The sequence below is a fragment of the Ensifer sp. ENS06 genome, assembly GCF_014852205.1.
Lineage (GTDB): Bacteria > Pseudomonadota > Alphaproteobacteria > Rhizobiales > Rhizobiaceae > Ensifer > Ensifer adhaerens.
The window spans coordinates 728,736-786,406 of record NZ_JACVBC010000002.1; the positions used below are offsets into that span (position 1 = coordinate 728,736).

At 63.5% G+C, this 57,671-nt stretch carries 49 protein-coding genes and 1 other RNA gene (2 of these 50 cut by a window edge); 15 read left to right on the forward strand and 35 right to left on the reverse strand.

Annotated features, from left to right (window positions below; genetic code table 11):
- From IB279_RS12765 to IB279_RS12850, 18 genes are all read right to left on the reverse strand, one after another.
- Positions 1-386, reverse strand: partial view of a hypothetical protein gene (locus IB279_RS12765; RefSeq protein WP_146749520.1) — the 5' portion only. It extends 172 nt beyond the left edge of the window; only the first 386 of its 558 coding nucleotides appear in the window; the start codon lies at positions 384-386; its stop codon lies beyond the left edge, outside the window.
- A gap of 150 nt (positions 387-536) precedes the next feature.
- Positions 537-1,511, reverse strand: coding sequence for a UDP-N-acetylmuramate dehydrogenase (gene murB / locus IB279_RS12770; protein WP_034792458.1), 975 nt, complete (start codon positions 1,509-1,511; stop codon positions 537-539).
- A gap of 2 nt (positions 1,512-1,513) precedes the next feature.
- Positions 1,514-2,923, reverse strand: coding sequence for a UDP-N-acetylmuramate--L-alanine ligase (gene murC, locus IB279_RS12775; RefSeq protein WP_060515929.1), 1,410 nt, complete (start codon positions 2,921-2,923; stop codon positions 1,514-1,516).
- Complete coding sequence (gene murG, locus IB279_RS12780) at positions 2,920-4,044, reverse strand: undecaprenyldiphospho-muramoylpentapeptide beta-N-acetylglucosaminyltransferase (RefSeq protein ID WP_060515928.1); 1,125 nt, start codon at positions 4,042-4,044, stop codon at positions 2,920-2,922. The genes murC and murG overlap by 4 nt, the downstream gene beginning before the upstream one ends.
- A 3-nt stretch (positions 4,045-4,047) precedes the next feature.
- A complete protein-coding gene (ftsW, locus tag IB279_RS12785) occupies positions 4,048-5,202 on the reverse strand; it encodes a putative lipid II flippase FtsW (protein WP_034792447.1) in 1,155 nt (384 codons plus the stop codon).
- A 96-nt stretch (positions 5,203-5,298) separates the two neighbouring features.
- Complete coding sequence (gene murD / locus IB279_RS12790; protein ID WP_192339233.1) at positions 5,299-6,690, reverse strand: UDP-N-acetylmuramoyl-L-alanine--D-glutamate ligase; 1,392 nt, start codon at positions 6,688-6,690, stop codon at positions 5,299-5,301.
- A gap of 7 nt (positions 6,691-6,697) precedes the next feature.
- A complete protein-coding gene (gene mraY, locus IB279_RS12795; RefSeq protein WP_034792441.1) occupies positions 6,698-7,798 on the reverse strand; it encodes a phospho-N-acetylmuramoyl-pentapeptide-transferase in 1,101 nt (366 codons plus the stop codon).
- A gap of 231 nt (positions 7,799-8,029) precedes the next feature.
- Positions 8,030-9,484 (reverse strand): UDP-N-acetylmuramoylalanyl-D-glutamyl-2,6-diaminopimelate--D-alanyl-D-alanine ligase, encoded by a 1,455-nt coding sequence (locus tag IB279_RS12800; RefSeq protein ID WP_112771107.1) that lies wholly within the window; start codon positions 9,482-9,484, stop codon positions 8,030-8,032.
- A gap of 1 nt (position 9,485) precedes the next feature.
- The gene (locus IB279_RS12805; RefSeq protein ID WP_060528867.1) at positions 9,486-10,949 is read right to left on the reverse strand and encodes a UDP-N-acetylmuramoyl-L-alanyl-D-glutamate--2,6-diaminopimelate ligase; all 1,464 of its coding nucleotides are present in this window, start codon (positions 10,947-10,949) and stop codon (positions 9,486-9,488) included.
- A 66-nt stretch (positions 10,950-11,015) separates the two neighbouring features.
- Positions 11,016-12,764 carry a penicillin-binding protein 2 gene (locus IB279_RS12810; RefSeq protein ID WP_060582686.1) on the reverse strand — a complete coding sequence of 583 codons (1,749 nt, stop codon included), beginning with the start codon at positions 12,762-12,764 and terminating at the stop codon, positions 11,016-11,018.
- On the reverse strand, positions 12,764-13,147 hold the full coding sequence (locus tag IB279_RS12815) for a hypothetical protein (RefSeq protein WP_034792423.1): 384 nt from the start codon (positions 13,145-13,147) through the stop codon (positions 12,764-12,766). The genes IB279_RS12810 and IB279_RS12815 overlap by 1 nt, the downstream gene beginning before the upstream one ends.
- Positions 13,148-13,153: 6 nt before the next feature.
- Complete coding sequence (gene rsmH / locus IB279_RS12820) at positions 13,154-14,179, reverse strand: 16S rRNA (cytosine(1402)-N(4))-methyltransferase RsmH (protein ID WP_060515925.1); 1,026 nt, start codon at positions 14,177-14,179, stop codon at positions 13,154-13,156.
- A gap of 14 nt (positions 14,180-14,193) precedes the next feature.
- On the reverse strand, positions 14,194-14,634 hold the full coding sequence (gene mraZ, locus IB279_RS12825) for a division/cell wall cluster transcriptional repressor MraZ (RefSeq protein WP_060515924.1): 441 nt from the start codon (positions 14,632-14,634) through the stop codon (positions 14,194-14,196).
- Positions 14,635-15,212: 578 nt separating this feature from the next.
- Positions 15,213-15,612: RNase P RNA component class A (gene rnpB / locus IB279_RS12830), an RNA gene on the reverse strand.
- Positions 15,613-15,718: 106 nt separating this feature from the next.
- Positions 15,719-16,909, reverse strand: coding sequence for an FAD-binding oxidoreductase (locus IB279_RS12835; protein ID WP_112771108.1), 1,191 nt, complete (start codon positions 16,907-16,909; stop codon positions 15,719-15,721).
- A gap of 290 nt (positions 16,910-17,199) precedes the next feature.
- Complete coding sequence (locus IB279_RS12840) at positions 17,200-17,727, reverse strand: lytic transglycosylase domain-containing protein (protein ID WP_034792405.1); 528 nt, start codon at positions 17,725-17,727, stop codon at positions 17,200-17,202.
- Between the two features lie 223 nt (positions 17,728-17,950).
- Entirely contained in the window at positions 17,951-18,715 is a 765-nt protein-coding gene (locus tag IB279_RS12845) for an N-acetylmuramoyl-L-alanine amidase (RefSeq protein WP_112771109.1), read from the reverse strand.
- Entirely contained in the window at positions 18,712-19,419 is a 708-nt protein-coding gene (locus IB279_RS12850; protein WP_034792391.1) for a DnaJ family molecular chaperone, read from the reverse strand. Before IB279_RS12850 ends, IB279_RS12845 begins: the two co-directional genes overlap by 4 nt.
- 430 nt (positions 19,420-19,849) lie before the next feature.
- Between IB279_RS12850 and IB279_RS12855 the strand changes: the two genes are divergently transcribed.
- The 3 genes from IB279_RS12855 to IB279_RS12865 all read left to right on the forward strand — a co-directional run bounded on the left by IB279_RS12855 (position 19,850) and on the right by IB279_RS12865 (position 22,982).
- On the forward strand, positions 19,850-21,067 hold the full coding sequence (locus IB279_RS12855) for a pyrophosphate--fructose-6-phosphate 1-phosphotransferase (protein ID WP_192339234.1): 1,218 nt from the start codon (positions 19,850-19,852) through the stop codon (positions 21,065-21,067).
- Between the two features lie 128 nt (positions 21,068-21,195).
- Entirely contained in the window at positions 21,196-21,831 is a 636-nt protein-coding gene (locus IB279_RS12860; protein ID WP_034792388.1) for a LysE family translocator, read from the forward strand.
- Between the two features lie 116 nt (positions 21,832-21,947).
- Positions 21,948-22,982 carry a lytic transglycosylase domain-containing protein gene (locus tag IB279_RS12865; protein ID WP_034792386.1) on the forward strand — a complete coding sequence of 345 codons (1,035 nt, stop codon included), beginning with the start codon at positions 21,948-21,950 and terminating at the stop codon, positions 22,980-22,982.
- Positions 22,983-23,050: 68 nt separating this feature from the next.
- On the opposite strand, the gene IB279_RS12870 is transcribed toward IB279_RS12865, so the two are convergent.
- Positions 23,051-24,403, reverse strand: a complete 1,353-nt coding sequence (locus tag IB279_RS12870; RefSeq protein ID WP_112771111.1) for a serine hydrolase — start codon at positions 24,401-24,403, stop codon at positions 23,051-23,053.
- 129 nt (positions 24,404-24,532) lie between these two features.
- Positions 24,533-26,092: an EAL domain-containing protein gene (locus IB279_RS12875; RefSeq protein ID WP_112771112.1), complete on the reverse strand. Its 1,560-nt coding sequence runs from the start codon at positions 26,090-26,092 to the stop codon at positions 24,533-24,535.
- Between the two features lie 177 nt (positions 26,093-26,269).
- On the opposite strand from IB279_RS12875, the gene IB279_RS12880 reads away from it, so the two are divergent.
- The 5 genes from IB279_RS12880 to IB279_RS12900 all read left to right on the forward strand — a co-directional run bounded on the left by IB279_RS12880 (position 26,270) and on the right by IB279_RS12900 (position 31,828).
- Positions 26,270-27,520, forward strand: a complete 1,251-nt coding sequence (locus IB279_RS12880) for a DUF3419 family protein (protein WP_112771113.1) — start codon at positions 26,270-26,272, stop codon at positions 27,518-27,520.
- Positions 27,521-27,556: 36 nt separating this feature from the next.
- On the forward strand, positions 27,557-28,192 hold the full coding sequence (locus tag IB279_RS12885) for a class I SAM-dependent methyltransferase (RefSeq protein WP_112771114.1): 636 nt from the start codon (positions 27,557-27,559) through the stop codon (positions 28,190-28,192).
- A 239-nt stretch (positions 28,193-28,431) separates the two neighbouring features.
- Complete coding sequence (locus IB279_RS12890) at positions 28,432-29,223, forward strand: GH25 family lysozyme (protein ID WP_034792376.1); 792 nt, start codon at positions 28,432-28,434, stop codon at positions 29,221-29,223.
- A gap of 141 nt (positions 29,224-29,364) precedes the next feature.
- Positions 29,365-30,594 carry a lytic murein transglycosylase gene (locus IB279_RS12895; RefSeq protein ID WP_112771203.1) on the forward strand — a complete coding sequence of 410 codons (1,230 nt, stop codon included), beginning with the start codon at positions 29,365-29,367 and terminating at the stop codon, positions 30,592-30,594.
- Positions 30,595-30,889: 295 nt separating this feature from the next.
- Positions 30,890-31,828, forward strand: a complete 939-nt coding sequence (locus IB279_RS12900) for a DMT family transporter (RefSeq protein ID WP_113080888.1) — start codon at positions 30,890-30,892, stop codon at positions 31,826-31,828.
- Between the two features lie 743 nt (positions 31,829-32,571).
- Here IB279_RS12900 and metF read toward each other — a convergent pair.
- The 4 genes from metF to IB279_RS12920 form a co-directional block, all read right to left on the reverse strand.
- Positions 32,572-33,519, reverse strand: coding sequence for a methylenetetrahydrofolate reductase [NAD(P)H] (gene metF / locus IB279_RS12905; protein WP_060605539.1), 948 nt, complete (start codon positions 33,517-33,519; stop codon positions 32,572-32,574).
- 2 nt (positions 33,520-33,521) lie between these two features.
- Positions 33,522-34,541, reverse strand: coding sequence for a metalloregulator ArsR/SmtB family transcription factor (locus tag IB279_RS12910; protein ID WP_112771116.1), 1,020 nt, complete (start codon positions 34,539-34,541; stop codon positions 33,522-33,524).
- 599 nt (positions 34,542-35,140) lie between these two features.
- Positions 35,141-36,790, reverse strand: a complete 1,650-nt coding sequence (ettA, locus tag IB279_RS12915) for an energy-dependent translational throttle protein EttA (protein ID WP_034792366.1) — start codon at positions 36,788-36,790, stop codon at positions 35,141-35,143.
- Positions 36,791-36,999: 209 nt separating this feature from the next.
- A complete protein-coding gene (locus tag IB279_RS12920; RefSeq protein ID WP_112771117.1) occupies positions 37,000-37,782 on the reverse strand; it encodes a ribonuclease in 783 nt (260 codons plus the stop codon).
- A gap of 186 nt (positions 37,783-37,968) precedes the next feature.
- Between IB279_RS12920 and IB279_RS12925 the strand changes: the two genes are divergently transcribed.
- The 3 genes from IB279_RS12925 to IB279_RS12935 are packed head-to-tail and all read left to right on the forward strand — an operon-like array spanning position 37,969 to position 41,563.
- Positions 37,969-38,904, forward strand: a complete 936-nt coding sequence (locus tag IB279_RS12925) for an alpha/beta fold hydrolase (RefSeq protein WP_192339235.1) — start codon at positions 37,969-37,971, stop codon at positions 38,902-38,904.
- A gap of 11 nt (positions 38,905-38,915) precedes the next feature.
- A complete protein-coding gene (locus IB279_RS12930; protein ID WP_034792361.1) occupies positions 38,916-39,869 on the forward strand; it encodes a DMT family transporter in 954 nt (317 codons plus the stop codon).
- Between the two features lie 47 nt (positions 39,870-39,916).
- Positions 39,917-41,563 (forward strand): thiamine pyrophosphate-binding protein, encoded by a 1,647-nt coding sequence (locus IB279_RS12935; protein ID WP_112771119.1) that lies wholly within the window; start codon positions 39,917-39,919, stop codon positions 41,561-41,563.
- Between the two features lie 277 nt (positions 41,564-41,840).
- On the opposite strand, the gene IB279_RS12940 is transcribed toward IB279_RS12935, so the two are convergent.
- The 3 genes from IB279_RS12940 to IB279_RS12950 form a co-directional block, all read right to left on the reverse strand.
- Positions 41,841-42,191, reverse strand: coding sequence for a cupin domain-containing protein (locus tag IB279_RS12940; RefSeq protein WP_060515907.1), 351 nt, complete (start codon positions 42,189-42,191; stop codon positions 41,841-41,843).
- 63 nt (positions 42,192-42,254) lie between these two features.
- The gene (locus IB279_RS12945; RefSeq protein ID WP_034792356.1) at positions 42,255-42,593 is read right to left on the reverse strand and encodes a TIGR01244 family sulfur transferase; all 339 of its coding nucleotides are present in this window, start codon (positions 42,591-42,593) and stop codon (positions 42,255-42,257) included.
- Positions 42,594-42,685: 92 nt separating this feature from the next.
- Positions 42,686-43,531 (reverse strand): DUF4432 family protein, encoded by an 846-nt coding sequence (locus tag IB279_RS12950; RefSeq protein WP_192339236.1) that lies wholly within the window; start codon positions 43,529-43,531, stop codon positions 42,686-42,688.
- A gap of 164 nt (positions 43,532-43,695) precedes the next feature.
- Here IB279_RS12950 and IB279_RS12955 point away from each other — a divergent pair, with 164 nt between their 5' ends.
- The 4 genes from IB279_RS12955 (at position 43,696) to IB279_RS12970 (ending at position 48,141) form a co-directional block, all read left to right on the forward strand.
- Positions 43,696-45,150 (forward strand): L,D-transpeptidase, encoded by a 1,455-nt coding sequence (locus IB279_RS12955; RefSeq protein ID WP_192339237.1) that lies wholly within the window; start codon positions 43,696-43,698, stop codon positions 45,148-45,150.
- A gap of 386 nt (positions 45,151-45,536) precedes the next feature.
- Complete coding sequence (locus tag IB279_RS12960; RefSeq protein ID WP_060605553.1) at positions 45,537-46,826, forward strand: FAD-binding oxidoreductase; 1,290 nt, start codon at positions 45,537-45,539, stop codon at positions 46,824-46,826.
- 262 nt (positions 46,827-47,088) lie between these two features.
- Positions 47,089-47,454, forward strand: coding sequence for a hypothetical protein (locus IB279_RS12965; protein WP_060515904.1), 366 nt, complete (start codon positions 47,089-47,091; stop codon positions 47,452-47,454).
- A gap of 156 nt (positions 47,455-47,610) precedes the next feature.
- Positions 47,611-48,141: a dihydrofolate reductase family protein gene (locus IB279_RS12970; RefSeq protein WP_112771122.1), complete on the forward strand. Its 531-nt coding sequence runs from the start codon at positions 47,611-47,613 to the stop codon at positions 48,139-48,141.
- 199 nt (positions 48,142-48,340) lie between these two features.
- Here the strand turns inward: IB279_RS12970 and IB279_RS12975 are convergent, their stop codons facing one another.
- The 8 genes from IB279_RS12975 to IB279_RS13010 all read right to left on the reverse strand — a co-directional run.
- Positions 48,341-48,955: a GNAT family N-acetyltransferase gene (locus IB279_RS12975; protein ID WP_246801901.1), complete on the reverse strand. Its 615-nt coding sequence runs from the start codon at positions 48,953-48,955 to the stop codon at positions 48,341-48,343.
- 133 nt (positions 48,956-49,088) lie between these two features.
- Positions 49,089-50,609, reverse strand: a complete 1,521-nt coding sequence (locus tag IB279_RS12980; protein ID WP_060582660.1) for a globin-coupled sensor protein — start codon at positions 50,607-50,609, stop codon at positions 49,089-49,091.
- Between the two features lie 269 nt (positions 50,610-50,878).
- A complete protein-coding gene (locus tag IB279_RS12985; protein ID WP_112771123.1) occupies positions 50,879-51,598 on the reverse strand; it encodes a ParA family protein in 720 nt (239 codons plus the stop codon).
- Between the two features lie 187 nt (positions 51,599-51,785).
- The gene (locus IB279_RS12990; protein ID WP_063891130.1) at positions 51,786-52,532 is read right to left on the reverse strand and encodes a ParA family protein; all 747 of its coding nucleotides are present in this window, start codon (positions 52,530-52,532) and stop codon (positions 51,786-51,788) included.
- 238 nt (positions 52,533-52,770) lie between these two features.
- Complete coding sequence (locus IB279_RS12995; RefSeq protein ID WP_060515901.1) at positions 52,771-53,916, reverse strand: iron-containing alcohol dehydrogenase; 1,146 nt, start codon at positions 53,914-53,916, stop codon at positions 52,771-52,773.
- Positions 53,913-55,298: an aldehyde dehydrogenase family protein gene (locus IB279_RS13000; protein ID WP_112974989.1), complete on the reverse strand. Its 1,386-nt coding sequence runs from the start codon at positions 55,296-55,298 to the stop codon at positions 53,913-53,915. The genes IB279_RS12995 and IB279_RS13000 overlap by 4 nt, the downstream gene beginning before the upstream one ends.
- A gap of 84 nt (positions 55,299-55,382) precedes the next feature.
- On the reverse strand, positions 55,383-56,747 hold the full coding sequence (locus tag IB279_RS13005) for a glutamine synthetase family protein (protein ID WP_034792288.1): 1,365 nt from the start codon (positions 56,745-56,747) through the stop codon (positions 55,383-55,385).
- Positions 56,748-56,939: 192 nt separating this feature from the next.
- On the reverse strand, positions 56,940-57,671 hold the end of the coding sequence (locus IB279_RS13010) for an amino acid permease (protein WP_034792285.1). It continues 816 nt past the right edge of the window; only the last 732 of its 1,548 coding nucleotides appear in the window; its start codon lies beyond the right edge, outside the window; the stop codon is at positions 56,940-56,942.

A 57,671-nucleotide genomic window follows, 5' to 3' on the forward strand; every position in this document is an offset into this window, starting at 1 on the left:
GGGTGAGTGCCGTTCGCGATCGTCATCGCGACGATGCGGATGGCAGCGTTGGCGTAGTGGCACGGCCCCATTGAGAGTACGATCTGCTGCCAACCGGGCGTCGCGTTCGCTTGCTCCGGCTGCTCATAGAACTTTGCCAGGATGTCGAGGAAATCGCCGTCTTTCATCCGGATCTGTTCGGCCAGCTTCGCAAGCTCGATCTGGTCGCCTGATTTTACGAGATCGGCAACCCTGGCTTCGAGACGCTGGGCGTCAGCACCGTCACCGAGCGAAGCGACGGCAGCTTGCAGACGCACCTCATCCATAGCCTTGACGGGCGCAAAGAACGCAAGATTGGCCAATAGGGCTGAAACGGCGAGCAACCTCGCATACGACAGTCTTTGCAAGCAACGCACTCGAGCTTTCTCCTCGACCGTGATTGAGTAGGCGACCCGGCACTCTGCAAAGGCGCTGGCAGCCGCTTGCCGCCCGCCGGAAAAACAAGAGGCCGCAGCGCTTCCGCCACGGCCTTTCAGATTACGTCTCGCAACCGAGCCTTACGCGATGCCGCGGCCGAGGAACTCCTTGATCTCGTAGCCCGGCATGAAGTTGCCGATGCGCTTGATCTCCCATTCGAGCCGGACGCCGGAATGTTCGAGCACGCGCTGGCGCACGGTTTCGCCGAGATATTCGAGCTCGTAGCCGGTCGCCTGGCCGGTGTTGATCATGAAGTTGCAGTGCAGCGGCGACATCTGCGCGCTACCGATCATCATGCCGCGGCAGCCAGCCTCGTCGATCAGCTTCCAGGCCGAGTGGCCCTCCGGGTTCTTGAAGGTCGAGCCACCGGTCTTTTCGCGGATCGGCTGCACCGTTTCGCGATGCTGGCGCACGGCATCCATGTCGGTGCGGATCTTGTTCTTGTCCTCGGCGTAGCCTTCGAACACCGCGTGGGTGAAGATGAGGTCCTTCGCCGCCGCCGAATGGCGGTAGGCATAGCCCATGTCGGCATTCGACAGCACATGCTGGTTGCCCTGACGGTCGACCGCGTGCACCTCGACGACCCGCTCGCGGGTCTCGGCACCATTGGCGCCGGCGTTCATGCGCAGCGCGCCGCCGAGCGAGCCGGGAATGCCGTAGTAGAAGTAGAAGCCGCCAATGCCGTGATCGAGCGCCATGGCGGCGATGTTCTTGTCCGGGCAGATCGCGCCGGCCTTGATGCGGTTTTCGCCGACCAGTTCCAGATCGCCAAAACCCTTGGCCGACAGCCGGATGACGACGCCGGGAATGCCGCCGTCGCGCACCAGCAGGTTCGAGCCGACGCCGACAACCATGACCGGCACTTCAGCCGGGACCAGCTTCAGGAAGGTGATGAGATCGTCGGTGTCGTGCGGCTGGAACATCAGCTCGGCAAGACCGCCGGCGCGGAACCAGGTGACACGATCCATCGGCGCATCCGGCGTGATACGGCCGCGCACAGCGCTGACGCCACTTCCGAGCGATTCCAGTAGTTTCTGACCGTTGACCTGTTTCATGCTCAATTTCCTGAAATATCCGCGAGTTCCTTAGGCAGGGCAGCCGCCCAGTAGGTGATGCTGCCAGCCCCCAAGAGAACCACAAAATCGCCGGGCTGTGCAATCTTGCTGACAACCGGCGCGATTGCCTCCGGACCGGAGACGTAACGGGCGTCGCGATGGCCACCCGCCTTGATGCGATCGACCAGTTCCTCGGCCGTTGCGCCCGGAATGAGGTCTTCGCCGGCCGCATAGACAGGCGCGATCAGGATCGTGTCGGCATCGTTGAAGCAGGCCGAAAAATCTTCAAACAGGCTCGAAAGGCGCGAGTAGCGGTGCGGCTGGTGCACGGCGATGATTCGGCCCTGGCAGGCCTCGCGCGCGGCGCGCAGCACCGCCTTGATCTCGACCGGATGGTGGCCGTAGTCGTCATAGACGCGCACGCCGTTCGTCTCGCCGGTCAGCGTGAAGCGGCGCTTGACGCCGCTGAAGGAGGCAAGCCCCTTGGCGATCGCTTCCGGGCTGACGCCGAGGCGCTGCGCAACGGCGATCGCCGCGGTCGCATTGGACACGTTGTGGCGGCCGGGCATCGGCAGGCGCAGGTCCTTCATCGGGATCACCTGGCCGGTGCGTCGGCGGCGGATCTCGATGTCGAAGACGGAGGTGGCGCCGTCCATGCGGATGTTGTGGAAGCGCACGTCGGCCTGCGGGTTCTCGCCGTAGGTCACGACCTTGCGGTCCTCGATCTTGCCGACCATGGTCTGCACTTCCGGATGGTCGAGGCAGAGCACGCCGAAACCGTAGAAGGGCACGTTCTCGACGAACTGGCGGAACGCGGCGCGAACGGCATCGAAATTGCCGTAGTGGTCGAGATGTTCCGGGTCGATATTGGTGACGATGGCAACGTCAGCCGGCAGCTTCAGGAAGGTGCCGTCGGATTCGTCGGCCTCAACCACCATCCACTCGCCCTCGCCCATTCGGGCGTTGGTGCCATAGGCATTGATGATGCCGCCGTTGATGACGGTCGGGTCGAGCCCGCCGGCCTCGAGCAGCGCTGCGACCATCGAGGTCGTGGTCGTCTTGCCATGCGTGCCGCCGATCGCGATCGCATTGCGGAAGCGCATGAGCTCGGCCAGCATCTCGGCGCGGCGCACGACGGGAAGGAACTTCTCGCGCGCGGCGATCAGTTCCGGATTGTCCTTCTTGATCGCGGTCGAAACGACGATCACCTCTGCTTCGCCGAGGTTTTCCGCCTTGTGGCCGACGAAGACCTCGATGCCCTTGGCGCGCAGGCGCTGCACATTGGCACTGTCGGACTGGTCGGAACCCTGGACCTTGTGTCCGAGATTGTGCAGCACCTCGGCGATGCCGCTCATGCCGATGCCGCCGATACCGATGAAATGGACCAGCCCGATGGTTTTCGGCATTTTCATGAGCGTGTTTCCCTGAATTTCTCGACTGTCAAACCGCTGGCAATAGCCTCTACGAGGGATGCAAGCAAGCTTGCTGCGTCCGGCTTGCCGGTTTCCCGGGCATTTGCCGCCATCTCCGCGAGCGATTGCGGCTTGCCGATCGCATCATTGAGGATGCCGGCGAGACGGTCGGCGGTGAGTTCGGCCTGCGCGATCACGCGTGCGCCACCCTTGGCGGCAAGGGCGGCCGCATTGGCCGCCTGGTCGTGATCGAGCGCATAGGGATAGGGCACGAGGATCGCCGGCCGGCCGATGACCGCAAGCTCCGATACCGTCGAGGCGCCGGAGCGGCAAATGACGAGCTGAGCGCCGGCGATGCGCTCGGCCATATCGGTGAAGAACGGCGAGACCTCGGCGGGCACACCGAGCTTCTCATAGGTGGCGATCACGCCGTCCCTGTCTTCCGGCCGGGCCTGCTGCGTGACCTTGAATCGCTGGCGAACCTCGTCGTCCAGACGGCAGATCGCCTGCGGTACTGCCTTGGAAAAATACTGTGCGCCCTGGCTGCCGCCGAAGACGACGAGATGGAATGGCGCGTCGCCGACAGCCGACGCATAGGGCGTGTTGGCGGCGGCTAGCACCGCCGGGCGAACAGGGTTGCCCGTCGTCACGGTTTTCGCGGCAAAGGCGCCCGTGCCCTCCGGAAGGAAGCCACCGGCGATCGCCTTGACGCGCGAGGCCAGCGCCTTGTTGGCGCGGCCCATGACCGCGTTCTGCTCGTGGATGATCGACGGCACACCCATGCCGGTTGCCGCCAAGAGCGGCGGCACGGTCGGGTAGCCACCGAAGCCGACGACGGCCTTGGGCTTCAGCCGGGCAATCAGCTTTCTCGCCGCGCGCATGCCGCTCCACAGCGTCCAGAGCGATTTGACGACGCTGACCGGGTTCTTCGAACCGATTGTTGCCGAAGGCACGACATGAACCTCGTCGGCGGGGAACTTGCCGGCATAACGTTCGGCGCGGCTATCGGTGACCAGATGCACCGAATAGCCCATGGCCTTCAGCTCGTGGGCCAGCGCTTCTGCCGGAAAGAGATGGCCGCCGGTACCGCCGGCGGCAAGCAGGATGATGCCTTTAGTCATATTTTACTCCGCCGGCACGCCAATGCCGGACCGAAACAGGCTGCGCTCCACGGCGCGCTTCTCCGGGCGGTGACGGGTCAAGGCCAGGATGAAGCCGGCAGTGACGCAGATCGCCACCATGGACGAGCCACCATAGGAGATCAGCGGCAGGGTCATGCCCTTGGCCGGAAGCAGTTCGAGGTTCACGCCGATGTTGATCATCGACTGGATGCCGATCTGGAGCACCAGGCCGGCAACGGCGAACCGGTTGAAGTCGTTGCGTTCGCGGAAGGCATGGTTGAGGCCGCGCATCACCAGGAAGGCGAAGATCAGCACGATGACCATGCAGAAGACGATGCCGAATTCCTCGGCGGCAACGGAAAAGACGAAGTCGGTATGGCTGTCCGGGATGATGCGCTTGACGATGCCTTCGCCCGGGCCCCGGCCGAACCAGTCGCCGCGGATGATCGCCTCGCGGGCGGTATCCATCTGGAAGGTGTCGCCTTCGCCCGTCAGGAACTTGTCGATACGCGCGGCCACGTGCGGCAGCAACGTATAGGCGACGAAGAAGCCGCCGAGGGCCGCACCGCCAAGCAGGATGATCCAGAGCCAGGGCATGCCGGCCATGAAGAACATTCCGCCCCAGACGGCGGTGGTCAGGATCGTCTGGCCGAGGTCGGGCTGAGCGACAAGCAGGGCCGCGACGATGCCGAAGAGCAGGATGGCAAAGAGATTACCGGGGATTTCCGGCTGGCGCGCATGTTCGGAAAACAGCCAGGCACAGACGACGACGAAGGCAGGTTTCATGAACTCCGACGGCTGGATCGAAATCCCACCGAGCGAAATCCAGCGCATCGAGCCCTTCACCTCTTCGCCGATGAAGAGCACCAGCACCATCATGCCGAGCGAACCGGCAAGAAGCAGAATCGCCGCGCGCCGGACCTGGCGCGGCGAGAGGAAGGAAATCCCCACCATCACCACCAGCGACGGCAGAAGGAAGAGTGCGTGGCGCCGGACGAAGTGGAAGCTGTCGAGGCCGATGCGCTCGGCGACGGCAGGGCTTGCGGCGAAGGACAGCATGAAGCCGACGCCCATCAACAGGATGAAGGTCGCCAGAAAGAACCTGTCGATCGTCCAGAACCAGTCGGCCACGGGGCCACGTTCGGCTCGGCTTACCATCTTGTCAGTCCCCTTCTCCGGCGCCCATCGCGCCCACGTCCGAAATCCCGCACCACCTTCCGCATCGACCGGCACGCATGCGCGCCGGCCGAGGGATCAAATCAGCATCGTCACGCCTTCGATCGCGCGCACATGTCCGACGAAGGCATCACCGCGTACCTCGAAGTTCTTATACTGGTCGAAGCTTGCGCAAGCCGGTGAGAGCATCACCGCCGAGCCGCCCGTCTCGTCCCTGCCGGCATCGGCCGCGGCATGCGCTACCGCCTGCTCCAGCGTGCCCGAGATCTCATAGGGAACCGCTTCGCCAAGCGTCGCGGCGAAAGCCGGTGCGGCCTCGCCGATCAGATAGGCCTTGGCGATCTTCGGGAAGAAGGGTGCAAGCGTCGTGATGCCCCCTTCCTTCGGCAGACCGCCGGCGATCCAGTAGATGCGGTCATAGCTCGAAAGCGCCGGCGCCGCCGCATCCGCATTGGTCGCCTTGCTGTCATTGACGAAGACCACCGTACCCTTGCGGCCGACCGGCTGCATGCGGTGCTTGAGACCGGGGAAGCTCTTCAGGCCTGCGTGGATTTCCGCCGCGCTGACGCCAACCGCAAGGCAGGCCGCGATGGCCGCGGCTGCGTTCTGGGCGTTGTGACCGCCGCGCAGCGTCTGGATGCCGTCGAGATCGACGAACAGGCCGGAAGCGCCACCTTCAGCCTTCAGGATGCGCGGGCCCTCGGCATAGAGGCCGCTTGCCAGCACATGGCGACGGGAGATCCGCACGGTCCTGGCGCCGGCGCGCTCGACGCGATCGGCGATCAGCGCCGAGAAGCTGTCGTCGACACCGACGATTGCCGTGCCGCTACCGGCGACCAGCCGTTCCTTGATGTCGGCGTAATGCTGCATCGTGCCGTGGCGATCGAGATGATCGGGTGTCAGGTTGAGCAGTATGCCTGCCGTCGGGTTCAGCGTCGGCGCCAGATCGATCTGGTAGGACGAGCACTCGACCACGTAGAAGCGCCCGGCCTTCGGAGGATCAAGCGTCAGCACCGCGGTGCCGATATTGCCGCCGAGCTGCGTGTCTCGGCCGCTTTCTTTGAGGATATGTGCGATCAGCGCCGTCGTCGTCGATTTGCCGTTGGTGCCGGTTATCGCGATGAAGGCGCAATCGGGCGCATGCGCCCGGCGTTCGCGCACGAAAAGTTCGACGTCGCCGATGATCTCGACACCAGCCGCATGGGCGAGATCCACGGTCCAGTGCGGCTTGGGATGCGTAAGCGGCACGCCGGGCGAAAGCACGAAGGCGGCAAAGGCCGCCCAGTCGACGGTGCGCAGGTCCGCCGTCGGCACGCCTGCGGCCGAAGCCTTGGCGACGCTATCCGGGTTGTCGTCCCATGCGGTAACCTCGGCACCACCGGCGACGAGCGCCTGCGCGGTCGCAAGGCCCGAACCGCCGAGACCGAAGAGAGCGACTTTCCTGCCCTTGAAGGAAGTGACCGGGATCATCGTCCGCTCACCGCAGCTTGAGGGTGGAGAGGCCAACCATCGCCAGGATGACGGCGATGATCCAGAATCGGATCACGACCTGGCTCTCGGTCCAGCCCTTCTTTTCGAAGTGGTGGTGGATCGGCGCCATCAGGAAGACGCGGCGGCCGGTGCGCTTGAACCAGAAGACCTGGATGATGACCGACAGCGTCTCCATGACGAAGAGGCCGCCGATGATGATCATGACGATCTCGTGCTTGACGGCAACGGCTACGGTGCCAATCAGGCCGCCAAGCGCCAGCGACCCGGTGTCGCCCATGAAGATTGCGGCCGGCGGTGCGTTGAACCAGAGGAAGCCGAGGCCGGCGCCGATGACAGCGCCGAGGATGACGGCAAGCTCGCCCGTACCGGGCACGAAATGGATCTGCAGATAGTTGGCGAAGACGGCGTTACCCGCGAGATACGCGATCAGGCCGAAGGCGGCAGCGGCGATCATCACAGGCACGATCGCAAGACCGTCGAGACCGTCGGTCAGGTTCACGGCATTGCCGGCGCCGACGATGACGAAGCCACCGAACAGCACGAAGAAATAGCCGAGATTGACGATCAGGTCCTTGAAGAAGGGGAAAGTGACGGAGGAGCCGAAAGTGGAGCCGGACGGACCGCCCGAAAGCGAGGCCTGCATCATGAAGAACACGGCGATCGCCGCGATCACGAATTCGATGCCGAGGCGTGCCTTTCCGGAAAAACCCTTGTCCGACTGCTTCGTAACCTTGAGGTAATCATCATAGAAGCCAATGGCGCCGAAGCCGAGCGTGACGAGCAGCGTCGAGACCACGTAGACGCTCGACAGATCGGCCCACAGCAGCGACGAGACGACGATGCCGGCCAGGATCATCAGGCCGCCCATGGTCGGCGTGCCGGCCTTCTTGAAATGCGTCTGCGGCCCGTCGGCGCGGATCGGCTGGCCCTTGCCCTGGCGGATGCGCAGCGAGGCGATCATCGCGGGCCCGAAGAGGAAGACGATCATGGCCGACGTGAAGAGCGCCGCGCCGGTGCGGAACGTGATGTAGCGAAAAAGATTGAAAAACTGAAAGTGGTCCGCCAGTTCCACAAGCCAAATGAGCATAAGGGACCTTTCCCCAAAGGTTTCCTGCACAATGATGCAGCAGTTTAAAGTGTTACAGCGAAGCTTTCCCGCCCCGGGAGACGCGGCGCCGTAGTATTTCGAAACACGTCCAACAGAATCATCTGAAAAACGATACGCGCTTGCATGCGAAAGTGTTAGGGCGCGCCGCCTAACCTCAAACTGTATCCACCGCGCCATCATGGGCGGTTCCGCCGGCTTTTATTACGCCGGCTATCCCTCGGCTTCGGTTCCCTCGGCCCCGTATTCCTCGGCTTGCGTCTCCGGATAGCTCTCGATCAGCGCCTGCACGATCTTGGCGCAGCCGGTCCCCTTGGACGACTTGACCATGACAACGTCGCCCGGCGCGACAGCGGCCAGCGCATAGGCTTTGAGGTCCTCAACACTCTCGCGATAGATCACCGAAACTTCGGGCGGAAGCGCGTCGCGCAGGTGCGCCATCAGCGGTCCGGCGAGCCAGACATCGGTAATACCGGCTTCGATGAGCGGACGGGCAAGGGCCGCATGCACCTCGGCCGCGTGCTCGCCCATTTCGAGCATGTCGCCGAGCACGGCGACACGACGGCCGCCGACCGGCGGCTCGCTGTCGCGCAGCAGCGAAATTGCCGCCCGCATCGAGCTCGGATTGGCGTTGTAACTCTCGTCGATCAGCTTCAGCGTACCGCCGCCGATCGAAAGCGTGTGGCGCCGGCCCCTGCCCGTTTCGGCCTGCATAGTTGCGAGCGCCGAAGCCGCATAGTCGAGATCGCCGCCAGCAAGCTTCACCGCTGCCAGAACCGCAACGGCATTCTCGGCGATGTGACGCCCGGGGGCACCGATCGCGACTTCCAACGTGCGACCGCCGATGCCGGCCCAGAGAATGGAACCCTCCGCACCGCCGCTGAATTCAACCAGCCGGAATTCGGCCTTCGGGTTGGCGCCGAAGGAATGGATGTGGCTGACGCCGGCCGCTGACGCGGCGTCTTCAAGCAGCTTGTACTGCGGGCTGTCGTGAATGATCAGCGCGTGGCCGCCATTGACGACGCCTTCGAAGATCTCGGCCTTGGCTTCGGCGATCTGGTCGAGGCTCTCGAAATTGCCAAGATGGGCGGCAGCGATGCTGGTGACGATGGCCACATGCGGGCGCACCATGGCGGTCAGCGGCCGGATCTCGCCCGGATGGTTCATGCCGATTTCGAAGACGCCGAAATCGGTTGCCTCGGGCATGCGCGCAAGCGTCAGCGGCACGCCCCAGTGATTGTTGAAGGAGGCGACCGACGCATGCACGCGGCCCTGCGGCTGAAGCACGTGGCGCAGCATCTCCTTGGTGGTCGTCTTGCCGACCGAACCGGTGACGGCGATGATCTTGGCGGCACTGCGGTCGCGCGCCGCACAGCCGAGCCGGATCATCGCTTCGAGCACGTCGTCGACGACGATCATCGGCGCATTCAGCCGTCCGAGCGCCGGCAGCTTGCCTTCGCTGACGACCAGCACCGCGGCGCCATTGGCGAGCGCGATCCCCGCATAGTCGTGGCCATCCACGCGATCACCCTTGATCGCGAAGAAGGCTTCGCCCTTGCCGATCGAGCGGCTGTCGATGGAGATCCCCGAGATGCCTTCAGGCAGATTGCCGACCGGCCGGCCATTCATGGCGGCCAGGAGATCGCTGCTTGTCCAGAGCCAGTTCAAATCACAAGCCTCCCAATGCCTTGCGGACCTCCGCGTGATCCGAGAAGGGCAACGTGACGGAGCCGATCGTCTGCCCCTCCTCGTGCCCCTTGCCGGCGACGATCAGCGTGTCGCCGGTCTTCAGCATGCCGACCGCCGTGCGGATCGCCGTGGCGCGGTCGCCGATTTCGATGGCGCCCCTGGCCGCCGCCATGATTTCGGCGCGGATCACATCGGGCACTTCCGAGCGCGGATTGTCGTCGGTCACGATCGTCACGTCGGCAAGCCGGGTGGCGATCTCGCCCATGATCGGGCGCTTACCCTTGTCGCGGTCGCCGCCGCAGCCGAACACCACGACGACGCGGCCGGTCGTGAACGGCCGCACCGAGGCGAGCACGTTTTCCAGCGCATCCGGCTTGTGGGCGTAATCGACATAGGCGAGCGCGCCGTCCCTGGTCTGGCCGACCAGTTCAAGACGACCGGAGGCCCCCTGCAGCTTTTCAAGCGCGGAGAAGGCAGCCTTGGCGCTGATGCCGGTGGACATGGCAAGGCCGGCCGCCACGAGCGCATTGGCCACCTGGAAGTCGCCGGCAAGCGGAATGTGGATCTCGAAGATGTCGTCGCCGACATGCACTTCGGCCGACTGCTTGTGGCGGAAGTGCTCGACCCGCTTCAGCGAAATGTAATCGCCCTTGCGGCCGACCGTTCGCACGTCGAGCTTGGCCTTGCGGGCAGCGGCGATCGCCTGGTCCGACCATTGGTCGTCGGCAAAAATCACTGCGGGCGCGCCCTTCGGCAACAGCGCCTCGAACAGCCGCATCTTGGAGGCCATGTAGTGCTCCACCGTCGGGTGGTAGTCCATGTGATCGCGGCCGAGATTGGTGAAGGCGGCAGCCGACAGGCGCACGCCGTCGAGCCGGCTCTGGTCGAGGCCGTGGCTGGAGGCCTCCATCGCCGCATGGGTGACGCCGGCATCGGCAAGTTCGGCGAGCAGCTTGTGCAGCGACACCGGATCGGGCGTCGTCAGCGAGCCGTAATCGTTACGCCCGGGTGCGACGACGCCGGTCGTGCCGATCATCGCGGCTGCAAGACCGGAATGCGCCCAGACCTGGCGGGTGAAGGAGGCGACCGAGGTCTTGCCAGCGGTGCCGGTGACGGCGACCATGGTTTCCGGCTGGCGGCCATAGAAGGCAGCGGCAGCGCGGGCGAGAAAGGCGCGAGGTTCGGAAAGCTTCAGGACCGGCGCTGCCGAAGTGTCGACGTCTGAGCCAGCTTCGGTGACGACGGCGACCGCGCCGCGCTTCAGGGCATCGGCGACATAGGCGCTGCCATTGGCCTTGCTGCCGGAAACGGCGACGAAGAGATCCCCTGGCTGAACCTGCCGGCTATCGGCCGTCAGTCCGGCAACGTCGATATCGGCGGCAGCGCCGCTCAGTTGCGCCGAAAGTTCCGGGAAGCTCGATCCCGCCAGGTCTTTGATCTTCATGAACGCACGTCTCGCATCGATTTCGATCCGCAAGAATCGCGAATCGTCCGCTTTCTCATTTCATGTCTAATAAGACACAAGCAAGGCAGAACCGTCTTCTCCAAACTTTGGTTCGACACCGAGCAGCGGCGCAGAGCGGCTTATGATGTCGCGAACCATGGGAGCCGCGTTCGAGCCTGCGGTGCGCCCGCCACCCTCGCCGGTCTTCGGCGCGTCGATGAAGGTCAGCACGATGTATTTCGGGTTGTCGATCGGGAAGGCCGCGAGGAAGGCGTTGAAGTTCTGGTCGCTGGCATAGCGGCCGTTGACCACCTTGTCGGCCGTGCCGGTCTTGCCGCCGACGTTGAAGCCCGGCACCAGTGCGCGCTTGCCGGAGCCTGCAATGCCGTTCCAGCGAAGCAGGAAGCGCATGTCGTCGCTGGTGCTCTTCTTGACCACCGGTGTGGAGACGGCGTCGGCCTGCTCCTCGGTGCGCGGCAGGAAGGTCGGTTCGATCAGCTTGCCGCCGTTGACGAGTGCAGCACCCGCGACCGCCGTCTGCAGCGGCGTCGTCGAGACGCCGTGACCGAAGGAGATGGTGACCGAGTTGATCTTCTTCCATTCGCGCGGCTGCGTCGGGGATTTCACTTCCGGCAGTTCGGTCGGCAGCTTCGAAAGCAGGCCGAGGCGCGTCAGGAATTCCTTGTGGCCGGGAATGCCGACGAGATCGGCAATCTTCGCGGTGCCGATGTTCGACGAATACTGGAAGATTTCCGGGACAGTCAGCACGCGGCGCTTGCCGTGGAAGTCCTTGATGGTGAAGCCGCCGATACGGATCGGCGCCGAGGCGTCAAAGCTGTCGTTGAGCGTCACCTTGCCGGAATCGAGGCCCATGGCGATGGTGAAGGTCTTGAAGGTGGAGCCCATTTCGAACGTGCCGTTCGACATGCGGTTCATCCAGCCCTCTTCCGCCCCTTCGGCCGGTTTGTTCGGGTCGTAGTCGGGAACGGACGCCATTGCCAGCACTTCGCCAGTATGCACGTCGAGCACGACGGCGCCGGCGGCGAGCGCCTGGTAGTTCTTCATGCCGGCGTCGATGACGTCGCGCACGATGTTCTGCACGCGCACGTCGATCGAAAGCTTCACCGGCTCGAGCTTGGCGTCGCTGGTCATGCCGATCGCGGCAAGGTCGGCCAGCCCCTGGCTGTCGATGTAGCGCTCCATGCCGGCAACGCCGCGGTTGTCGATGTTGACGTGGCCGAGGATGTGCGCGGCGGTGTGGCCGCCGGGATAGAAGCGGCGCTTTTCCGGGCGGAAGCCGACGCCGGGAATGCCGAGCGCCAGGATCTCCGACTGCTGCTTCGGGGTCAGCTGCCGGCGCAGCCACTGGAAGCGCGATTTCGACTTCAGCTTGTTGTAGATTTCGCGGGCGTTGATGTCGGGCAGCACCGTCGACAGCCGCTCGACCGCTTCGTCGGCATCGACGATCTTGTGCGGCTCGGCATAGAGCGAGACGGTGCGGATGTCGGTCGCGAGGATCTCGCCGTTGCGGTCGAGAATGTCGGGGCGCGACGCCATCAGGTTGTCGGCCCGGCCGATGCTGGAAACGGTTTCGGGTGCCGCCATGCCGTATTGCACCAGGCGGCCGCCGATGACGGCATAGACGATGCCGAAGCTGGCGATCACGATGGCGACGCGGTTCTTCGCCTGGTTCGTGGTCTTCTTGCGCGTCCCCTGGAAGGTGACGTTGACGCCGCTTTCAGCCGGTCGGTTGTTGCCGCCCGCCGAGAAGTGCGCCTTGCTTTTCAACACCATGATGCGGGAGAGAAACGACATCAGCGCGCCACCGAGCCAGTTGCGATCTTATCGGTCTTTTCGATGATGGCGGCGATGCCATCCTTGGCCGACTTGTCCTCGGGCACGGGCAGATCGGCCTTCAGCATCGGCAGTTCCTGCGGCTGGGCGAGCTGTGTCGAGGGGGTCGGCACGAGTTGCAGGTCGGCTCCGAAGGCACCGACGAGGCGCTCCAGGCGGTTCGGTTGGGTCAGAAGCGCCCAGTCGGCCCGCAGCAGGTCGATCGTGTCTTCCTCGAGCTTGATCGCCACGTCGAGCTTGCGGACTTCCTCAAGCTTGTTTTCGGCGCGGTGCTTGATCGTATAGGTCACCGTGGCCGCGGCCGTCATGACGACGATCAGAACGATATCGAACGTTCGAAGCATGTCTTGTCAGCCCCCCAGCCGTGCAAGGCTTGCCAGTTCCGGCAGATTGAAAATGGACAGATCGTTTCCCGGCGACGCGGCTTGCGTGCGGATACCGGCGCGAAGCTTGGCAGAGCGGGCGCGCGGATTGAGGGACGCTTCTTCCTCGCTGGCTGCCACCATAGGCTTGCCAACTGGCGTGAAGGTTGCGGCACGCGCGGACACCATCGGCAGGTGACGCGAGCCGCTGGCCTTGCCGGAGCGGTCCTGGAAGAAGGCCTTGACGATGCGGTCTTCGAGCGAATGGAAGGTGACGACGACAAGACGGCCGCCGGGCTTCAGCGCTCGCTCGGCCGCAAACAGCGCCTCTGCCAGTTCGCCGAGCTCGTCGTTGACGAAGATGCGCAGCGCCTGGAAGACGCGGGTGGCGGGGTGGATCTTGTCCTTGGCCTTGCGCGGCGTCACCACCTCGATCAGGCCGGCAAGATCGCGGGTCGTTTCGAAGGGCTGTTCGGCCCGGCGCTTCTCGATCGCACGCGCGATGCGGCCGGCCTGCTTCTCTTCACCGAGAAAGCCGAAGATGCGGATGAGATCAGAGACCTTGGCGCGATTGACGACATCGGCCGCCGAAACGCCCGAAGCCGACATGCGCATGTCGAGCGGCCCCTTCTTCTGGAAGGAGAAGCCGCGCTCGGCCTCGTCGATCTGCATGGAGGAAACGCCGATGTCGAGCACGACGCCATCGAGCCCGCCTTCGGGCGCATGGGCAGCAAGATCGGAGAACTGTGCATGAACGAGCTTCAGCCGGCCGCCCCACTCGGCGACCTGCGCCTGCCCTGCGGCAATCGCCGTCGGGTCGCGATCGAGCGCGATCACGTCGGCACCTGCCTTGAGGATTGCGGAGCTGTAGCCACCGGCACCGAAGGTGCCATCGAGGATGACCTTGCCGGGCGCAGGCTCGAGAGCCGCAAGCACCTCGGGCAAGAGAACGGGAATGTGACGAACCGGTCCGCCTTCGGCTTCAGAAACACCTCCGCCTTGATCCGTCACCATTCCCTCTCTCCATTCTATTCTGGACGCAACCCCCGTGACTTGCGCCCCTCCCGGGCCGCCGCCTGCGCCTTTTGAAAGGCCTGCGGCTCCCAGAGCTGAAAATAATCGCCCCGCCCGACGAACATCACGTCGGTCGAGATGCCGGTGAAGTCGCGGATAAAATCCGTCATCATCAGCCGACCTTCCGGATCGAGCTTCACAAAGACGCCACCCCCGTGAACCAGCAGCGACATCTCGTTGGCTTCCGGAGAAAATGGATCCTCGGCCGCCATCTGCCTCTCGAACCGATCCAGGAGCTCCGGCCCGCCGACGCTGATCGCCGGAAAGACGAAATCCTGAAAACAGTATAGCTCCCGAACGCCCCCATCCGACAGCACGGAGCGAAACGCCGAGGGAACAGAGACCCGCCCCTTCGCATCGATCCGATTGGTGGCATGTGACAAGAAGCGGTTCATAACGCGAAACGGCCGCCCAAGACTGACGGGCCACGATCATCGACCCGCGAGAACACGTCACTCCGCACGCAAGACCGCCCCGCCGAACAGTGGAATGTCCGACCACCCTCCGAAGCCGGAAGGCATTGGAATCTTGCGATATTGGGCCGCGAAGCAGCCCCTGCGCAGTGCCATTATGGGATATCATGGGACCATATGGGCGTCAATGGGAATGGATCATAAACAGCCGTCGGGCTGATCAAATATTGATAGGTTGTTAAGTTTAACGAAGGGTTACGAAGAGACCCCCACTGTGCGGGAATGCGACGGTCGAACGGCTTCAAATCGTTGAAAAATCAGAATGTGAGAAAAAGCGCAGAAACACCGTTGCGCAGAGGCGCTTGCGCGTCATCGCAAGAGAAGAATGCACGGCGGCAACGACACAACCGCCTAAACCTGCACCGCTGCCGGCCGCAAAAATGGCATGCGGATCAGCCCGATTTGCAAGGCGCGATCCGCGCGCGCTGAACCGTGCGGCCCGCCCACAAAGAAAGAAAGAAAGAAAGAGAGAGAGAGAGAGAGAGAGAGAGAGAGAGAAAATTGCCAGTTGGCCTGTAAGCCGGGTTCTGTATGGCCCCGCCACCCGAAGGCAACGGAACGTGGCAGCCATTCATCTGGGACTACGTTTGCACGCAGCCTCTTGCAACCCACCCGGATGACTGGCCCGGAAACAGGCTGGGCGCTTGCGCGTCCGCGTCATCCCTATTCGGTCTTGCTCCCGGTGGGGTTTGCCGTGCCGTCCATGTCGCCATGTCCGCGGTGGGCTCTTACCCCACCCTTTCACCCTTACTCCGCAAGCGGAGCGGTTTGCTTTCTGTGGCACTTTCCCTGAGGTCACCCTCGCCGGACGTTATCCGGCACCGTGCTTCCGTGGAGCCCGGACTTTCCTCCCCCCGCGGCCTTTCGGCACTTGCGGAGAGCGGCTGCCCAGCCAACTGGCAGGCGCTCCTTAACGCAAGCCCCCGCCCGGCGCCAGAAAAAACGGCAGTGTTTTTCAAGCTGCCAACAGGGCAGATCGGCCGAGACCGGGTGGATGCCGCCGCACCTAGCGAAAGGCGACCGCGAAGTCGGCGTCGTATTCGGGTTCATCGATCCGGCCATTTTGCACAAGGACAGCGCCGAGCCTGCCGATCTCGTCGGAGCTTTTTGCCGCCTGGCCGTTGCCGCCGGTGACGACGGCGATGCGGTCGCCCTCGGCAAAGCCGATATAGGGCAGCCCGTCGCGGGTAAACGAGGTGACACAGGGTGAAAAGCGGGTGGAAACCGGCCGGAAATCAGGCATCACCTCGGCCAGCAGCCGATGCAGATGCTCGGCCGCCGCGGCACCGCCCGGCCCGCGGAACCAGTGCCGTATCGCCGGCTCGTCACCCAGGATCCTGTCGGTCGGATCGCCGCCGATCTTGATATAGGTCCTGCCGTCGGCATAGCCGACCGGCGGCAGCAGGTAGTAGCTCTTCTCCTGCTCGGGCGCTGCACCGATCAGCGAGGGCATGCCCTCGAAGTCAGGCAGCTCGCTCGCCGCCACCTCCGCGAACAGCACCGTGCGAGCCTTGACCGTCAAGTCGATCGGCCGCGGCAGCAGTTTGTCGGACAGGGAAAATCCGCCGGCCGCAACGATGACCCGGCCCGCTTCCAGGCGCATGCCCGAGACCGTCGTGACGACAACGCGATCGTCCGCTTCGGAGACGGCGCCGACCTCGTCGCGCACGATCCGTGCGCCGGCCTTCTCGGCACAGATGACCTGCGCCGCAACGAGCGCGCGTGGATTGATGTAGCCGGCGCCAAGGCGCTCATAAACGCCGGCCGTGCCCTCGGGAAAACGGAACCAGGGAAAGCGCCGCGACAGCGCCTCGCTGTCATAGAGCGGCGCTTCGACGCCGAGCGCATCCCGCGCCTTTTCCACCTGCTCGATATAGTCGTAGCTCGAGCCCGGCGCTGGCCCCGCCATCAGGCAGCCGACCTCGTGATAAAACCGGATGCCGCTTTCGCGTTCGATCTCGTCGTAGCGCTCGATCGAGCGACGGGCGAGACGCGCCCAGACGGGGTCGTCGTCGATCGTGCGGGTGATGCGGGCATTGTCGTAGTGGCTGGAAAAGACGCCGGAATGACTGGCCCAGTCGGTCGGCTCGTCAGGACCGACGAGCGCGACGCCAGCACCCGAGAGCGCCAGGTGCCGGGCAGCCGCAGCGCCCATCATGCCCTTGCCGACGACAATGAAATCAAAGCTTTCCGACATGCTCATCCCCGCTCTACTGACACGGAAGGAGGTAGCATATCGGTGCTCTTAGGGCACCACCACTCAAGGATTTAATTGGTGCGCCGGAACGCGAGACCTGTCCGGCTGGAGCATCCGCCATTGCCGCGTGGCCGGCGGACGATGCTCTCTCGTCGCGTGGGCAAATGGATCACCCACGCCTGTCAGGCACTAGAGCATTCCGCCCTCAGGTGGAAACACCGAGGCGGCCAGATGCTCTAGAATAGGGATGCCAAGGCGCCCCTCGTGCGTTCGCTGGAACCCACGGCGTTCTAGTCGATGATGTCCTGGACCTTGCCGCAATAGCGCTTGGAAACCGGGTTCATGCGCTTGGCGCCATGGCCGGCATTGTACTTGAGGATCGTGCCGCAGGTGGTGCCGCCCGAAAGTTCATGCGCCATGGCGAGATACTTCATGCCGAACTTGATGTTGGTTTCCGGGTCGTAGAGACCCTTGGAGGAGCCCGAATAGCCCATCATGCGCGCCGTGGCGGGCTTGATCTGCATCAGGCCGATCTCGCCGGCGCTGCCGCGTGCCTTCGGATTGAAGTTGCTTTCGACCTTGACGACCGCATGCGCCAGATCGACGGGAACGCCGTACTGCTTCGCATAGCTCTTGATCAGGGCCGTATACTGAACGTTCTGCGGAAGGTCCGGTTTCGGGAAGCCTGTGGTCCGGGTGACGGTCGGGATGGAAGAGGTCTTGATGGTCTTGTCGACATTCCCCGCATACGACGTACCCATCCCGGCGAAGAACATGCCAAGGCATGCCGCCACCGCAGCAACAGACGATATTCTCATGTAGTTTGAATTCTCCGGTCTGGGGATTGGACCGAAGCGCACCCCGCTTCGAGCCTCACGTCCCGATCGTTTCATTCACAGGACGTGAGCGTTGCGCCCCGAAGTTCCTGCAGTTTCAATGAGCGGGAAATGAACGGCGCATCATGGTAAACATGTGGCAAAGCTAAAAAAACATGCCACGAACATCCGGAAAACAGGCTTCGGGACGAAAAATTCTTCCGCGTCAGGCGATAAATTGCGGCAGCCCGGAAAGCAGGCGATGGAGCGTATCGAGGGTTGAGATGTCGGCGATGCCGTCTACCCTCTGTTGCCGGAAATGCCTTTGGAACGCGGCGACCGCGCCCTCGGTTTTTTCGCAGAAATCACCAGTCACTTCAATGCCGTAGCCATAGAGCGACAGCATCGACTGGATGGCCTCTACCGGCTGACCGCGGTCGCCGCGCTGAAAGAAGCGCCCGCCGCCGATCGGAGCCGGCTCAACCCAGTGCCCGACCCCTTCGCGGTGAAGAACATGCCAGGGAAATTTTTCTCCCGGATCAACCTTGCGAATGGGGGCGATATCGCTGTGCGCCAGCACCCTTTCCGGGGCGATCGACCACCGCTGGCCACAGTCCCGACACAATTCGACGACCGCATCGATCTGCTTCTTCGGGAAATCCGGCAACCCGCCGGGGTGGCCCGGGTTGGCGATCTCGATACCGATCGAACAGGAGTTGATGTCGGTCTCGCCCTTCCAGTAGCTCTTGCCCGCGTGCCAGGCACGCAGCGTCTCATGCACAAGCTGGTCGACGCGTCCGTCCTCATGAACGAAATAATGGCTGGAAACCTGGCTCTCTTCGCGACACAGCCATTCGAGCGCCGAAGCGCCCGTCGCCATGCCGGTGTAGTGCAGCACGATCATATCCGGTGCCCGCCTGTCGGCGCGGTCGCCAAAATTGGGCGACGGCATGAAGCGAGCCCCCGGATAGTCGCAGTATTTCGAAGTCATGCAGCTCGGCGTTCTTTCTCGATCGCCTCATAGGCGGCGTTCAGCGCCGCCATGCGATCATTGGCGATCGCGTGGAATTCTTGCGGTACGCCGCGCGCCACCAGCATATCCGGGTGGTTTTCGGAAACCAGCACACGGTAGCGCTTGCGGATGTCGGCGAAATCATCCTTACGCGAAACGCCGAGCACCTGATAGGGGTCGCGACCGTCTCCGTGCACATGGCGGGCCATGATGAGCTCGAAATGCGCCTCGTCCATGCCGAAGATCTCGGCGACCCGCACCAGGAACGCCAGTTCGCGCTCATGAACTGCACCGTCGGACTTGGCGATGTGGAACAGGCCGTCGACGATATCCTCGAGGATCGGGCAGTTTTCTTCGCAGGACGAACACAGCGACGCCATCTTCTCCGCATAGGCCTCGTAGCCGGCGACGTCCTGGCGCGCCAGATTATAGAGACGCGCGACGTTCTGCGCCTGGTCGGGCGGGAACTGGAAGATGTCGCGGAAGGCGGCGACCTCGGCCTCGCTGACGATGCCGTCGGCCTTGGCCATCTTGGCCGAAAGCGCGATCATCGCGACGGAGAAGGCAACCTTGCGCCGTGTCTCCGGGTCGCCCTCAAACAGGGTACGCACGGCCTCGACCACACCGGCAAGCGCATTGCCGGTGGCGGTAACGATTTTGAGGAGGCTGTCCCAGAATGACATGCGAGAATCCCTGTCTCTCCAGCGTATAGCATGGACTTGTGTGGTGGCAAATTGCAAGCGGTGGGACGGTCCGAACCACGAGGATGACGAATTTGTGATGGCACCTCACTATTGTCAATCCATCGATTGGAACTTGCGACAGCTGGTAGACGGAAAGCTGTTCCCTTGGGAACAACCTAGCGATCCGAAGCGGCGAATTTATGCCGAAAAACACGCCAAATGCACCGGCCGCGAAGGCCGCTCCGCCCGATTGCGCTCCTCCGGCTGCGACAATCGGCTCGACACCGAGCCCGCCCCGCGTTTCCGACGGCGCCCAGCAGCCGTTCTCGCGCAGCCTCGACACAACATCCACAGGCCCGTCATTTAAATTCCATCTGATTTGCGCTATGGAGGCCGCACCCATCGCATGCCAAAGTCCCGAGGAGGAAACATGGCCAAGAAAAAAGTCGCAATGCTGACGGCCGGCGGGCTCGCGCCCTGTCTGTCATCGGCCGTTGGAGGACTGATCGAGCGCTATACGGACGTAGCACCCGAATATGAGCTGGCCGCATATCGCTCGGGCTACCAGGGCGTACTCCTTGGAGACCAGATCGAAATTACGCGCGACATGCGCGAAAAGGCCCATATTCTGCATCGCCATGGCGGCTCGCCGATCGGCAACAGCCGCGTCAAGCTCACCAACGCGGCCGACTGCGTTAAGCGCGGCCTGGTCAAGGAGGGCGAAAACCCGCTGCGTGTCGCAGCCGAGCGCCTTGCCAAGGACGGCATTTCGATCCTGCACACCATCGGCGGCGACGACACCAACACGACCGCTGCCGACCTTGCCGCCTATCTCGGCGCCAACGGCTACGACCTGACCGTGGTCGGCCTGCCGAAGACCGTCGACAACGACGTCGTTCCGATCCGCCAGACGCTCGGCGCCTGGACGGCTGCCGAATACGGCGCCCGCTTCTTCGACAATGTCAGCAACGAACAGAGTGCCGCCCCGCGCACGCTCGTCGTCCATGAAGTCATGGGCCGCCATAGCGGCTGGCTGACGGCGGCCACCGCCCGCTCCTATATCCAGATGACCGACGACAAGGAATTCGTCGACGGCTTCATGATGAACCGCCAGATGAAGAACATCGACGGCCTCTATCTGCCGGAGATGAAGTTCGACCTGCAGGGCGAAGCCGATCGCCTGCGCAAGGTTATGGACCGCACCGGCTTCGTGACGCTGTTCGTCAGTGAAGGCGCCTGCCTCGACGCCATCGTCGCCGAGCGGGAAGCAGCCGGCGAGACCATCAAGCGTGATGCCTTCGGCCACGTGAAGATCGACACGATCAATGTCGGCAACTGGTTCTCCAAGCAGTTTGCAGCCCTTCTCGGCGCCGAACGCTCGATGGTGCAGAAATCTGGCTACTACGCCCGCTCGGCCCCGGCCAACGGCGACGACCTGCGCCTGATCCAGGGCATGGTCGACCTTGCCGTCGAAAGCGCCCTCAACAAGGTCTCGGGCGTCACCGGTCACGACGAAGACCAGGGCGGCAAGCTGCGCACCATCGAATTCCCGCGCATCAAGGGCGGCAAGCAGTTCGATACCTCCACCAGGTGGTTCGGCGAGGTGATGGATGTCATCGGCCAGAAGTGGAAGGCCCAGAAGCACTGACCGACACTTGCCGGCGGGTGGATATGCCACCCGCCGACAACGCTTGATTAGACGTTGACGGCTCCGCGTTTCCGTGGCTGGCTCGGCGAATTGATTGCCGAACACCACCTTCAGCGCGGAGCTTTTTCATGTCGTTCGAACACTGGTTTGCCTTTGCCGCGGCCTCGGCCGTGCTGCTCGCCATCCCCGGCCCCACCATTCTCCTCGTCATTTCCTACGCGCTCGGCCATGGCCGCAAGACGGCGGGCGCGACGGTCGCCGGTGTGGCGCTCGGCGATTTCACCGCCATGACCGCCTCCATGCTCGGCCTCGGCGCCCTGCTTGCCACCTCTGCCGCCATCTTCACCGTCTTGAAATGGGTGGGCGCTGCCTATCTTATCTGGCTCGGCATCAAGCTCTGGCGCGCGCCGGTGGCCGCCGGCGGCGACGCCGACCTCGAGACCACGTCGACGGAACGCCCACTTCGCATCTTCTTTCATACCTATGCGGTGACTGCACTGAACCCGAAGAGCATCGTCTTCTTCGTCGCCTTCCTGCCGCAGTTCCTCGATCTCAGCCAGCCGCTCTTTACCCAGATGGCGATTTTCGAGCTGACGTTCCTCACGCTCGCGATCCTCAATGCCAGCCTCTATGCAGCCCTTGCGACCGCCGCCCGCAGCACGATTTCCAAGCCGAATGTGCGGCGGATCGTCAACCGCGCCGGCGGCTCCATGCTGATCGGCGCCGGGCTTTTGACGGCCACGATGAAGCGGGCCACGGCCTGAAATTCGACCCCACGCTTGCCGCCGCCAGCCTCATAGGTTAATGGAGATTCACGCTTGGCGGCTGGCAACCGCTGATTTGCAGGGGCTACGGGGCCCAGAAGCACGAAAGTGACAGAATGGCGAATTACCGTATTTCCCTTTCCAAACAGACGTTTGGCGTGGCAGCTTTGTTGTCGGCGACCATCGTCTCGGGATGCTCAACGGTAGAGCACACGTCGCTGGCAGACCTCACGGCCGTGCAGACGGTTACGCCCCTCGCAAAGCCCGGCACCGAAATGACCGCCTATGCACTGCCGACGCCCGACGGCGCCGCTACCGCAACGAGCGCGGCCTTGACGGCTCAGACCGCTGGCGTCGCCGCCACCTATCCGGTCGCGACCGATCTGGCACAGGGTGCGGAAGCAGCACCCGCACTGGTCGCGGTCCCCGCGGCCAAGCCTGGCGACACCATGGCGCTTGCCATGGTTGCCCCGACGACGCAGACCGGTGCCAGCGCGGCGATTGCCGCAGCGGAAGCCCCCTCGCCCGCCGACTCCACTCAGGTGGCATCCGCCGCCCTCTCGCCGGCGGCAACCAAGACCGCTCGCGTCCAGGATCTGCCGGTCTCGACGCTCGCAGTTGCAGCAGCAATGGAATCGGACTTCGACACCGGCGAACCGGTCGGCCTCGAAACTCTGGTCGCCAACCGCATGATCGTTCCGACCGAGCGCCCGAAGACCGGCGTCATCGGCTCGACGGTGGCCGCAGTCGCCAACGTCATCCCGGATTCGATGAAGTTCACCAAGACGCCGACGAGCTCGCGTCCCGAACTCGACAAGATGATCAAGTACTATGCCGATCTCAACGGCATTCCGGTGGAACTGGTGCACCGCGTCGTCAAGCGCGAGAGCAACTACAATCCGCGCGCCTACAGCAAGGGCAATTACGGCCTGATGCAGATCCGCTACAACACCGCCAAGGGTCTCGGCTATGACGGTCCGGCGGAAGGTCTGTTCGACGCGGAAACCAACCTCAAATACGCGACCAAGTATCTGCATGGCGCCTGGATGGTGGCCGACAACCAGCATGACAGCGCAGTCAAGCTCTATGCCAGCGGCTATTACTATCACGCCAAGCGCAAGGGCCTGCTCGAAGAGCTCGGCATGAAGTAAGCCGGCCACCCCGGCTGGCCCGAAGCGAAGCTGCTTCTCGATGGTTCAGGAATCCCCTTACGAGGCGCTCAATCGAGCGCCTCTATTACTTTGGCGTTGAGCTTCTGCACGTCATAGCCGAGCCGCGAAGGCGTAAGCCCCAGCCGCACGACCGCCAGCTTCAACGAAGGCACCAGCATGATCGCCTGGCCGTCATGCCCGAGCATCCAGAAGGCATCCGCCGGGAAACTGCCCGTTCCCGCCCGCACGCCGTTTTCCTCCAGCCATACCTGGCCCTGGCCGTATTTGCCGCCCGATGCCTTGGTCGGCGTGCGCATGAAGGCGACATAGTCCTTCGGTAGCATCGCCCTCCCCTTCCAGACACCGTCCTGCAGCAGGAGCTGCGCGAACCGCGCCCAGTCCTGCGTCGTCGCATACATGTAGGAGGAACCGACGAAGGTGCCGCTCTCGTCCGTCTCCAGGACGGCGCTCGTCATGCCGAGCGGCGCAAACAAAGCGTCATAGGGAAAGGCAAGCGCTGCCGTCGGATCGTCGAAGGTGCGCATCCAGATCCGCGACAACAGCGTGCTGGTGCCGCTGGAATAGCTGAAGTTCGTGCCGGGCTTTGCACCCAACGTCCGCGTCGCGGCAAAACCCGCCATGTCCCTTTCCAGATAGAGCATGCGCGTCACGTCGGTGACGGCGCCATAATTCTCGTTGAAGGCAAGTCCGCTCTGCATCCCCATCAGGTCGGCAAGCGTGATGCCCGCCCGCTCGTCCCCGGCCCATTCCGGCAGCAGGTCGCCCTGCGACACGTCCATGCGCCCTTCTGCAATCCTGAGGCCAATCAGCGCCGCCGTCACCGACTTGGTCATCGACCAGCCGAGCAACGGCGTCGAACGGTCGAAACGCTGGCCATAGGTTTCCGCCACCAGTTGGCCGTCGTGGATCACGGCGATCGCCCGCATGCCCGGCCCGGCGAGGTCAGCGTCCTCGACGAGCTTCTGCAAGGTCGGCTCGATCACAGCCCCCTCGCCTTCGGGCCAGGCCACACCCGGCACGGGCGCTGAAGCGGCGGTTTTCGTTTCGATCGGTGCCAGAGCCGCGGCATCGCCGTCCGGCAGGCTGGCGCAGCCGGCACCCGGACGATAGGCCGCGTAACCGGGTGCGGCAAAACCGAGGATGCGCGCCGTCACCAGCTGTTTCTCTTTGTCGACATCGACGCGCACCAGCTTGAGCAACGGATGGCCGGGGGCCTGCACGTCGTCGGCGAGCACAGCCTGGGCATCGCGCCCGGCGATGAAGACGTTGGAACAGACGATTTTTGCCGCATAGCCGTCGCCGACCTTCAGCAGTTCCGGCGGCGCCAGCGCAAGCCAACCGAACAGACCGACGACGATCAGCGCCAGCACGGCACCCGAAATCTTCAACAAACGTCCCATGCGATCCTCCGGCCTGATGCGCAAAGAGAACCAGCATTTTGCTGCAAGGGAAAGCCCCGGCCGCCTCAACTTTTCATATTGGAAAAACGCACAAGCAGTCGAAAAAGGTGCAGCGCTTCGAGCTCTCGCTCACGCACTCGCAGAGAGGCGCGCCTCTCCCGCTTCGCCGTCGCCGACGAGCACCGACACGTCGGCCATAACAGGCGAAACCCAGGGACCGCGGATCTCGGCAGCGCCACAGGCCCGCGCGCAATCCGCCTCGCTCTCCTTCTCGACACCGCTGACGGCGATCGAAAGCCGCAGCACCTGTCCGGTCTTGATCAGGCAGGCGAGCAACGCCACGCTGCGTTCGCTGCCATGTGCGGCCCGCACGGCGGCGAGATCGACGGTCACCTGGTCGGGCTGCACGTCGGAGATCTGGTTCAGGGGCAGCGACGAGGCGGAGCCGCCGCCAAGCGCGACGCGAACGCCGAGCGCGCGCAGCCCCCGCAAGTTTTCGGTGACGATGACGAGATCGTCCGTCGAGACGCCCTCGGCGACCTCGATCGTCAGGCGTTCCGGCGAAAGGCCAGCATCCGAAAGGCACCGCTCCACCTGCGTGACGAAATCGCGGTCGCGCAGTTGCGAGACGAAGGGCGCAATCGTCAGCCCTTTCGGGAAAGACCAGCCGGCCGCCTGCCTGCAGGCGGACTGAAGCGCCCAGGCGGCAAGCGCCAGCGTAGTCGCGCTCTGCTCCGGCGGCTCGAACGTTTCCGCGCCGATGACGCCGAGATGCGGATGCCGCCAGCGCAGCAGCGCCTGGAACCCACCGATGGAGCCGCTTTCGATGCCGAGGATCGGCAAGAATGCGAGAAAGAACTCCTCTGCCTCGAAACCGCGCGTAAGATCGCGCTCGGCTTCCGCCCGCTGCCGCACGGCATGGCTCAGGGTTTCCGAGTGGAAGGCATGACTGTTGCCGCTGATCGCCTTGGCTTCGTAAAGTGCCAGGTCCGCCCTTTTCAACACGTCCGATGTCGATTTGTCCGACCGCTCGATGAAGGCGATGCCGATGCTGCAGCCTGAAGCGATGCGCGTTTCCCCGAGATCGAACGGCGCTTCGAACAGCTTTTCCACCCGCGTTGCGAGCATTTCCGCATCGGCTTGAGACGGCGCGCACGCGGCCGCAAGCACGAACTCGTCACCGCCGAGGCGGTAGACCGTCGCCTCGCCGGCAAAGGCACGCCTGAGCCGGGCGCCGAACAGAGCCAGCAACCGGTCGCCGGCGTCATGTCCCAGCGTGTCGTTGATCACCTTGAAGCGATCGAGATCGAGAAGAAGCAAGGCGTTGCGCGCAAACGCGGCACCTTCTGCGCTGAGTGCCTGGCTGATATCGGCCTCGAGCGCAGCGCGGTTTGCAAGCCCAGTCAGCTTGTCGCGATGGACTTCGTTGCGCAGGCGACGCTCGGCGCGCCGCGCGGCACGCAGCTCCAGCTCAAGCCGGCGCGAGTAGCGCCAGCGATAGAAGGAGCCGCCGAGGATGAAAGGCATGGCGCCGGCCGCCATAACGGCAGGGACGTCCCAATGCGGCGCCATCTGGTCGGGAAGAGCGGTTCCGCTGGCAAGCCACGCCGCAGAAACCAGAGCCCCCAATGCCGCGCCGGCAGCCGCAAATCGCTGCTCGGGCTTCGGCAGAAACGTACCTAACATCATGTCGACGCCCCCCGTATGTAAGGCGGTGCTAGCACGTCAGGGTTTAATGAATTCTTATGGGTGAAAAATTGTAGATTGCGTTCCGGAGACCGCCCGGGCCCTGTGAGAAAGCCCGTCATCAAAGTGTAGCCGAGTCACTTTAGAAGCGCCTCAGTTTCAACTGGATGACCGTCTGAGATGAACGAAATCGCTTCCGACGTTGGCTTTGGCAGAAAAAATCCGAAGCTGAAAAACGCCCTGCTCCAGCACAAGACCCTCTCCCTCGCAGGCTTCTCGGAACGTCTGTTCGGCCTGCTATTTTCGGGCCTCGTCTATCCGCAGATCTGGGAAGATCCGATCGTCGACATGGAGGCGATGCAACTGACCCCGGAAAGCCGGATCGTCACCATCGGCTCCGGCGGCTGCAACATGCTGACCTATCTGTCGGCCGGCCCACGGAAAATAGACGTCGTCGACCTCAACCCGCACCATATCGCGCTCAACCGCCTGAAGCTCGCAGCCTTCCGCCATCTGCCGAGCCACAAGGATGTCACGCGCTTCCTGGCGATCCAGGGCACGACGACCAACGTCCAGGCTTTCGATCTTTTCCTCGCGCCGAAACTTGATACAGCGACGCGCAGCTACTGGACCGGCCGCGACATGACCGGTCGCCGGCGTATCGGCGTCTTTGGCCGCAATATCTACCGCACCGGTCTGCTCGGCCGCTTCATTGCAGCCAGCCACTTGCTTGCCCGCCTGCACGGCGTCAATCCGGAGGACTTCGTCCAGGCGCGCTCCATGCGCGAACAGCGGCAGTTCTTCGACGAGCGCCTGGCACCGCTCTTCGATCGTCCCGTCATCCGCTGGATCACCGGGCGCAAGAGCTCCCTTTTCGGCCTCGGCATTCCGCCGCAGCAGTTCGACGAGCTCGCAAGCCTGAGTGCCGAAAAGTCGCTCGCCGCCGTTCTGCGCCATCGCCTGGAGAAGCTCACCTGTCACTTCCCGCTGCGCGAAAACTACTTCGCCTGGCAGGCCTTCGGCCGCCGCTACCCGCTGTCGCATGAAGGCGACCTGCCGCCCTATCTTGACGCCAGCGCCTATGAGGCGATCCGCAACAATGCCGAGCGCGTCGAGGTACATCACGCAAGCTTCACCGAGCTTCTCGCCGGCAAATCCGCCGGCTCGGTCGACCGCTATATCCTGCTCGACGCGCAGGACTGGATGACCGACCAGCAGCTGAACGACCTCTGGACCGAGATCACCCGCACGGCGGATGAGGGCGCAGTCGTGATCTTCCGCACTGCGGCGGAAGACAGCATCCTGCCCGGCCGTGTGTCCTCGGCCCTGCTCGACCAGTGGCACTACGATGCCGAAACCTCGCTACGGCTCGGCGCCGAAGACCGCTCCGCCATCTATGGCGGCTTCCACATCTACCGCAGGAAGGGCTGAGACGTGCAACAGGCCGGGATCTCCCACGCGCGGCGCATGGACCATATGTACCGCTATCAGCGGCACTTCTACGATCTCACGCGGAAGTACTACCTCTTCGGCCGCGACACGCTGATCCGCGACATGACCCCGGCCCCCGGCGCCTCGGTGCTTGAGGTCGGCTGCGGCACCGGCCGCAATCTGGCGCTGATCGGCCGCTGTTTCCCGTCGGCCCGCCTGTTCGGGCTCGACATATCCCAGGAAATGTTGACCTCGGCCGGCGCGAAGCTCAACCGTGGCGGCAACAGGCGCGCCACGCTGCATGTCGCCGACGCAACGGACTTCGACCCGGCGATCTTCGGCGAAAGGGGTTTCGATCACATCGTCATCTCCTACTCGCTGTCGATGATCCCCGACTGGCAGAAGGCGATCGACGCGGCGATCGCAGCGCTTAATCCGGGCGGCTCGCTGCACATTGCCGATTTCGGCCAGCAGGAACGCCTGCCGACGAGCTTCCGCCGGGCGCTGCACGGCTGGCTCAACCGCTTCCACGTGACGCCGCGCGAGCGGCTGTTCGACGTGTTACGCGAGAAAGCCCGCGAAAATGGCGCCGATCTCGAGCGGCGCACGATCGGCCGCGGCTATGCCTGGCTCGCCGTCTATCACCGCCCTTCCGTGGCGATCGCCGCCTGAGCGGCAGGCGATTTACACAAAGGTTTTGCATCCCGCCTGAGGGCAGCCATTCCGGCAAGCGCCGAAACCGCCTGGTTTTCGGCGCTTTTGCGCTTTTCTGCCGTCCGCAATTCCCGCTTGAGCTAACTCAATTTTTACGATGATATGGTGAAAATGGGGTTCACGCCTCACTGGGGAAATCACCGACAGGAAGCCATCGTGTGAGGCAGGATCATCGATCGTCTCTAGACAGGAAAATCATGCGCCGGCTTCTCCTGGCTCTCTTGCCGCTTGCCACCCTTCTTTCCGGCTGCTCGTCGACCGACTATGACCTGATGCAGACGGCATCGATCCCGCCGCGCTTCCACGATACGGACCCGCAGAACTTCGGCGACCGGACCCCGCAGCACCACAATATCCACGGCATCGACGTTTCGAAATGGAATGGCGATATCGACTGGATGAAGGTGAAGAACTCGGGCGTCTCCTTCGCCTTCATCAAGGCGACGGAAGGCAAGGACCGGGTCGATACCCGCTTTCCCGAATACTGGCAGAAGGCACGGGCCGCCGGCATCCCTTATGCGCCCTATCACTTCTACTATTTCTGCTCGACCGCCGACGACCAGGCCGATTGGTTCATCGCCAACGTGCCGAAGAGCGCGGTCTATCTGCCGCCGGTTCTCGACGTCGAGTGGAACGGCGAATCGAAGACCTGCCGCCATCGCCCGACGCCGGACGAAGTGCGCGTCGAGATGAAGCGCTTCATGGACCGGCTCGAAGCCCATTATGGCAAGCGCCCGATCATCTACACCTCGGTCGACTTCCACCGCGACAATCTCGTCGACCAGTTCAAGGAACATCACTTCTGGGTGCGCTCGGTCGCCAAGCATCCGGGTGAGGTCTATGTCGAGCGCCGCTGGGCGTTCTGGCAATATACCAGCACCGGGGTCATCCCCGGCATCGACGGCGCCACCGATATCAATGTCTTCGCCGGCTCGGCGAAAAACTGGAAGAACTGGGTCGCCGCGGTCTCGCAGCCGAAGCAGAACTGACATTCCTGCCGGCAGGTGCGGCAGGAAGACCCATTTTCTTCTTTCGGTCATAATGCTCTGAGAGAGCAACGGCAGATTTCGCAGCGATTTGATTGCCCGTGGTGGTGCAAGGCGCCCCACGGCAAAGAAAGGAATTTCATGATGACCCGCACAGCCCGGCGCGCGCTTGCCTCCGTCGCTCTTCTGGCGCTGACCGCCTCGGCCGCCGCCGCCCAGACCGCAGCCTCGACAGGCGCGAAGACGGCATCCCCGGCCGTTGCCTGCGGTGGCGATCTCGCAACCTTCCTTCAGGGCGTGAAGGCCGAAGCGGTCGCCAAGGGCGTTCCGGCCGATGTCGCTGACCGGGCGCTCGCCGGTGCCGCCATCAATGAAAAGGTGCTCAGCCGCGACCGCACCCAGGGCGTCTTCAAGCAGACCTTCACCGAATTCTCCAAACGCACCGTCAGCAAGTCGCGCCTCGATATCGGCCAGCAGAAGATGAAGGACTATGCTGACGTCTTTGCTCGCGCAGAGAAAGAATTCGGCGTGCCGGCCCCGGTCATCACCGCCTTCTGGGCGATGGAGACCGACTTCGGCGCCGTCCAGGGCGACTTCAACACCCGCGACGCGCTGGTGACGCTGTCCCACGACTGCCGCCGTCCAGAGATGTTCCGCCCGCAGCTGATCGCGGCGATCGAGATGGTCCAGCATGGCGACCTCGACCCGGCGACGACGACAGGCGCCTGGGCCGGCGAGATCGGCCAGGTGCAGATGCTGCCGGAAGACATCATCGCCTATGGCGTAGATGGCGACGGCGACGGCCACGTGAACCTGAAGAAGAGCTCGCCCGACGCGATCCTGACCGCCGCCAAGTTCATCCAGAGCCTCGGCTACAAGGCTGGCCAGCCGGTAATCCAGGAAGTCAGCGTTCCCGAGCAACTCCCCTGGGAAAAAACCGGCCTGCAGCCGGGCATGAAGGCCAGCGACTGGTTCGCGCTCGGCGTCAAGCCGCGCAACGGCGACACCGCCTTCGGCAACCTTGAAGCCTCGCTGGTGCTGCCACAGGGCCGCAAGGGCGTGGCCTTCCTCACCTACCCCAACTTCAACGTTTATCTCGAGTGGAACCAGTCGTTCATCTACACGACGTCTGCCGCCTATTTCGCGACCCGTCTCGGCGGCGCGCCGACCTATGAAGGCGGCAATCCGGAACCGGGCCTCGACGACACCGGCATGAAGGCACTGCAGAGCAAGCTGCAGACGCTCGGCCACGATGTCGGCAAGATCGACGGCATCCTCGGCTCCGGCACCCGCGCGGCACTCCAGAAGGAGCAGCTCCGCCTCGGCCGTCCGGCCGACGGCTGGGCGACGCTCGAACTCCTGAACGCGCTTTAAGCCCGAACCGCCGTTTCAAAACCATGACCCCCGGAGATCGGATCGATCTCCGGGGTTTTTTCATGCCACAACGGCCGACCGGATCCCGGTTGATGAGAGCCCACCGGCTCGCCCCCACGCATGCGGCCCTCATCATCGCCGCAAGAACCGGGTGGTTCCGCCGGGCGTGCCGGGTTATGTATCCTGTGTCGGAGCACAACCGATCCGGGAGCGGTAACCAGGCGCTTGCGCCATGGCGTCCACCCGGCGGAGGGAGACTGACGCCACCACGCAATCAGCACGGATAGGCATCACCATGAATGCGCGAAGCACCGTCGATGGCAATCAGATGAGCGCCGGGACCTGGGCGCTGCTTGCCCTGCTCGGCCTGATCTGGGGCGGATCGTTCTTCTTCGCCCGCGTTGCCGTCGCCCATGTGCCGCCCTTCACGCTGGTGTTCCTGCGTTTGGGCCTGGCAGCCCTGGCGCTGCATATCTATATCCGCGGCCGCTTCGGCATGTACGAGGCGCTTGCCGGCCGCTGGCGCGAATTCGCGCTGATGGGGCTGATCAACAACGCCATTCCGCACGCCTTCATCTTCCTTGGACAAACCCACATCGGCGCCGGACTGGCGGCGATCCTCAACGCCACGACGCCGGTCTGGACGGTGATCATCGCCAACATGGCGACCGAGGACGAGAAGCTGAGTCCCGCCAAGATCGCCGGCTGCCTGCTCGGGCTCGCCGGCACCGTCGTCCTGATCGGGCCGAGCGCCGTTGCCGGTCTCTTCGGCACCACAAGCAGCGTGCCGCTCTGGGCGCTGCTGCTGCCGGTGCTTGCCGCCATCAGCTATGGTTTTGCGGCGACCTACGGCAAACGCTTCCGCGATCTCGCCCCTCCCGTGACGGCCGCAGGCCAGCTGACCGCCTCGACGCTGATCGCGCTGCCGGTGGCCGCCTTTACCGACACGCCCTGGCTGCTGCCGATGCCGCCCGTCGAGGTGATCCTGTCAATCCTCGGCCTGGCGCTGGTTTCGACGGCCTATGCCTACATCCTTTTTTTCCGCATCATGCGCGCGGCCGGCGCCACCAATGCCTCACTGGTCACCCTGCTGGTGCCGCCAAGCGCGATCCTGCTCGGCTACCTCTTTCTCGGCGAGACGCTGCAGGCGGCCGATTTCGCCGGCATGGTGCTGATCGCCCTCGGCCTCGCCGTGCTCGACGGTCGAATCCTGCGTTTCCGGCGGGTCGCCTGACATCTGATCGTGGTCGGTTACAGAAAAAGCCCACACACCTTGAGTGCTTCGCACCGCGTGAAAAAGACATGGTTTGCGGGGGAATCGACGGCCGATTTTCGTCCCGCTCCGGGCCACTCACGCACGGTAACAAACGTTTATATTAACCTTGCTGAAGCGATTGTGAAAAAAATGTGGCAGCCTGGAAAATTAAATAAAATCAGAACTATAGGCCTGTGAATAAGGCAGCGCCGGCTCACGCATTTCGCACTGCAGCACAAGTTTCCCTTTAACGTGTCGTGATTTCGCCCTATGTTTTAACGCGTTAACGCAGGGAGGGTCTTCCATGGGCCTTACACATTCGCTGAATGTCATCATGATCAGTGCAGCGTTCGTATTCGTGGCCACGATGCTCTTCATCTGAGGAGCGGCCGCTGAGAGTCCAAACCGAATAGGGACTTAAATTTCCGGGAAACCATTTTGCAGCACCAAGCCAGTTAGACCGCCAAGAGAGCATAAGGTCTAGACGCTGCGACAAACGAGAAAGCGCCTGAAGATCGATCTTCGGGCGCTTTCCTTTTTGGTGGATGCTGTAGCGATCGGGACGCTTGCTGCGACCGCAGCCGAAGAGACCCCAAAAGGCATGGAGCCATACCAAAGCGCGGCGGCGACCTCTGTCTGCCAGGACACGCGGCGCGTTCGCAGCCATTCGGAAGTTCAACATGGCGAAGCGCACCTTGCCCGTCGCAAGGTGCGAGCGAAGGTCAGGCGGCCGCGCCGGCCGCCACCATCCGCGGTGCATCGATCGCGCCCACCGCTTCCACAGAGACCCGCTCGAAACCGACGAGATCCAGTACGGCTGTCACCAGCGGCGTGCGGTTCATCGAATAGATATGGAAATCGCGTACGCCGCGCCGGGCGAGATCGACGATCTGCTCGGCGGCGATGTGGGTCGCCTCCTTGAAGCGCTCGACCGGCTGGTCCTCGAGATGCACGAGCCGCGTGACGATCGCCTCCGGCACGGTGGCGCCACAGAGGCCAGCGAATTTCTGCACCTGCGCCAGATTGTTGATCGGCAGGATGCCCGGCACGATCGGGATGTTGACGCCAGCGCGCCGCACTCGTTCGAGGTAGCGCTCGAAATCATTGTTGTCGAAGAAGAATTGGGTCAGGGCCCGGGTTGCGCCCGCATCGACCTTGCGCTTCAGCATGTCGATGTCAGCGGCGACATCAGGGCTTTCCGGGTGCTTCTCCGGATAGGAGGAGACGGAAATCTCGATGTCGTCCCCGCGCGCACGGATCGCCCGCACGAGGTCGGTGCTGCTGGCGTAACCCTCGGGATGCGGCTGGTACGTGCTGCCGATGCCGCCCTGGGGATCGCCGCGCAGCGCCACGAAGTGGCGGACGCCGAAGCTGAGATACTCGTCGATCACGGCATCGACCTCCGCCTTCGGCGCGCCGACGCAGGTCAGGTGCGCAGCGGTATTGGCAAAGCCGCTTTCCGCGATCAAGCGCCTGACCGTCGTCAGCGAACGCGCCTTGGTCGAGCCGCCGGCGCCGTAGGTGACGGTGATGAAGGCCGGACCGAAGGCCGAAAGGTCGTCTGCCGTCTGGAAGAGCTGCGCTTCCATCTCGTCGGTCTTGGGCGGGAAATATTCGAAGGAGAGCCGGAGATTGCCGCGTTCGGCCGGGTAAAGCGTCTGTGCCGTCATTATTATACTCCCCCCGCCTGGACACGCGGCCGCGGCGTTTCATTCTCGTTCACGGCCCGCCGATCACGCGCGAGCCAGATCGTCACCGTCAATTTTCCATCATTCGCCCCCTCAGGCGAAAGATCCGTGGTCTTCTCGAGCACAAGGCCAGCCTTCGCCAGCCAATCGGCCATCGCCTGGTGCGAGAAGCCGAGGCGCGCATGGGCGTGCTCGTCGCGCAGATGCTCAAGCCCGTGCGGCGCAAAGTCGATGATGACCAGCCGTCCACCCGGCATCAGCATGCGCGCGGCTTCCGCGATCGCGGCTTCCGGCTCTTCGAGGAAATGCAGCACCTGGTGAATGGTGACGAGGTCGAAGGTCTGGCCGTCGAGCGGCAGGTTGAAGATGTCCCCATGGCGGATCGACGCCTTGGTGATGCCGGCGCGATCGAGATTGGAGCGCGCCACCGCAAGCATGTCGCGGCTGGCGTCGACACCGATACCGCGCCGATAGAGGCCCTCGAACAGCTGCAGGATGCGGCCTGTGCCGGTGCCGAGATCGAGCAAGCTTTCGACCGGCTCGTCGCCCACCATTTCGCGCAGCTTCGCCTCGACGTCACGCTCGCTGACATGCAGGCGGCGAAGCTCGTCCCAGCCGGCGGCGTTGCGGCTGAAATAGGCCTGCGCCTTCTCCGAGCGCGCCTTCTTCAAGGTGGTAAGCCGGGCTGCATCACGCGCCAACACCGCGTCGTCGACGGAGGCGGAAGCCAGCATCGCCCGCACGAGCCCGACCCGGGCACCGTCCTGACGGAGGCGGAAATAGGCCCAGGCGCCCTCCTGGTAGCGGTCGATCAGCTCGACCTCCGCCAGCAGCTTCAGATGCCTGGAAATGCGTGGCTGCGATTGACCGAGAATTTCGGTAAGATCGGTGACGGTCAGATCCCCGGCGGCGAGAAGCGCGACGAGACGCATGCGGGTCGGCTCGCCCGCCGCCTTCAGCACGTCCACCAACGCATCCAGACCCAGTTCTCTCAGCAGAGCCATAGCGATCCCCATCAACACATAAAGATATGTTTATGTGATTTGCGGTGGTGACGCAAGCGGATTTGCGCGGAGAGGCCAAACAATGGCGCCGGCGGAACAGATGCTTGTGTATGGACGCCATGCGCCACAAACGACACCTCGGGCGGCACGTCTGAAGGCCTGCACAGGCCGTCTAATAGGCCGGCTTCACGACCCGAATGAGGGCCCACACAACCGTGACAAACCCGGCGCCCTTCCCGGTGTTGGGACGCCACCCTATCCGCGTCTCTGCCGCCCCAGGTACGCGTCATCCGCCAGCCCATCTCGCCGCAGCGATAGACAAACCTGCAAACGCCCGTTCGCGCCCGCCATCGGGACGGCAACCGCAGAGCTGATCGCTACGCCGACCCCTGGAGCGTCCCGCACGTTCATCCCCCGCGCGGTCGCGGCAACAAACAGACCCTGGCGCGCAACCGAGCGACAGCTGGTCTTCGCCTCAGGTCAGGAGACAAAGGAAAACGGGCGAAGCCTGCGCCTCGCCCGTTCCTAGAACAAATGTTGCAGCGCCCGCTTCAACGGACGCAGCAAGGTCCAGCGCCACGATATGGCGGCGGCTGAAATCAGCGCGTCAGGCGCTTGTAGGTGACGCGCTTCGGGTTGACCGAGTCCGGGCCGAGGCGGCGGATCTTGTCCTTCTCGTAGTCTTCGAAGTTGCCTTCGAACCACTCGACCTGGCTGTCGCCTTCAAAAGCGAGGATGTGCGTTGCCAGGCGGTCGAGGAACATGCGGTCGTGGCTGATGATAACGGCGCAACCGGCGAAGTTTTCGAGCGCGATTTCGAGCGCTGCCAGCGTCTCGGTGTCGAGGTCGTTGGTCGGTTCGTCGAGCAGCAGCACGTTGCCGCCGTTCTTCAGCATCTTGGCGAGGTGAACGCGGTTGCGCTGACCGCCCGAGAGGTTGCCGACCTTCTGCTGCTGGTCGCCGCCCTTGAAGTTGAAGGTCGAGCAATAGGCGCGCGAGTTCATCTCGTGCTTGCCGAGCTTGATGACTTCAGCACCGCCGGAGATTTCTTCCCAGACGGTCTTGTTGCCGTCGAGCGCGTCGCGGCTCTGGTCGACATAGCCGAGGTGCACGGTATCACCGATGCGGATTGAGCCGCTGTCGGGCTGTTCCTGGCCGGTGATCATGCGGAAGAGCGTCGTCTTACCGGCGCCGTTAGGGCCGATGATGCCGACGATGCCGCCCGGCGGCAGCTTCAGCGACAGGCCGTCGATCAACAGGCGATCGCCATAGCCCTTGGTGACGCCTTCCATCTCGATGACCACCTGGCCGAGACGTTCGCCGACCGGGATGATGATCTGCGCGTCGCCGGGACGCTGGTTTTCCGCCGCGTTGACCAGTTCGTCATAGGAGCGGATACGCGCCTTGGACTTGGCCTGACGAGCCTTGGGGCTGGATGCGATCCATTCCTGTTCGCGAGCGATCGCCTTCTGGCGGGACGCCTCTTCGCGACCTTCCTGCTGCATGCGCTTGGCCTTCGCAACCAGGTAGGCCGAGTAGTTGCCCTCGTAGGGAATGCTGCGGCCGCGGTCGAGCTCGAGGATCCAGCCGGTGACGTTGTCGAGGAAGTAACGGTCGTGGGTGATCATCAGCACGGCGCCCGGATACTCGCGCAGGTGCTTTTCGAGCCAGGCGATCGTCTCGGCGTCGAGGTGGTTGGTCGGTTCGTCGAGGAGCAGCAGGTCCGGCTGCGAGAGCAGCAGCTTGCAGAGCGCGACACGACGCTTTTCACCGCCCGACAGGTTGGTGACTTCCGCGTCGCCCGGCGGGCAGCGCAGCGCTTCCATGGCCATTTCGACCTGACTTTCCAGATCCCAGAGGTTCTGGCTGTCGATGATATCCTGGAGCTTGGCGCCCTCTTCCGCCGTCTCGTCGGAATAGTTCATCATCAATTCGTTGTAGCGGTCGACGATCGCCTTCTTCTTGGCGACGCCTTCCATGGCGTTTTCAAGCACCGTCTTCGTCGGATCGAGCTGCGGCTCCTGCGGCAGGTATCCGACGGTCGCACCTTCGGCCACCCAGGCCTCGCCGGTGAATTCCTTGTCGAGGCCGGCCATGATGCGCAGAACCGTCGACTTACCGGCGCCGTTCGGGCCGAGGATACCGATCTTGGCATCCGGGTAGAACGACAGATGAACGTTCTCAAGAACCTTCTTCGCGCCGTAGGACTTATTAAGTCCGGCCATATGATAGATGAACTGACGTGCCATGAGGGAATGCTCCGCAGGGATAAGGAAATTTGCCCGCTATGTAGGCGAATTATAGGAAGGGGGCAATGATCAAAGGCATCCGCCCCCGCCCTATCCCAAAACGAACATCGCCATCGGCACCCCCGGCAGGCTCTCCCGGAAGGCGCCTAAAGCCGGCGCGGTGAAGGCCGCACCATAAGGCGCTGCCATGGCCGACCGGGCGAAACGCCCTACCCGCGACCGGCAGTATCGGCGATACCCTTGGCGCATTTGAACTCGGTCGTGCCTGCGGCCTGGATCAGCGGCCCGAGGCTCGGCGCCTTCATGACATCGCCCGTGAGCCCGATCGTCAGCCCGGTGATGATGCTGCGGCCCTGCACGGTCTGGCAGCGCATGCGCACCCGGTCGCCGGCCCCAGCGCCAAAACTCTGGTCGAAGGCCTGCTTGATCGCCGCCTCATCGAGTTCCGCGCCCACACGTTGGCGGAAAAGTGACCCGACCGCCGAGCGGTTGAGCTCTTCCAGCATGCGTAGCTGCACCGAGAAATAGTCGTCGACCGAGCCGCTCTGGCAGGTGCCGCTTCGCAGCCACTGGTGCCGGTCGAGACCGGATTGCACGCCGGGCATGGCGATAAGCAGCCGCGCCGCGGTGTCGTCGGCCATGGCAAGCTTCGGCAGCTCCAGCCAGCTGCCCTTGCGGTCGGTTGCCCGCGCTTCTGCCGCGACCCCGCAATAGCTCTTGCGCAGCGGCCACAGGCCATGCAGCGAGAGGTTGGTGGCATCGAAGCGTTCCGCCGTCTGGCTCTCGCATTCCTTGCGTTGCGGCCGCGTCTCGCAGAAACCGGGCTGCCAACTGACCGCCAGCACATAGTCGGTGCGGCTGGTTGAACTTGCCGGCGGAGCACCCTTGGATGCGTCTTCACCGGCTGCAAAGGCGCCGGGCGCAAGCAACAGCGTCAGCGCTGCCAGGATGCCCGCCACAGAACCTGATATCGCTTTACAAAAACGGACCATGATATCCTCCCGCAAAAACAAAACGGGAACAAATATCGCCCAAAACGGGAAAATTGCAACCCCTAATGTAATGCACCGTCAAATCGCTTGTGACCTCATGCGCAACGATCAACAAGCGGCGATTGCCTTTGCCACGCAAATCGATTTGAAATCTCAAAGGTCTGTCGATTGCTTCCGGGAGTAGAGATGTTCGGGCAGGTGAAGACGCATCAGAGCCCGACCGGTGCCAGCTTGAGCTGGCGGCATTTTCCGGCAACCACAGAAGCCCGCGGCATCCTTCTCGTCAGCCATGGCCTTGCCGAGCATTCCGGCCGATATGCCCGCTTTGCCGAGGCGATGGCCGGTCACGGCTTCCATGTCTATGCCCACGATCATCGCGGCCACGGCGCGACGCGGGCGCCTGACGCCCAGCTTGGGATGTTCGCGAGCCGCGACGGCCTCGACAAGATATTCGCGGACATCCGGGCAGTGCGGGAGATTGCGACCACCGCCCATCCGGACTTGCCGGTCATCCTCTTCGGCCATTCCATGGGTGGACTGATCGCGCTCAATGCCGCCGAAACCGATCCCGGCCTCTACGATGCGCTTGCCGTCTGGAACTCCAACTTCCGGCCGGGCCTTGCCGGCCGTGGCGGACTGGTGATCCTGAAGATCGAAAAGGCGCTCAAAGGGTCTGACGTGCCGAGCCCGCTTCTGACCAAGCTCACCTTCGGCATGTGGGGCGGCGCCATCAAGGATCGCAAGACCGATCTCGACTGGCTGTCGCGCGACGATGCCGAGGTCGCCAAATACGCCGCCGACCCGCTCTGCGGCTTCGATGCGACGGTCTCGCTCTGGCTCGATCTTTTCCGCCTGTCCTTCGATGGAGCCCGGCCCGACCGGCTGGCGCGGCTCCGGAAAAACCTGCCCATTCATCTCGTCGGCGGCAGCGCTGACCCGTCGACCGAGATGGGCAATGCCATCCGCTGGCTTGGCACGAAGATGAAAGCCGCCGGTCTCAGCGACGTTAGCGTCACCGTCTATGACGGCATGCGCCACGAAACACTGAACGAACTCGGCCGGGACCAGGCGACGGCCGACTTTGCCGCCTGGTGCCTGCGCGCCGTCGCAGGGCGGCGCTGACCGGAAATATCATGGCCGACATGTCGCTTCCCAAGATCGCCGCCGACCACAACCGCATCTCCTTCGGGCTGACGCTGATGGTGATCTCGGTGCTTCTGTCGCCGCTGATCGACATCTTCGCCAAGCTCGCGATCGCCACCGTTCCCTCGGCCGAAATCACCGCCGTGCGCTTTCTGCTGCAGGTCGTCTTCATCCTGCCGATCGTGCTCTTCCGCGGCAGCCTGTTTGATCTCACCTGGAAGAAGACCGGGCTGCACGCGTTGCGCGGCGGTCTGCTGGTCGTGACCATGCTCTCCTTCATTACCACGCTGAAGGTCATGGAAGTCGCCGACGCGATCGCGATCTTCTTCGTTGAGCCGATCATCCTCACGATCCTCGGCAGCATCTTCCTGAAGGAGACGATCGGCTGGCGGCGCTACACCGCCTGCGGTGTCGGCTTCTTCGGCGCGCTGCTCGTCATCCAGCCGAGCATGCAGGAGGTCGGCTGGATCGCCCTTCTGCCTGTTGTGGCCGCCTTTGGCCTTGCCGTTTTCCTGCTCGTAACCCGCATGGTCGCGCAAAATGAGGACCCCTGGTCGATGCAGTTTCACGCCGGCGTCTGGGGCGCTCTCTTCTGTCTCGTGCTGCTTTATTTCGGCGAAGGCACCGGTTCCGGCATCTTCGATCCGGTCTGGCCGGAAGGGTATACCTGGTATTACCTGCTCGGCGTCGGAGTCACCGCCACCATTTCAGGCGTGCTCGGCGTCTATGCCTATCGCGCCGCCCCGGCCTCGGTGCTGGCGCCGCTGCAATATCTCGAAATCGTTTCGGCCACGATCTTCGGCTGGCTCGTCTTCGGCGACCTGCCCGACGCGCTGAAGTGGCTCGGCATCGCCATCATCATCGGCTCCGGCCTCTACATCATCTGGCGCGAGCGCCGCGTGCACAAGGACACGAGCGTCGCTCCGGTGTCGCCAGCCATCTGACAACAAAGCCATCTGAAAACAAAAGAAAGACCATCGGGAGGAATATCATGAAAACTGGAGGTCAGCTCATCGTTGACGCGCTCGTCGCCAACGGGGTGAAGCGCATCGCCTGCGTGCCGGGGGAAAGCTATCTCGCCGTGCTCGACGCGCTTTACGACACCTACATCGACGTGCTCGTCTGCCGCCAGGAAGGCGGGGCCGCGATGATGGCGGATGCCTGGGGGCGGCTGACCGGCGAGCCCGGCATCTGCATGGTGACCCGCGGCCCTGGCGCGACCAACGCTTCCGCCGGCCTCCATGTCGCCAAGCAGGATTCGATCCCGATGATCCTCTTCATCGGCCAGGTGCAGAGCGAAGCGCGCGAGCGCGAGGCCTTCCAGGAGATCGAATACCGCCGCGCCTTCACCGAGGTCGCCAAATGGGTGGGCGAGATCGACGATCCCGCCCGCATTCCGGAATTCGTCACCCGCGCCTTCGCGGTCGCCACCTCCGGCCGCCCCGGCCCTGTCGTGCTGACGCTCCCCGAGGACATGCTGACGCGCAGCGCCGAGGCGCCCGCCGCCAAACCCTACCAGCCGGTCGAGGGTCATCCAGGTCCGGCGCAGATGAAGCGGCTCGGCGAAATGCTGAGCAACGCCAAGCGCCCGATCGCCGTCCTCGGCGGCACTCGCTGGACAGCGGAAAGCGTTGCTGAATTCCAGCGCTTCGCTGAACGCTGGAAGCTGCCGGTCGGCTGCTCCTTCCGTCGCCAGATGCTGTTTGATCACCTGCACCCGATGTACGCCGGCGACGTCGGCATCGGCATCAACCCCACTCTGGCAAAAGAGGTCAAGGAAGCGGATCTCATCCTGCTTATCGGCGGCCGCTTCTCGGAAATGCCCTCGTCCGGCTACACGCTGATGGACAGCCCCTACCCACACCAGACGCTGGTGCATGTGCATCCTGACAGTTCCGAGCTCGGCCGTGTTTACAGGCCGGAGCTGGCGATTGCCGCCAGCCCGCGCGACTTCGTCGCCGCGCTCGAAAGCCTTGCACCGCCGAGCGAACCGAGCTGGTCCGCACGCACCGAGACCATGCACGCCGCCTATCTCAAGTGGTCGACCCCGCCGGAAACCGGCCCGGGCGCGGTGCAGATGGGCCCGATCATGAACTGGATCGAGGCGAACGTGCCGGAGGATACGATCTTCACCAACGGCGCCGGCAACTACGCCACCTGGGTGCATCGCTTCCACCGCTTCCGCCGCTACGCCACCCAGGCAGCCCCGGCTTCGGGCTCAATGGGTTACGGCCTGCCGGCGGCGGTCGCCGCCAAGCAGCTGCATCCGGATCGCGAAGTCATCTGCTTTGCCGGGGATGGCTGCTTCCTGATGCACGGCCAGGAATTCGCAACCGCCGTGCGCTACCGCCTGCCGATCATCACCGTCGTCGTCAACAACGGTATCTACGGCACGATCCGCATGCACCAGGAGCGCGACTATCCCGGCCGCGTCAGCGCCACCGATCTCACCAACCCGGATTTCGCAGCCCTTGCCCGCGCCTATGGCGGCCACGGCGAGACGGTGGAGCGGACGGAAGAGTTTGCCGACGCCTTCCTCAGGGCGCGCGCCAGTGGCAAGCCGTCGATCATCGAGATCAAGCTCGATCCCGAAGCGATCACGCCGACGCGCACACTGAGCGAGATCAGGGCAGGCTGAGCAGGCTTTGTTCAAGAAAGGGTTCAATCACGGCGCAGACGCGCCGTGGCTGGATTCCTGTGACAAGCACAGGAATGAGGGCGCTGGAGCATTTGCGACGGGGGCCTTCTTCCCACGCGCCCGCGCTTCTGTGCCTGCCAGCGTGCGGGCGAAGCGACGCTTCCCAGGGCGTCGTGCGCCAATTGAACGCCGATCGGCCACCGAATCCAGCAGCGCCGCCTCGGCGGCGCGGGGAACGATCACGCCCGCTAACTGCCTGCGAGATACGTCCAGCCGCTTACTCCAGCCATTCCGTCGAAAACGCACCGGCCTCATGCAGATCGGTCGTCTCCAGGCGCCCCGGCCCGAGGTTCTCGAACTTGTGCGGCACATTGGCCGGCGCCACGACGATCTGACCGGCCTCGGCATCGATGATGCGGTCGCCGACGGTGAAGCGGGCGCGGCCGACGCGGACGATGAAGGTTTCCGGATAGGGATGGCGGTGCAATTTCGGCCCGTACCCGATCTCGTCGGTGGAAACGAAGATCACCGAAAGGCCTGCGCCATAGGCGCCGCCCTCGAATTCGCCCTTCCAGGCGTCGGGCTCATCCGCCCATTGCTCCCGCGAAATGAGATGCGCTTCGGCCATGCCGGTCCTCCACTGTCAGATGGAACGATGCGGCCGAGCGCGAGAGTTTGGATTTTGCGTGGCTCAGCCGCGGATATGCTGGGTCTGCTGGTAGACGGCCGTCGAGCGCGCGCCGGAACGGCAATAGCCGAGCATCGGCCGCTGGAACTCGTCGAGCGCGTCGACCATGCTCTTCACGGCATCGGCGGTCACGCCCATCGGGCCGACGGGAATGTGCTTGGTTTCGATGCCGAGTTCTTCGGCACGGGCGGCGATGGAATCAAAGGTCGGCTGGTCCGGCGCCTCGAAGTCCGGGCGGTGGCAGACGATGGACTTGAAGCCGAGCGCCTTGATCTGGTCGAGGTCCTCGACCGCGATCTGGCCGGTAACCGAGTATTCGTCGTTGATCTGGCGGATGTCCATGGTCGTCTTCCTTGAGGCAAATTTCCCGGCCTCTGATGTAGGCGCAGCCTTATCTCCCGTCAATTCAAAAGCCGCATCGTCAAGGCGCAGGATCAGACGACCGAAAAGGCGATGGCGTAGCTGCGCGCCTCGCCCGGCTGAAGCGGTGTCAGTTCCCCGGCCGCAGCCAACTCCGGCCGTTTGGCGATCCGGTGCGATACCGGCTCGATGCTGATCACGTTGGCCTCGCCGCGCTGGCAGCGCCACATCTGCAGGAAGGGCAAAGTATCGGCCCGGAACCGCACTTTCAGATTTCGGCCGCCGAGCCCCGCGAGGTCCGCAAGCGTGACCTCCGACCAGCCATCGGAACCGATGGCCGCCGGCAGGCAGAAATGTGCGCTCTCGCCGGTGCCGAAGCACCAGGCGCTCTCCCCGCCTGCAAGCGAAGCGCTGACGATGCGGGTCTCGTCCCCGAGCAACCGGCCGCCAATGTTGAGGTGATACATCATGACAGGCGGAAAGGCGGTGACGCCGGAATTGACGACGCGATCTTCGAGCACCACTTCGTGCCGCGCGGCATCGATCCGCCAGCGCCGCTCGACCCGCGCCCGCCCGCCATCGGCGAGCGCCACCTCGATCGTCGCCGTGCACTCGGCCCCGTCGCTCGCCATCTCCGCGTGGCTGACGGCTGTTCCGGCCAGTGACCCGTGCAGCGGATAGCATGCGCCTTCCGCGCCACCTTCGATCGCCTCGGGATGGCGGATATGGTCTGGACCGCAGGTAAAGAGAAAACCGGCCAGCGCCCGGTCGATCCTCGGGTCCCCATCCGACGGGATCGCAGCACCCGGCGACAGGTCGATACCGTCGACGACGAAGGCGGCGATATCGAGCGCCGAGAGCCGGTCGAACAGCACATGATTCTCTTGAAGATCCTGAGGTTCTTCGAGCGTCTTCAGCATGTTCTCTTCCTCAAATCGGCCGCAGAATCACTGCAATCACAAAGAGATGATAGCTGAGGAGAGACGCATTTCACCGGTTGAAGCCCGGGATTGCGCCGCCTAGATAGAATTTAACTGCTTGTTCATGATGAATTCATTTTTTTCACATTAACGTCGAAATCGAAATGTATCGCGCCACATTCACCACAATGAAAACAGGTTCTCTCGTGACGTCAGCGACCCGCACAGGCCTCTCGCTCCTCGCCGCAGTCGGCTTTCTTGCCGTGGATCTGACGGCCGCCTTCGCGCAGGACTATCGCGGCTACAATCGCTATGGCGACGATGTCATGCTGGTCACGCCCGACGGCGAAATCCTCGATTATGTACCCCGCTCCGACGAAGTGCAGACCATGCGCGACAGCCGCGGCCGCACGCTTCTGATCGACAACTGGGGCAATGTGGTCGCAACCGTGGTGCCCAATAATCGCGGCCGCCAACGCGACTACGGCGGCAACCGTCAGGGCGATTACGGCGGCTATCGCCGTCAGGGTGACGTGGATATCTATTCCAACCGACGCTACCGGGAAACCGAGCGCGGCTACGGCTATTCCGAGCCCGGCGACGTCACCGGCTCCGTTCCCGACTACCGCGACGTCGTTCCGCCGTCGACCGACGGCGACGAACTGCCAAACAGCCTACCCGGCCTGATCGACGGCACCCAGGAGGCTTCCGTCGATCCGAACGACGGCAACCCAATGCGCCAATCGATGCCGCCCGCGATCTCGGTCAAGTCGAAGTCGCGCGCCGAGATCACAGCACTTCAGGTCTTCCTCGACCGCGAAGGTTTTTCGCCAGGCGTGATCGACGGCAAGATGGGCTCGAACGTCACCAAGGCGATCGAAGCCTTTCAGCAGTCGACCGGCGAAACGCTCGATCCCAACAACACCGACGACATTCTCGAGCGGCTGCGGATGAACGGCGGCATGCCGATCACCAGCTACACGATCACGGCCGCCGACGCCGCCGGCCCCTATGTTGCGTCGATCCCCGAGGATTACGCGCACAAAGCGATGCTGCCGCACATGTCCTTCACCTCGACGACGGAAATGCTCGGCGAGAAGTTCCACATGGACGAGGCCTATCTGCGCGAGTTGAACCCGGGCGTCGATTTCACCATTCCAGGCACGATCATCAAGGTGATCAACCCCGGCGCCAACAAGACCGGCAAGGTCGCCCGCATCCTCGCCGACAAGGCGCGCAAGCAGGTGCTCGCTTATGACGACGCCGGCAAGCTGATTGCCGCCTATCCGGCAACGATCGGCTCGTCCGATACGCCGTCTCCGTCAGGCACGGTCAATGTCGAGCGCATCGCGCTCAATCCGGGCTACACATACAATCCGAAGATCAACTTCAAGCAGGGCAACAACGACAAGATTTTGACCCTGCAGCCGGGCCCGAACGGTCCCGTCGGCACGGTCTGGATCGCGCTCTCGAAGCCCACCTACGGCATTCACGGCACGCCGGAACCCTCGAAGATCGGCAAGACCCAGAGCCATGGCTGCGTGCGCCTGACCAACTGGGACGCGACCGAGCTTGCCAAGATGGTGAGCACGGGCGTCACGGTCGAGTTCGTCGACTGAGCGAAGCCGGCCGCCCGTTAACCGAACCGTTGTTTTTTTGGCATTTTTCTTGAGGCTTCCCCCAATTGGGTGAGTGACTTCGCGCCTGCAGCATAGATGATGGAGTTGCCTGGCCGACCATCCACGACGAGGCACTCTTTTTTAAATTTCTTTGCGCCGACCCGTCGGCTAAATCGTTTCAGACCTATCCATTTACGAAGACCGCAGCTGCCGACGACCCAGCTGCGGTTTTTTTTCGAGCGCCGGGTGCAAAAGCCCTCGCGCCGCTCTCCCCGTCCATCATGACTTCATGAAACATTGTCATGAGAGTTTTTCCGGCAATCGGCTATCACCGGATATCTCAACGACAATGGCCGACCTGCGGCCGCACTTGAAGGATGGCCTGAATGGCGACGGAGCGCACCCTGCCCAACCTCTGGCATGCGACGGCACCGGCCGCCCCTGAGACCAGGCCGCTCAGCCAGGACCTGACGACCGATGTGGCGATCATAGGCGGCGGCTTTACCGGCCTCTCGGCAGCGCTGCACCTGGCCGAAAAAGGCGTGAAGGCAACGGTCATCGAAGCCAAGATGATCGGCTTTGGCGGCTCCGGCCGCAATGTCGGCCTCGTCAATGCCGGCATGTGGGTGAAGCCCGACGACCTGATCTCGACGCTCGGCCCCGAGGCCGGCAACCGGCTGCTGACCGAACTCGGCGACGGCCCTTCGATGGTCTATGCGCTCGTGGAAAAACACGGGATGCCTTGCGAGGCGGTGCGCAACGGTACGCTGCACATGGCCGTCGGCAGCGAGGGCGTCACCGAGATCAAGGACCGCGAAGCGCAGTGGCAGAAGCGCGGCGCGCCGGTCGAGGCGCTTTCGGCCGAGCGGGCGCACGCGCTCACCGGCGCTGAAGGTTTTTCCGGCGCCCTGCTCGACCGCCGCGCCGGCACCATCCAGCCGCTCGCCTATGCCCGCGGGCTCGCCCGCGCTGCCCTTGCCGCCGGTGCCGAGATCTACACCGACACGCCGCTGACCGGTGCGGAGCGCCAGGGCGACAGCTGGGTATTGAAGGCCGGCAACAACACGGTCCGCGCGAAACAGGTGATCCTCGCCACCAATGCCTATGGCGGCCTCTTCGCCGAGAGCCCCTGGCAGGCCCATACGCAGGAACTGACGATCCTGCCCTATTTCCAGTTCGCCACCAATCCGCTGCCGGACGCCGTCGCCAAGCGCATCCTGCCGGAGCGCCAGGGCACCTGGGACACCGGCCTCGTCATGACCTCCTTCCGCATGGACCAGCAGAACCGGCTGATCTTCGGCTCGATCGGCCGGCTCGACGCGATCGCCGAAGGCACGCACCGCGCCTTTGCCGCCCGCTCGCTGCGCAAGCTCTTCCCCTTCATCGGCAATTTCCGGTTTGAGTACTGGTGGGACGGCCGCATCGGCATGACCACCAACAACCTGCCGGCCATGCACACGCTCGCCCCCAACGTCGTTTCCGTCAGCGGCTACAACGGCCGCGGCATCGCGCCGGGCACCGTCTTCGGCCGCGCACTCGCCAGCCACGTCACCGGCGAAACCTCGGCGATCCCGCTCGCCGAAACGCCCGTGACCCCGGACACCTGGCGCGGCGTGAAGTCCGCCTTCTACCACGCAGGCGCCCAGGCCAAGCACTTCATCGACCGTCGGTTCTGAGGTAGCGCACGGTGCGGACCGTTCATTTCGGTTCGCGACCATGCCATGCGGTTTCGCCACGGGGTGAAATGCGCGCCAGCCGGACTGCGCCGGCCCATGCTGACCTATCTTGAATGTTGAAACCCTGAGGTGTAGCGTCCGCCGCGGGTGCCCCTCCAAACCTGCTGCCGGGTTGAAGGGCCGCGGAACTTTACTCGACGACCATGTTCATCAACGTCGAAGCGTAATCGGCAGACTTCGACCAGGAGCATCGGATCGTCTCATGCTGCACCCGCAGGTCAGGTTCTCGCCGTCCAATATCGCCGCCCTGAAGAAGTCCCTCCGGGATCGTTACCCGCACATCAAGTCATCCCACCTGGACGAGGCAATCGCCGCGTCGTTCGGCTTCAAATCCCATGCGGCATTGCGCCCGGCGCTGCTTCAGGTCGGCAACCACGCCCGGCTGATCGTCATCACCGATCATATGTTGCTTCTGCTTCGGCTGGAGGAACTGGGATACCGAGATATCGACGCCGGAGACTTGCGCCACCTGATGTGGGACATAAAATTCCCCGACCACTGGTACGATCAGCACCTTGAAAAGGCCGTGACGAAACGCAGACGGCCGACAGCGGCCAATTCGCAATAGCGCAGCAGCGACCATCGGTGGCCCGTGCACGGTAGAGACCATCGATGGCAAAGCCCAAAAACCGCTTGCGATTTGAAATCAGTCGGCTTAGCGTTGACCGATTGCACGTCGCAAGCAGACCCGTGCGAACGGGCCATTCGAGACAAGGAACTGGCCATGGCTAAGCTCGTGTTCGGAATGAACCAGTCGCTGGACGGCTACGTCGACCACATGGAGTTTGCGCCAAGTCCCACGCTCTTCCGCCATTTCATCAAGGAGGCCGAACAGCAGACGGGCAGCCTGTACGGTCGCCGGATCTATGAGATCATGCGCTACTGGGACGACGAGCATCCGGAATGGGATGCGGACAGACAGGCCTTCGCAGCCGCGTGGCGGAAGCAGCCGAAATGGGTCGTCTCGCGCTCCTCGGCGTCCGTCGGCCCCAATGCCCGGCTCGTCGACGGTGATCTTGCGGGCGCCGTGCGCAAGCTGAAGGCCGAGCACGACGGCGAGATCGAAGTGGCGGGCCCCGTCCTCGCGCACAGCCTCACCGAACTGGGCTTGATCGACGAGTACCGGATCTACCAGCACCCGGTCGTCCTTGGTCACGGCAACCCCTATTTCGCCGGCCCCCGCCCGCGGCTCCGCCTGATCGCTCATGATCGCATCGGCGAGGACGTGGTGCGGCTGGTCTACGTTCCTGCTTAATCGCCGGACTTGCCGGTCCCGTCAGCGCGCGGCTGTGTGCGTTGCGCTGCCCGAAAGCTAGCAGTGTTGACTTCCCTGCCGCCCGATCGGCACGGCGAAATCCGCATTCGACCCGGTTCGCTTTTCAGATGCGACCTTGGCTTTCAAGCCAGGTGAGCGCGCCGCGAACTGCGGCGGCAAGTTGGCGCTGCCTTTGCCCTCACTCGGAACGTCTCCAGCGATATGACCAACCGTCGATCCTCTCCCCGGTGGCCTTCAGCAACAAGGCGTCAGGCAGGAACTGGCCACGCACCAGGCCAATCTTTTCGAGAACACGGCAGCTGGTCTCATGTGCAGCCGCGCATATGGTATGAACCTCGGATAGGGGTGACTGCTGCTTGACCCAATGCATAATCGCAAGACCGGCTTCCGTCGCCAGCCCCCGTCCCCAATAGGCCGGACCGATGCCATAGTGAATTTCCGCGCCGTCCCCATCCACAAACATGAGGAAGAGGCCTATCGGCCGCTGGTCGCTGCGGTCGATGATGCTCCAGATGAAGCGGTCACCATCCGACCAGTTGCTTTCTCCCCACGCATGGATGACCGCCTCGGTGCTGGATTGTGCGGGATGAGCGCCGCGCGGCAAAAATCGTGCTGCCATGTTGTTGCCGGTGTATTCCGTAAACACGGACGCTGCGTGTTCAGAGCGGGCTGCACGCAGGTGAAGGCGGCTTGTCGTTAGTTCAACGGGCGGCGTGATCAACTTCAGGTGTCCGGGCGGGGCAGAGCGCGCGGACATCTTAATTCCATCGGGACAAAGAGCGAAAGCCACCATCGATCGCTTCCGGCGTAGAAAGTCCCTGGCCGCGCGGTGAAGCTGCCCCAACATCACTGCGCCGCGATCAGCAAAGCAAAACGCCTCGGATCATCCCTGACCCGAGGCGTTGTCTCTCGAACGGAAGGCGCGATTACGCCGCTGCGCGGTAACCCGAGCCGGCGCTGACCTGCACCTGACCCGACGTGCGGAACGCCCGCAGACGCGTGGCGATGTGCTCGGCCTCTCCCGTCAATGCCTGGCTTGCGGCGTTCGCCTGCTCGACCATGGCGGCGTTCTGCTGCGTGATCTGGTCCATCTGGGTAATCGCGGTGTTGACCTCCTGCAGGCCGGTTGCCTGTTCGGCGGTGCTGGCGCGGATGGCGCCGAAGACGGAGCTGACTTCGACGACCTGGGCGACGATCTGCTGCAGCGACTGCGCCACCTGATTGACCGAATTGACGCCGTCGTCCACCTGGCCGCGCGACTTGGCGATCAGGCCCTGGATGTCCTTGGCCGCTTCGGCGCAGCGCTGGGCCAGCGCCCGGACTTCGGAGGCGACGACCGCAAAGCCCCTGCCCGCCTCGCCGGCGCGGGCCGCTTCGATGCCGGCGTTCAGCGCCAGGAGGTTGGTCTGGAAGGCGATCTCGTCGATGACGTCGACGATCCGCGCGATGCTGGCGGAAGACGTCTGGATCTCCTGCATCACCTCGATCGCGTGGCTGACGATCTCGCCGCTCTGTTCGGCATTGGCGCGGGCGGCAATCACGGTCGAATTCGCCTGGTTGGCGCCTTCGGCCGTCTGCTTGACCGTGCGCGTCACCTGCTCGACGGCAGCGGCCGTCTCTTCGAGGTTGGCCGCCTGGCGTTCCGTGCGCCGGGCCAGATCGTCGGCAGCCGCCGCGATTTCCTTGGCGCTTGTGTGGATCTGGCTGGCGCCGGCCTCGATTCCGCCGATGGCGCGCGCAAGCTCGCCGATCGCGTGGTTGAAATTTTCGCCAAGCTCCTGATAGGCAACCGGCAGGTCCGCACCGATGCGTGCCGTCAAGTCGCCATCGGCGATCTTCTTCAGCGCCGCGCCGAAGGTCTTGCTGATAAGCGCGCGTTCGGCAGCCAGCACTTCTTCCTGCACCGCACGTTGCTTGGTGACGTCGGAGGCGTCCATGTAGACGGAGATCGACAAATCCATGTCGAGGAAGACGCCCTTGATCAGGCTCGACAGCATCGCGCCCATGTCCTCGGCCGAGGTCCCCTTGCGCGAGAACAGGCCGGCCTTCGGCCAGTGCGCCTTGACGATTTCGGTGATCAGATGCTCGGCGATCAGCGCATAGCCGCCGATGTACCAGCGCGGCTCGAGCCCGATGCGGGCGTGCACCAGGCCGATGGTGCGAACCTTGGCGCTGTAATCCTCGTTGAAATTGGCATCGACGATATTGGCCCAGTGGCCGACCTGGGCGCCCTTGGCGCGGTCGATATGAGCGTCGGAGGAGAAGAAGCGCTTGGTCTCGGGCGTCGTCTTGACCTTGACGTAGAACTTGTCGAGCGCGGGTTTAAGTTCCTTCTCGAGGATCGGCTTCAGCGCCTTCAGGCTCGTCTTGGCGGCGTCATCGAGCGCCATGAAATTCAGACGACCGGCAACGTCTTGCGTGCCGGCAGCGGCGTGTTCTGTTTTCATGCGCGAACTTCCCTGCATGCTCATTTCTGGATCATGGAGACAGGATCTAGGGCGCTGAAGCGTCTGAGATCATGGCCGCAATCATGGCGGCCGGTTGCCCTGTTCAGTCGGTCGCAGGGGCAAGCTGTGTCCTGGGCCACTGATAGAAGCGCAGGGTAAAGGAAGCCTTACGCGAAACAGCTATTTCGCGAGGCCTGAAATACAACTCAACCGGAACTGACGAATATCAATTCCGGTTGATACGCAATAAACGGTGGAACGGCGAAGGATCAGGCGGCGTTTCGCGAAGCCCAGGACGGCATGCGCGCAGCCCAGGAGCGGCGCGTCTTGACCGGAATCAGCGCCTGCACTTCCTTGGCGAGGGCTGCTGCGTTTTCGCGCGCCTTGTCGAGATTGCTGACGCGGTTCGGATCCATCGTCTGCAGCGTGCCGCCAAAATCGAAGATCTCGCGATAGGCGGCGCGCTCGACGATCGGCGTGTCGAGAACCGAGACGCCGCGCTCGGCGAGCATCGCCTTGATCGTCTGCAGCGCACGCGTGGTGACCAGCGAATTGACGCGGGTGAGCACCACAGAATGGTTGATGCGCAGGCCCGAACGGTCCTGGATCTGTCGGATCAGCTCAAGAATTTGCGCCGCACCCTTGGCATCCATGGCGCAGCCCTGCACCGGGATCAGCACCTGGTCAGAGATGGCGAGTGCAAGTGCTACGATCTGGTCCTTGGCGCCCGCGAGATCGATGACGATATAATCCGCTTCGTCCTTCGCCTCGCGGATATGACATTCGAGCGAGCCGGGCGTGATGTGCGAAATGACGGTGAGGTTGGCGATATGGCCGGAAGCCTCCGCCCAGCTGGTGATCCAGCGCTGCGGATCGGCGTCGAGAACGACCACCCGGTGCCCCTGCCGCGCCAGTTCCGTCGACAGGATCAGCGCCGCGGTCGTCTTGCCCGCACCACCCTTTGCATTGGCGAAAGTGATGACCGCCATGATATTCCCCATTCTATGCCTGTATCGCGCTGAACCGGACGGCCACAGCCGGTGGTTCGCTTCTTAACGAAACCTTACAGAATTTGGTTAACGAAACGGTAACGCCGGCACGTCAAACCTGACAGTCGGCCTTAAGGCTGCGTGCCAGCGACACTGCTATGGTGATGAAAATGCTGGAGTTCTGGCCTCAGACCGGCAAAACTGCCGGTTCGCTCACGTGCTGTGATCGATAGCACATCGACGAGAACGGCCCGTGCCGCACCGCCTCGCCTGTCGGGCTGAGCAGGGTCAGCACGTCATTCGCAAACGCCTGGGCGTTGGCCTGCGCCTTGGCAAGGTTGCTGACCTTCGCAGGGTCGAGAGAGGAAAGCGTGTCGCCCCGCTCAAAGAGCTCGCGGAAGGCCGTACGCTCCACCAGCGGGGTATCGACGAGCCGGATCCGGTTCTCCGAAAGCAGCAGCTTGACCCGGCGCATCGCCCGCGTCGTCACGATCGGGTTGACCCGGGTCAGCAGAACCGCGTGGTTGATGTTGGCGCGCGCGTTGTTCTCGATGTGGCGGATCAGGTCCAGCACCTGGATGGCGCCGCGCGCATCCATCACACAGCCCTGCACCGGGATCAGCGTCAGGTCCGAAAGACCGATCGCCAGCGCCACCAGCACGTCGGCCGCCCCGGAGAGATCGATGATCACATGCTCGACCTGACCGCGCAGCCGCCGGAGATGATCGCTGAGCGTGGTTGTCGCGACACCTGAGAGAACGAAGAGATTGCCATCGTTGCGGCCGTGGCGGAACCAGTCGGTCATGCAGGCGAGTGGATCGCAATCAAGAACCGCAACGCGATCGCCGCGCCGGGCGAATTCGCAGGCAAGCAGCAAGGCTGCCGTTGTCTTGCCGGCTCCCCCCTTCGCATTCGCGAGGGATACAATCGCCATCGGTCGACCCTAACTCAACGCAGGCCCGGCTTTTCGCGGGCCGATACATACGCACACCCTAATGCAAGCGTTCCAGACCGCGGTAAACAAAGCGTAAAGAAAACGCTCCGCGAGCCCGAAACGTGACAGTTCGATGACGATTAGGTGACAGATCCGCCGCAATGGCAAGTGGTATTTTTGGGCTAACTAAACCGAGAGGCCGACGCCTTCGCCTGGGGGCAAAGGCGTCGGGAATTGGTCAGATGCACTCGCGGAAGAGCTTCTTCGCGGCGTCGAGCGTCAACTCGACCGGGTTGCCGCCGGCCGTCGGGTCGACGATCGCCATCTCCGACATTTCGTCGATCCGGTCGGTGCCAACGCCGAGGGCTGCGAGCTTGTCCGGAACGCCGAGTTCCTCGCGCAACTTCAGCACGTAGTCGTAGAAGCCGTCGAAGCCACCGGAAATGCCGAGATAGGCGGCAGCGCGCACTATTCTGTCCTCGATCGCCGGACGGTTGAAACGCAGCACCGGCGGCATCACGACCGCATTGGTCATGCCGTGGTGGGTGTTGTAGATCGCGCCCACCGGATGCGACAGCGAGTGGATGGCGCCAAGGCCCTTCTGGAACGCGACGGCACCCATGGCGGCCGCACTCATCATGTTGGCGCGCGCCTCGATGTCGGTGCCGTCCTTGTAGGCGCGCGGCAGGTATTCCTTCACCAGCCGCATGCCTTCAAGCGCAATGCCCGCAGACATCGGGTGATAGAAGGGCGAGGAATAGGCTTCCAGGCAATGGGCAAAGGCGTCCATGCCGGTGCCCGCCGTGATCACCTTGGGCATGCCGACCGTCAGTTCCGGGTCGCAGATCGTGACTGCCGGTAGGAACTTCGGATGGAAGATCACCTTTTTCACGTGGCTTGCCGAATTGGTGATGACGCTGGCGCGGCCGACTTCAGAGCCGGTGCCGGCGGTGGTGGGCACGGCAATGATCGGTGCAATGCCTTCGACGCTCGCCCGCGTCCACCAGTCACCGATATCCTCGAAGTCCCAGACCGGGCGGCTCTGCCCGGCCATGAAGGCGACGCACTTGCCGAGGTCGAGGCCAGAGCCGCCGCCGAACGCGACGACGCCGTCGTGGCCTCCATCCTTGAACGCCTTCACGCCGGCGGCGAGATTGATGTCGTTCGGGTTCGGATCGACGTCGGCAAAGATCGCGCGGCCGAGGCCGGCGGCCTCGAGGATATCGAGCGCATTTTGCGTAATCGCCATCGGCGCGAGGCCCCGATCGGTAATCAGCAGCGGCTTCTTCATGCCGACCGCCTTGCAATGGTCGGCAAGCTCCTTGATCCGGCCGGCACCGAACTTGATGGACGTCGGATAGCTCCAGTTGGCGGTGATGGTCATGCGGTGACTTTCTTCAGATGATAGGATTTCGGACGGGTGAGGTTCTGGAAGCCGATGACCGAAAGCGAGCCGCCGCGGCCGGTTTCCTTGACGCCGGTCCAGCAAAGCGCCGGGTCGAGATAGTCGGCGCGGTTCATGAACACCGTGCCAGTCTCGATGTCGGCGCCGATGCGCGCGGCACGCTCGGCATCCCTGGTCCAGAGCGATGCGGTAAGGCCATACTGGCTATCGTTCATCAACTCGATCGCCTGGCTGTCGCTCTTCACCTTCATGATGCCGACGGCAGGGCCGAAGGTCTCTTCGCGCATGAAGGCCATGGAGTGGTCGACATTTACGAGGATCTGCGGCGCGAGATAGGCGCCGCCGTCGTCGGCAGGGAAAAGCTTCGGGTCGATCAGAGCCTTGGCGCCCTTGGCAACGGCGTCGGCGATCTGCTCGCGCACGGTGGCAGCAAAACGCTTGTTGGCCATCGGCCCCAGCGTCGTTTCCGGATCGAGCGGATTGCCGAGCTTGTAGTTGGAAACCCAGGCGACCGACTTCTCGACGAAGGCGTCGTAGAGCTTTTCGTGCACGTAGATGCGCTCGATGCCGCAGCAGCACTGGCCGGAATTGTAGGTGGCGCCGTCCATCAGCGTGTCGACGGCCGCGTCGAGATCCGCGTCGTCCATGACGTAGCCCGGATCCTTGCCGCCGAGTTCGAGACCGAGACCGGTAAAGGTACCGGCCGCCGCCCGTTCGATCGAACGCCCGCCTTCGACCGAACCGGTGAAGTTGACGAAGTCGAAGCTCCTGGCCGCAATCAGCGCCGCCGTTGTTTCGTGGTCGAGGAAGATGTTCTGGAAGACGTCGGCGGGAACGCCGGCCTCGACGAAGGCGCGCACCATGCGCTCGCCGACGAGGATCGTCTGGCTCGCATGTTTGATGATGACCGTGTTGCCGGCCATCAGCGCCGGCGCGACCGTGTTGATCGCGGTCATGTAAGGGTAGTTCCAAGGTGCAACGACGAAGACGACACCGTGCGGCTCGCGGGCGATGCGGCGCTCGAAGCGGTCGCTCTCTTCGATCACCAGCGGCTTCAGCGCATCGGCGGCGATCGTCGCGACATAGTTCGAGCGCTCGTTGAATCCCTTGAACTCGCCGCCGTAGCGCACCGGCCGGCCCATCTGCCAGGCAAGCTCCGGCACGACTTCGTCGACCATCTCGTTGAGGCGCGCGACACCGGCCAGAACCAGATTGACGCGCTCGTCGAGCGGACGGCGCGCCCAGGTCTTCTGCGCCTGGCGGGCGCGGGAAACCACCTGCTTTGCCATGTCGAGCGGCATCGCCGGGCGTTCTGCGTAGACCTCGCCGTTCACCGGCGAAATGCACTTGATCATGCTCATGATCGTCTTCCTGCTTTCATTGCGAATGATGCGATGGCCGCTCCGGTCAGGAACGGCCATCCTTGTGAATGATTATGTCGCGGGTCAGGCCCGTTCGAAACCGCGTGCGACCTCCCAGTCGGTGACGCGGCGATCATATTCTTCCTGCTCCCAGCGCCCCGCCCGCGCATAGTGCTCGATGACCTCGTCGCCGAAGGCGGCGCGCAGCATCTTCGATTCCGTCAGCGCGGCCGTCGCATCGCGAAGCGTGCGCGGGATCTCGCGCACGTCCTTGCCGCCATAGGCGTCGCCGACAAAGGGCGCCTCCAGTTCCATCTTGTTTTCGATACCGGAAATGCCCGCCGCGATCAAAGCGGCGAAAGCGAGATAGGGATTGAGATCGGAGCCGCCGACGCGGCATTCGATACGGATCGCCTTGGTGTCTTCGCCGCAGAGACGGTAGCCGGCCGTGCGATTGTCCTTGCTCCAGACCGCCTTGGTCGGCGCGAAGGTACCGGCCATGAAGCGCTTGTAGGAGTTGATGTAGGGGGCGAGGAAATAGGTGATCTCGCTCGCATGGGTCAGAAGCCCGGCCACGTAATGGCGCATCATCTCGGACATGCCGTATTTGCCGCTCTCGTCGTAGAACTTCGACGACTTGCCGTCCGCGCTCCAGAGCGACTGGTGGATATGCGAGGACGAACCGGCGGCCGCATAGTTCCACTTTGCGAGGAAGGTGATGGCCTTGCCGCGCGACCAGGCGATTTCCTTGCAACCGTTCTTGATGATCGCATGCCGGTCGGCCATCGTCAGCGCGTCGGCATAGCGTACGTTGATCTCTTCCTGGCCGGCCGACGCCTCACCCTTGGAATTCTCGACCGGAATGTCTGCGCCCTGGAGACCATTGCGGATCGCCCGCATCACGTCCTCTTCCTTGGTCGTCTGGAAGATGTGGTAGTCCTCGTTGTAGCCGCTGACGAGCTGCAGATCGCGATAGCCGGACTGGCGGGCGTCGTCATAGGACTGGTCGAAGAGGAAGAATTCGAGCTCGCTCGCCATATAGGCCTTGAGGCCCATCTTCTCGAGACGCGCCACCTGCTTCTTCAGGATCGCCCGCGGCGAATGCGGCACTTCCTCATGGGTGTGATGGTCGAGCATGTCGCAGAGAACCAGCGCCGTGCCTTCGAGCCAGGGGATGCGGCGAAGCGTCGAAAGGTCCGGCTTCATCGTATAGTCGCCGTAGCCTTTTTCCCAGCTTGTCGCCTTGTAGCCGGGAACGGTCTCCATCTCCATGTCGGTCGCCAGCAGGTAGTTGCAGCTATGCGTTTCCTTCCAGGCGCCATCGACGAAGAACTGCGCGTGGAAGCGCTTGCCCATCAGCCGGCCTTGCATGTCGACCTGGCAGGCGAGCACCGTATCGATGCGGCCGGCGGCGACGTCTTCCTTCAACTCGTCAAACGTATAGCTCATCAACTTCCATCCCATGTTTTGTCACGCGGCCGTTCCCTTGAGGTCACGATATTTTTTGGCCGCGTGAACGTGATCAGCTCGAATTGTCTGGCGCGGAGTGCGGGCCGGAAGCCGCGCACATTGTTTTCGATTTCGTCCGGCCCCAAAGAAAAGGCGGAAGTCGCGGTCGCGCTTCCGCCCTTTTGTCGTTGATCAGATCTGGCCGACGGCCTTCTCTGCAGCGGCGATCTCTGCCTGGCGGCGTGCCACTTCGTCACCGATCGGCGGGCCGCGGAAGCGGCGGCTCTCGAAGCCGAACCAGACAGCGCCGGTCAGCACCAGGAAGCCCACGGTGATGTAGAGTGCCCAGTCGTTCGGCGGCTGCACGCCGAGGATGAAGATCAGCACCATGGCGATGATCGAGAGCACCGCGAACAGCTTGAACATGCTCTCGCCGAGGTTCCACGGACCCATCTTGTCCCACTTCGAAGTGCCCCAGGCGAACAGGCCGAGGGTGATCGGGATCGCGAAGGAGAAGAACAGGAAGATGACCGTGCACGAAACGACGATGGTGTAGACCGGCGTCTCGCCGATCGAGACCAGCGACGAGCCCCAGACGAACAGGACCGACAGGATCGAGCCGATCCAGATCGCGGCAACCGGCGTGCGGTAGGTCGGGCTCACCTTGGCAAGCGCCTTGGAGGCCGGCAGGCCGCCGTCACGCGAAAACGCGAAGATCATGCGCGACACCGAGGTCACCGTTGCCAGGCCGCACAGCCACTGGCTGACGAGGATGGCGAGATAGAGGATGTCCTTGATGATGGGGTGCACCTGCGCATCCATTGCCCAGAAGAACACGTTCCAGCCCTGCTTGGCGGCTTCGTCCATGTTCGGGATCATCAGCACGAACGAGCACAGCATGATATAGCCGAAAAGCGCCGACCA

What these genes read in the sequence shown, in the direction of transcription:
- murG (WP_060515928.1), bottom strand. Translation starts at nt 4,044, where the DNA reads ATGACTAAAGGCATCATCCTGCTTGCCGCCGGCGGTACCGGCGGCCAT.
- IB279_RS12810 (WP_060582686.1), bottom strand. Translation starts at nt 12,764, where the DNA reads ATGTCGTTTCTCTCCCGCATCATGGTGTTGAAAAGCAAGGCGCACTTC.
- IB279_RS12935 (WP_112771119.1), top strand. Translation starts at nt 39,917, where the DNA reads ATGAAAACTGGAGGTCAGCTCATCGTTGACGCGCTCGTCGCCAACGGG.
- IB279_RS12960 (WP_060605553.1), top strand. Translation starts at nt 45,537, where the DNA reads ATGGCGACGGAGCGCACCCTGCCCAACCTCTGGCATGCGACGGCACCG.
- IB279_RS13000 (WP_112974989.1), bottom strand. Translation starts at nt 55,298, where the DNA reads ATGAGCATGATCAAGTGCATTTCGCCGGTGAACGGCGAGGTCTACGCA.
- IB279_RS12845 (WP_112771109.1), bottom strand. Translation starts at nt 18,715, where the DNA reads ATGACTTCGAAATACTGCGACTATCCGGGGGCTCGCTTCATGCCGTCG.
- IB279_RS12955 (WP_192339237.1), top strand. Translation starts at nt 43,696, where the DNA reads ATGTATCGCGCCACATTCACCACAATGAAAACAGGTTCTCTCGTGACG.
- murC (WP_060515929.1), bottom strand. Translation starts at nt 2,923, where the DNA reads ATGAAAATGCCGAAAACCATCGGGCTGGTCCATTTCATCGGTATCGGC.
- IB279_RS12835 (WP_112771108.1), bottom strand. Translation starts at nt 16,909, where the DNA reads ATGTCGGAAAGCTTTGATTTCATTGTCGTCGGCAAGGGCATGATGGGC.
- IB279_RS12930 (WP_034792361.1), top strand. Translation starts at nt 38,916, where the DNA reads ATGGCCGACATGTCGCTTCCCAAGATCGCCGCCGACCACAACCGCATC.
- IB279_RS12870 (WP_112771111.1), bottom strand. Translation starts at nt 24,403, where the DNA reads ATGGGACGTTTGTTGAAGATTTCGGGTGCCGTGCTGGCGCTGATCGTC.
- rsmH (WP_060515925.1), bottom strand. Translation starts at nt 14,179, where the DNA reads ATGGTGACGGATCAAGGCGGAGGTGTTTCTGAAGCCGAAGGCGGACCG.
- IB279_RS12950 (WP_192339236.1), bottom strand. Translation starts at nt 43,531, where the DNA reads ATGCTGAAGACGCTCGAAGAACCTCAGGATCTTCAAGAGAATCATGTG.
- IB279_RS12815 (WP_034792423.1), bottom strand. Translation starts at nt 13,147, where the DNA reads ATGCTTCGAACGTTCGATATCGTTCTGATCGTCGTCATGACGGCCGCG.
- mraY (WP_034792441.1), bottom strand. Translation starts at nt 7,798, where the DNA reads ATGCTCATTTGGCTTGTGGAACTGGCGGACCACTTTCAGTTTTTCAAT.
- mraZ (WP_060515924.1), bottom strand. Translation starts at nt 14,634, where the DNA reads ATGAACCGCTTCTTGTCACATGCCACCAATCGGATCGATGCGAAGGGG.
- murB (WP_034792458.1), bottom strand. Translation starts at nt 1,511, where the DNA reads ATGAAACAGGTCAACGGTCAGAAACTACTGGAATCGCTCGGAAGTGGC.
- IB279_RS12865 (WP_034792386.1), top strand. Translation starts at nt 21,948, where the DNA reads ATGGCGAATTACCGTATTTCCCTTTCCAAACAGACGTTTGGCGTGGCA.
- IB279_RS12900 (WP_113080888.1), top strand. Translation starts at nt 30,890, where the DNA reads ATGAATGCGCGAAGCACCGTCGATGGCAATCAGATGAGCGCCGGGACC.
- IB279_RS12920 (WP_112771117.1), bottom strand. Translation starts at nt 37,782, where the DNA reads ATGGTCCGTTTTTGTAAAGCGATATCAGGTTCTGTGGCGGGCATCCTG.
- IB279_RS12895 (WP_112771203.1), top strand. Translation starts at nt 29,365, where the DNA reads ATGACCCGCACAGCCCGGCGCGCGCTTGCCTCCGTCGCTCTTCTGGCG.
- IB279_RS12990 (WP_063891130.1), bottom strand. Translation starts at nt 52,532, where the DNA reads ATGGCGATTGTATCCCTCGCGAATGCGAAGGGGGGAGCCGGCAAGACA.
- IB279_RS12965 (WP_060515904.1), top strand. Translation starts at nt 47,089, where the DNA reads ATGCTGCACCCGCAGGTCAGGTTCTCGCCGTCCAATATCGCCGCCCTG.
- IB279_RS12850 (WP_034792391.1), bottom strand. Translation starts at nt 19,419, where the DNA reads ATGTCATTCTGGGACAGCCTCCTCAAAATCGTTACCGCCACCGGCAAT.
- murD (WP_192339233.1), bottom strand. Translation starts at nt 6,690, where the DNA reads ATGATCCCGGTCACTTCCTTCAAGGGCAGGAAAGTCGCTCTCTTCGGT.
- IB279_RS12805 (WP_060528867.1), bottom strand. Translation starts at nt 10,949, where the DNA reads ATGAAGATCAAAGACCTGGCGGGATCGAGCTTCCCGGAACTTTCGGCG.
- IB279_RS13005 (WP_034792288.1), bottom strand. Translation starts at nt 56,747, where the DNA reads ATGAGCTATACGTTTGACGAGTTGAAGGAAGACGTCGCCGCCGGCCGC.
- IB279_RS12910 (WP_112771116.1), bottom strand. Translation starts at nt 34,541, where the DNA reads ATGGCTCTGCTGAGAGAACTGGGTCTGGATGCGTTGGTGGACGTGCTG.
- IB279_RS12925 (WP_192339235.1), top strand. Translation starts at nt 37,969, where the DNA reads ATGTTCGGGCAGGTGAAGACGCATCAGAGCCCGACCGGTGCCAGCTTG.
- ftsW (WP_034792447.1), bottom strand. Translation starts at nt 5,202, where the DNA reads ATGGTAAGCCGAGCCGAACGTGGCCCCGTGGCCGACTGGTTCTGGACG.
- IB279_RS12970 (WP_112771122.1), top strand. Translation starts at nt 47,611, where the DNA reads ATGGCTAAGCTCGTGTTCGGAATGAACCAGTCGCTGGACGGCTACGTC.
- IB279_RS12855 (WP_192339234.1), top strand. Translation starts at nt 19,850, where the DNA reads ATGGCCAAGAAAAAAGTCGCAATGCTGACGGCCGGCGGGCTCGCGCCC.
- IB279_RS12890 (WP_034792376.1), top strand. Translation starts at nt 28,432, where the DNA reads ATGCGCCGGCTTCTCCTGGCTCTCTTGCCGCTTGCCACCCTTCTTTCC.
- IB279_RS12985 (WP_112771123.1), bottom strand. Translation starts at nt 51,598, where the DNA reads ATGGCGGTCATCACTTTCGCCAATGCAAAGGGTGGTGCGGGCAAGACG.
- IB279_RS12975 (WP_246801901.1), bottom strand. Translation starts at nt 48,955, where the DNA reads ATGGTGGCTTTCGCTCTTTGTCCCGATGGAATTAAGATGTCCGCGCGC.
- IB279_RS12940 (WP_060515907.1), bottom strand. Translation starts at nt 42,191, where the DNA reads ATGGCCGAAGCGCATCTCATTTCGCGGGAGCAATGGGCGGATGAGCCC.
- IB279_RS12840 (WP_034792405.1), bottom strand. Translation starts at nt 17,727, where the DNA reads ATGAGAATATCGTCTGTTGCTGCGGTGGCGGCATGCCTTGGCATGTTC.
- IB279_RS12860 (WP_034792388.1), top strand. Translation starts at nt 21,196, where the DNA reads ATGTCGTTCGAACACTGGTTTGCCTTTGCCGCGGCCTCGGCCGTGCTG.
- IB279_RS12980 (WP_060582660.1), bottom strand. Translation starts at nt 50,609, where the DNA reads ATGAAAACAGAACACGCCGCTGCCGGCACGCAAGACGTTGCCGGTCGT.
- IB279_RS12885 (WP_112771114.1), top strand. Translation starts at nt 27,557, where the DNA reads ATGGACCATATGTACCGCTATCAGCGGCACTTCTACGATCTCACGCGG.
- IB279_RS12945 (WP_034792356.1), bottom strand. Translation starts at nt 42,593, where the DNA reads ATGGACATCCGCCAGATCAACGACGAATACTCGGTTACCGGCCAGATC.
- IB279_RS12875 (WP_112771112.1), bottom strand. Translation starts at nt 26,092, where the DNA reads ATGATGTTAGGTACGTTTCTGCCGAAGCCCGAGCAGCGATTTGCGGCT.
- ettA (WP_034792366.1), bottom strand. Translation starts at nt 36,790, where the DNA reads ATGGCACGTCAGTTCATCTATCATATGGCCGGACTTAATAAGTCCTAC.
- IB279_RS12880 (WP_112771113.1), top strand. Translation starts at nt 26,270, where the DNA reads ATGAACGAAATCGCTTCCGACGTTGGCTTTGGCAGAAAAAATCCGAAG.
- IB279_RS12995 (WP_060515901.1), bottom strand. Translation starts at nt 53,916, where the DNA reads ATGACCATCACCGCCAACTGGAGCTATCCGACGTCCATCAAGTTCGGT.
- metF (WP_060605539.1), bottom strand. Translation starts at nt 33,519, where the DNA reads ATGACGGCACAGACGCTTTACCCGGCCGAACGCGGCAATCTCCGGCTC.